The sequence below is a fragment of the Rhizobium sp. BK602 genome (assembly GCF_014195095.1).
Classification (GTDB): Bacteria; Pseudomonadota; Alphaproteobacteria; order Rhizobiales; family Rhizobiaceae; genus Rhizobium.
This window is the reverse complement of the sequence record NZ_JACIBC010000012.1, coordinates 1-57671: the sequence shown is the minus strand read 5'-3', so window position 1 is coordinate 57671 and position 57671 is coordinate 1. Positions and strand designations below refer to the sequence as shown.

The following is a 57671-nucleotide window of genomic DNA, read 5'->3' as shown; positions in this document are numbered from 1 at the left end:
GACACCACGTCCATGAGGGCAGCGTCGTCGCACAGCCGATAGGGGCCGAAACCTTCGCCCATGTCCGAATTGAGATCGATCTTCATTCCTGCCTCCTGCTTAACCCTCGAAGCCGCATGTCAGCGGCGCGACATCGCCGCCAGCGCCTCGCCGAGCATGGGAGCCGTCCGCCTGATATCGTCGACATAGGCTGTCACTGCCCGCTCGATGGAAAGCGCCTCGCGCGCGCTCGAGCGGACGAACCGAATGCGGCTGCCGATGCGGGCTTGTCCCAGCCGCCAGAGGTCGATCTCCACCACACCCGCGATCTTCGGATAGCCCCCGGCGGTATTGGCGTCGCTCATCTGAATGATCGGCTCGCCCGCGGGCGGCATCTGGACGACGCCGGGCACCACGCCATGCGAGCGCATCTCGACGGGCGCGGCGAGCCTGATGGGCTCTCCGGAGAGCCGGTAGCCCGTGCGGTCGCTCTGGGAGGATATCTTCCAGCTCTGCGACCAGAAGCGTTCCGCCTCCGAGCCGAAGAGATCGTGCTCGCCGGCGGGTATGGCGCGGATGAGCAGCGTGCCATCCTCCGCGACCGGAAAATGCGCCTTCAGCGCGACCTCCGGAGGCATGACGCCGAAGCCACCCGATGGCACCGAGCAGGGCCGCGCATCTGCGATGACCAGCCGGTCGTTGGCCGCCAGGAAACGGCCCTCCAGGCCACCGAACGCCCCGCGAAGCGAGGTGCTGCGCGATCCCAGCATCGGCTCGACCTCGATCCCGCCTTGAACACATAGATAGGCCCGGGCCGATTTGAGCGGCGTCTTGAGCTCCAGCACCTGTCCGGCGCCAACCGGCATCGCCCACCAGGACGGCAATGGTTTCCCGTTGAGATGCGCGCCGCAATCGGCGCCGGTGATGGCGATGACCGTGTCCTTGTCAAATTGGAGACGAAACGGAAATGTCTGGATCTCCAGCGCCGCCGCGCCGTCATGGTTGCCGAGCAGCACGTTGCCGATCGTCAGCGCCAGTTCATCCATGGCTCCGCTGGAGGTCACGCCGATGCTGCGATATCCGAAGCGGCCGAGATCCTGAACGGTATTGAGCGGACCGGTTTCGAGCACTGCGATCATAGCTCGATCCTTTCGGGGAGAAAGCGCACCCTGTCGCCGGGCGCCAGCAGCGCCGGCGATGCCTGCCGTGGATCGAAGACCGAGAGTTCGGCAAAGCCGATGGAATTCCAGCCATTCGGCCCCGTCAGCGCCGAAACGCCAGTCTGCATGCCGCCGATCGTCACCGTTCCCTTGAGCATCCTCAGCGACGGCACGGTCTTGCGTGGCATATGGATGCGTGGGTCGAGACCGTGGAGATAAGCGAAGCCCGGCGCGCTTCCGAGCGCAAAGACAGTGTAGCTGCCCTCATGGTGCAGACGCACCACCTCGCGATCGCCAAGACCGGTGAAATCGCAGATGGCGGCAAGGTCGGTCGCGTGTTCGCCGCCATAGGTGACCGGTATTTCCACCAGTTTGCCCGGCAAGTCGATATCGCGCCCCCGCTCCCATTCGGCGCGAAGCCGTGCCTCGATGCGATCCGGCTCTTCCGGTGTGTTCTTCAGAATGACAAGCAGGTTCGTCATGCCGGGAACGGCCTCGCGCACCTCGGGCCATGCTTCGACGGCTTGCGCAAGAGCCCAAATTCGGCGCTGCGCCGGCAGATCGAACGGACCGGGAGCCTCGATCAGATAGGACCGCGTGCCGATAACCGAGACCTTCGCGGCCTCGACGGATGCCGGCTTGATGACGGACGGAGCGGAGAGAATGGCAGCCTCCATGACTTTCATTGCGCCGCCTCGACCGGAAAGAGGGTATCACCGTAACCGACCAGCGCACCGGTCTCGACACCGCATTTGCCGAGGATGCCGCTTTCCGGAACCCGCACCGGCACGAGCATGGGCCCGATCGTCACGAAGCCGACGATCTGATCCGGCAGAACGGGAGTTCCCTCCCCGGCAAGGACGATATCGTTGCCCGAATGCGCCGCGACGAAATGGCCGGCGACCGGTGCCTTGACGGCAGGTGGCGCCGAGCGGGTGGGCGAAGGTTCGTCAGCGATAGCACCGGCGGCCGCCGGCGGCGACGAGGCTCCCGCCACGATGCGGATAAACGGGCCGCCCTCGGTTTCGATCTCGATGGCATCGACGCCGGCGGCTTCGAGCCAGCCCAGAATTTCGCCGATGACGGCGGGATCGGTGAGCGCCGCCGTCATGCCGGTCGGCTGTTTTTTCGGACGCCTCATCATGGCTTTTGCCCGCCCAACCATTTTTCGAGATGATGGATGTCCGTCGCCCCCGCGCAGAAGGCCGGGTCCTCGAAAATCCGCCGATGCAGCGAAAGATTGGTCGCGATCCCGTCGATCCGCGTATCCGCCAGAGCCACCCGCATGCGGCGGATCGCCTGCTCCCGCGTCGGCGCGTGCACGATGAGCTTCCCAATCAAGGAGTCGTAATGCGAGGGCACTTTGTAACCGGCGACCAGATGGCTATCGACGCGCACGCCGGGACCGCCCGGCCATTGCAGGCCGGTTACGAGCCCGGGAGACGCGGCGAAGGTCAGTGGGTCTTCGGCATTGATACGGCATTCGAAAGCATGTCCGACTGTCGCAACCTCGGCCTGGGACAGGTCGACAGGCAGTCCCTGGGCGACACGAAGCTGCTCACGCACGATGTCGATGCCCGAGGTCATCTCCGTGACCGGATGCTCGACCTGCAGGCGCGTATTCATCTCGATGAAATAGAACTCGCCATTCTCATAGAGGAATTCGAACGTGCCGACACCGCGATAGCCGATCTGGCGGCAGGCCTCGGCGCAACGCGCACCGATGGCGGCGGCCAGATCGGCGGAAAGGCCGGGAGCCGGCGCCTCCTCGACCACCTTCTGATGGCGCCGCTGCATCGAGCAATCGCGATGGCCAAGCCATAGGGCGTTGCCATGCTCGTCGCACAGAAGCTGGATCTCGACATGGCGCGGCTGTTCCAGAAACTTCTCGATGTAAAGCTCGGGATTGCCGAAGGCCCGGCGGGCCTCCTCGCGGGTAACCGTCACGGCAGCCTCGAGTTCGGCCGGATCATGGGCGACGCGCATTCCCCTGCCGCCACCGCCACCCGCCGCCTTCACGATCACCGGATAGCCGATTTCGGCAGCGATCGCCTTGATCTCGGCGATCTCATCGGGAAGCGCCGTATCCGGCCCCGGCACGCAGGGAACGCCGGCGGCCATCATCGCCCGCTTGGCGGCGATCTTGTCGCCCATGATGCGGATCGCCGAGGCCGGCGGTCCGATGAAAACCGTACCGACCGCCTCCACGGCTTCAGCAAAACCGGCATTTTCCGACAGGAACCCGTACCCGGGATGCACGGCCCCGGCCCCCGTCGTGCGCAGGGCAAGGAGGATGGCCGCCTGATTGAGATAGCTCTGGCCCGGCCGCGACGGCCCGATGCAGATCACCTCGTCCGCCGTTGCCATATAGGGAGCATTCCGGTCGGCTTCCGAACAGATCATGATCGTCCGCAGGTCCAGCTCCCGGCATGCACGCTGGATGCGCAGCGCCACCTCGCCGCGATTGGCGATCAGCACGGAATTGAAGCGGCGTGGACCGTCGATGGGAGCAGCATGGGCCGGCATCAGGCGATCTCCATCAGCGACTGACCCGCCTCGACCTCTTCCCCGTCCGAAACGAGGATACGCAGGACCGATCCGCCCTTGGGGGCGGATACCGTGCTGAAGACTTTCATCGCTTCGATGATGCAAAGGCCCTGTCCCGGCTCGACACGATCGCCAGCCTCGACGAAGGATGGCGCGCCCGGACTTGGAGAACGGTGCAGCAGGCCCGAAATCGGCGCGGTCACGATACCGCTGCCCTTGTTATCCCCGAGGGGCTGGGCTGCGGATTTCGGCGCATTCAGCGATTGTTGAATTTTGCCGGCATCGATGGAGGGGCCAGTCGCTTGCATGGAGTTGCCGAATATCCGGACGGTGGTGCCGCCATCCTGTACGGTCAACTCCAAAACTCGCGATCGACCGACAAATTCGATCAGCGTCTTGATCTTGTGCAGATCCATTCTGTCTCTACCATTCACGGCGTTCGGCCACCCGCCCTCGGGCTTGAGGCAACCGTTCAATTGATGCGGTCATGATCGTTACACGACGCTTCGCCAGATGGGGGCAGACAAAGTTTCTATGGGCGCCGCTCATCCCAGGAACCGGCGATGGTCGACGGCGTCCTGTCGCGCGAGGCTTCTGGCTGCACGAATCACGATGAAAATCCGAAACCCGAGGATGGGCGCTCGATAGTCGGCCGTATCTCGGCCTCTCGATGCACCGGCGATTTCACACCCGCATGAGCTGCAGTTCGTGTAGGGAGGACAGAGGTCGGCACATCCGCCCCAATCTCGACCGGATACTATATTTTCAAGGTTTATTAACTGTTTCGTGCTGCCGGAATATGCCTATTCCGGTACATTGCGGACGAATATTATTTATCCTGCGGGACCAGGCCGTTTTGCTCGAAAAACAACTTAATATTGTCCCGCCTTATTGCCATTGGCGCCCCTATATGATTAATTTAGGATATTAGCAAGTTCGTGGGGAGCTTGCGGAGGGGAAGTCAAATGCTGAAAGCCTTACGCATTGCCGTGCTCGCCGGTGCTGCAATGTCGATAGTCCAGGCACCTGCCATTGCCGCGGTGGCAACCGGCAACATGACGGTCCGCATCACCATCCAGGCCGAGTGCAAGATCCAGACAGCCAGCGATCTCGATTTCGGCACCAAGGGCGTTCTCGATGCCAATACCGACCAGACCAGTACGATCGGTGTTCAATGCACGAGCGGACAGACATACAATGTCGGCCTGAGCGCCGGCGCAGGTTCGGGTGCGACGACGACCGTGCGCAAGATGACAGGACCGGCGTCAGCCACCATCAATTACAGCCTTTACCGCGACACCAACCACAGCCAGCTCTGGGGTACGACGATCGGCACGGATACGGTCTCCGGAACCGGTAACGGCGACGTCCAGAACATCACGGTTTACGGACGGGTTCCGCCGCAGACCACGCCGGCCGCCGGCGTCTATACCGATACGGTGGCGATTACCGTTACCTACTGAACACATTGGACCCTTGAGGGCTGCTATGCGACGCATGTTTTCATGCCTTGCCACGATTGTGCTTTTTCTGCTGGGCGCGTGTTTGGCGAACGCCGCCTCCCTGCGCGTGGCACCAACCAATCTCGAGCTCATCGCACCCGATAGCGCCGGCGTGCTCAACCTGACCAATGACGGCGATCATCCCATCAACGTGCAGGTGCGCGTGTTCAAGTGGAGCCAGACGGGCGGCATCGAGCGGCTGGAGCCGACGACGACCGTCGTCGCCAGCCCGCCCGCCACCAAGATAGGCCCGAACGGCGAATATGTGGTCAGGGTGGTTCGAACCAGCAAGGCGCCGGTGCGCGCGGAGGAAACATACCGCGTCATCGTCGACGAACTGCCGGACCCCTCCCGCGCGAAAGCCGGTACCGTCACCCTGATCATGCGCCATTCCATCCCGGTCTTCTTCCGCGATGCCGGCGCCAAGGCCGCCGACGTGTCATGGAACCTGAGCCAGCAAGGGGGCAGCCTGCTGCTGACCGGCAAGAACAACGGCGACAGCCGCTTCCGCCTGTCGAACGTGACCATCAAGCAGGGCGCCGCGAAGATCGGCGGCCGCAACGGCTTGGTCGGCTATGTGCTCGGCGGCGCAACCATGCAATGGCCTGTGGGCAGTGCGAAATCCCTTTCCGGCGGAACGATAACCCTGCAGGGCCAAAGCGATCTTGGGCCGTTCAATGCCAATATCGCCGTCACGAAGCGCTAGAGCGCTTCGGCGCTTCATAGGGTCGCTGAAACGCTCTACCTCTTTGTTTTTATGCAAGTCCGGGCGGAAAACCGCTTCGCGCTTTTGCCGGAATTGCTCCAGCGTCTGGATCGCTGCCGCCTGTGCCCTTCTCCCCGTTTCGGCGCTGAACGCGCAAGAAGTGCCGAACGAGCCGATAGCGGCAGAAACCGATGGCATGCCCGCCGATACGCAGGATCTCCTCCTTGAAGTGTTCATCAACGACATCCCGATGAATATGATCGGCGATTTCAAGCAACGGCGCGATGGCTCGCTTGCGGCGACGGCGGGAGAGCTTCGCGAAGTCGGCATAAGACCTCCGGCCGGCGCCGGCGACGACGAGCTGATCCGCCTTGGCGATCTCAGCGATATCGCCTATCGGGTCGACGTGCTCGGCCAGCGGCTTTACGTCACCGCAAGCGATGACGGCCGCGCGGCGCGCGTCATCGATGTCAGGACAAAGCAGAAGCGCGATATCCCGCAAGCCCAGTCCAGCTACGGCGGCGTGCTCAACTATTCGCTCTTTGCCAGCTCCAACAGCCTGTCCGAGAACGATCTCGACGTCTTTCAGGGCATATCCGGCTCATTCGATGCCCGTGTCTTCAGCCCTTACGGTACCTTGAGCCAATCCTTCATAACCGGCTATTCCGACGGCAGTCTCGACGGCATCACCCGCCTCAACACCACCTGGAGCTATTCCGACCCAAAAAACCTCGTCACCTACCGCGTGGGCGATTTCACCACCAGCGGCCTCTCATGGACCCGCCCGGTCTATTTCGGCGGCATCCAGGCGCAGCGCAATTTCGCGCTGCGCTCCGACCTGGTGACGGAGCCGCTTCCCGCGTTCCGGGGAACCGCCGCCGTTCCATCGACACTGGAGATCTATACCCAGAACGTGCGTTCCTATTCCGGCGATGTGCCGGCCGGCCCCTATCAGGTCACCAATCTGCCGGTCTTTTCCGGCGCCGGCGAGGCCCGCGTCGTCCTGCGCGACAGCCTCGGTCGCGAAACCACGACGACCCTGCCGTTCTATTCGTCAAGCCTGCTGCTGCGCCAGGATCTATACGACTTCTCCGCCGAAATCGGCGTCCCGCGCCGCAACTTCGGCGTCGAATCCAATGATTATGACGATCGCATCATGGGCGTCGCCACGATGCGCTACGGGGTGAGGGACTGGCTGACCCTGGAAGGCCATTTCGAGGGCGGCCAGAACCTCCTCAATGGCGGCGTCGGTGCCGCCTTTCCCGTCGGCGCCTGGGGCGTGGCATCGGCGGCGGTTGCGGCAAGCGCCAGCGGCGGCCGCTCAGGCACCCTCTTCAACGCCACGCTGGAAATGAGCTACAACGACTGGTCTGTCTATGCGCGCATGCAGCGCAGCTTCGACGATTACGACGACATAGCCTCGGTCACGGCCGAACCGACGCATACCGGTTCGGGGGATTTCATCGTGCTCAGTGCCGGCGTGCCCCGGGCGATCGATCAGGTCACCTTGAGCATTCCCGCTCCGCTGGACCTCTCCAGCCTCAACCTGTCCTACACGCGGCTCGAAAGCGCGACTGGCGAGAAAAGCCAGATCGCCGGCCTCTCCTACAGCCAGACCTTCAAACGCGCCAGCTTCTATGCGTCCGCCTTTGCCGATCTCGACAACAGCAGAAGTTTCGGGATCTTCGCCGGCGTTTCGATCCCCTTCGGCGACAATATCTCCGCCAGCACCGGCATCGAAAGCGGCCCGGATGGCTTCAATGTCGTTGCCGATATCTCCAAGTCGCAGCAGCAGGAGAACGGCAGCATCGGCTGGCGCGCGCGCACCTCGGAAGGAAAGGACACCAACCGGCAGGCGGCGATCAGCTATCGCGCGCCCTTTGCGCGCTTCGAGGCGGGCGTCCAGCAATATGACAAGAACGTCCGCGCCACCGCGCAGATGGACGGCGCCATCGCCGTTGCCGGCGGCGATGTCTTTGCCTCCAACCGCATCGACGATGCCTTCGCCGTGGTCGACGTCGGAACGCCGGGCGTCGAGGTGCAACAGCAGAACAGGCCGATCGGCAAGACCGGCAGCAGCGGCCGCATCCTCGTGCCGAACCTCAATTCCTATGAGCCGAACACCGTGTCGATCGATCCGAAGAACCTGCCCGTCGATGCCGAAGTGCCGGCGACCAAGGAAGTGGTGGTTCCCGCCGACCGCAGCGGCGTCGTCGTCAAGTTCGGCGTGTCGGAGACGCCACAGGCGGCACTGGTCACGATCACCGACAGGAACGGCACGCCGCTTCCGGCCGGCGTCAGCGGAAAATTACAGGGCACAGGCGAGGAATTCGTCATCGGCTATGACGGACAGGCCTATATCCGCGGCCTTGGCGCACGCAACGCGATCGACGTCCTGCTGCAGGACGGCGGCAAATGCCACGCGAAATTCGCCTATAGGCCACAACGCGGCAGCCAGGTCGTCATCAGCGACGTGAAATGCTTATGAGCAGAGGAGCGAAAATGCGCGGCGCCATCAGTTTCCTGCTGTTCCTGCTGCTGCCTTCCTTGTGTCTTGCGCAGGCCTGCAGCTTCACGGCCACCGACATGAGCTTCGGCGCGGTCGATACCCTGTCCGGTGGCGCGGTCAACTCGACCTCGACGATCAGTGTCAGCTGCACCGGAGAACTTCTCACGCAGCGGCGGATCCTGATCTGCCCCGGCATCGGGGCCGGCAGCGGCGGCGCGTCCTCGGCGGCGGCGCGCCAGATGCTCAATGGCGCCTCCAGCCTGAACTACCAGTTCTACTCCGATTCCGGGCGGAGCGTGATCTGGGGCTCCAACAACTGGGCCTATTCCGCCAAGCCGCCGCCCTATGCCTTGTCGCTGAACCTTCTCGGATTCGCCAATGGGTCCACCACCGTCTACGGCACGGTATTCGGTTCCCAGGGCGCGGCGGCGCCTGGATCTTATCTTTCGAGTTTTTCGGCAGCCGACACGTATTTCATCTATCGCTACACCAGCGACACCAACTGCGATGCGCCGTCCGGAACGCTGGCAACCGTGTCCTTCGCCGTCAATGCCAGCGTCGCGGCCAATTGCCTGGTCAGCGTGGAGAATGTCGACTTCGGCACCCGAGGTGTTCTCAGCGCCAATGTCGACGCCACGGGTTCGGTCACCGCGACCTGCACGCCCGGAACGACCTATACGATTTCCTTGAGCGGCGGCACAGCCAACGCCGCGCCGACGGCGCGCAAGATGGCGAAGGGGGCCGAAACCGTCACCTACGGGCTCTATAAGGACACCAACCGATCGCAGCCCTGGGGCGATGCGGCCACGCCGGGCAGCACGGTGGCGGGAACCGGAAATGGCGCCGCCCAGATCCTGACTGTCTATGGCCGCGTGCCGGCGCAGCACACGCCGACACCCGGGACCTATACCGATACGGTGGTCGTGACGCTCACCTATTGAGCACGGATCGTTCGGGGCATGCCGGCTGACGTGGGAGCGGGCGATGCAATGACGATCCTCGCCAGCGTCACGCTGCCGCTTGCCCTTCCGCGAAACCCCGCCGCCAGAAGGCGACGACGAGATGCCGCTCGCGCGGCAGCTTCCAGTTCCGCCGGGCGAGCTTGCGCAGTTCGACAAAATCGCCGAATTCGCAGCCTGCCCAGAAATAGGTATCCTCTCCGAGACTATCGACATCGAGACGGCTCAGCGCCTCGGATAGTAGACCGGTCGTCCCCGCCGGCCGGCCATGGCGGTAAAGATAGGTCAGCTCGATATTGTCGCCGCCAGGCAATTCATAGCGGCAATCCGGATTGTCGATCTCGACGAACAATCTCGCACGCACCAACGGCGGGATTTCTTCCAATATGCGCGCGATGGCCGGAAGCGCGGTATCGTCGCCGCAGAGGACGAGCGACTGCGCCCTCGGGATCTCGCCGCCGGCCGGAGCGAACAGGCCGACGAGATCACCCGGCTGCGCCTGTTCCGCAAAGGTCGCGCCGGGACTGCCGCACTCGTCGTGCTCATGCAGGGCGAAATCGATTTCGATCTCGCCGCGTTCGGCGTCCCGCGAGCGGATGGTATAGACACGCGACACCAGCCTGTCCGCTCCGCCCGGCCAGGCGACCCGTCCATCCGCACCGAGCGTGGGCCAGACCGGCATGGATCCTTTCGGGGGAAACAGCAGGCGCACATGCAGCCCATCGGCGGCGAAATGGTGCAGTTCGTTCCCGCTCAGTCGCAAGCGGCGCATCTGCGGCGTTACGTTCTCAGCCGAAACGACCCGCATCTCGCGGAAGAACGGCGGCAGGCTGCTCCCGGCCTCGCCGTCGCCGGACCAATGCACGGCATCGGAACCAACCGCCGTCGAGAAATACTCCGCCACGACCATCTTGATATAGCAAAGGTCGATCTGGTCCTTTGCCGAAACCGCAACCGATATCTCGTCGCCCTTGGCGACTAGGTCGGCCCGGCCATAACGGGAAATGAGCGTTGCCTTGCCGCCCTCGGCCTCGACAGTCGCAACCTCGTGGAAACGATCGGAAAAATCGGCAACGAGCGCGTCCGCCCGCTCGCTTCTAATAAGGGTATTGGCTCGCAATTCGTTCTCCCGCTGCATGTCTAGCGACCATCCGCCGCTCGCGCCATGGTGATTGCATTGCTATCGGCTCCCCGCATCAAGAGGCCGATGACCGGCACGGCAAGGATGGCGATGACGGCAGCCGTGGTGAAGAAAACGGCATAGCCGAAATGCTCGGCGATCCAGCCGGCTCCAAGGCCGCCCGTCATGCTGACCAGGCCATCGGCACACTGAAAAAGCGTGAAATCGACCCCGGCCTGCTTCGGGTCCGACCAGCCCATGAACTGCGAATAGAGCGCCACGAAGCCGATGGACATCACGCCGGACGAGCTGGCAATGGCGATCGGCATGAGGAGGAAATTTGGTAAGCTGTCGCTAACGCTGAAGAATGCAAAGGCACCCAGCAGTATCGCCTGCGATAGGATCGCGAGGATAAGTACCGTGGCAGCGCCCCAGAGCCGCACCAGCAGGCCGCCGAGCAGCGCGCCGCTGAAACCGACGATCATGCTGCCGACGCCGTTCAAGGCGCCGATCGTCGCCAGATCGAAGCCGCGATCGATCAGGAACGGCCCAAGCATGGAGAGCCCCCATTTCTGGCCCGCGACATAGATCGCGGCGATCAACAGGCCCCTTTGCACTTGCGGGCGCTTGAGCGCGAGACGCAGCGACGGCACATGCGGCCGCGTCTCCGGCACACTGCGGGCTGCCGGCCCGAAAACGAACGGCAGGCCAAGCATGATGACGAGAAAGGCCATCGCGAAGACCGCATGGGTCCAGCCGGAGCGGTCCACCAGCACGAGAAACAGGCCGGCACCGATCGCCGAGCCGAGATAGGAGCCGCCGACCTGAGCGGTATTTCCCCAGCCATGATACTCCCTGGCAAGCGTTTCGACCGCATAGCCGTCGCAGGCGATATCCACCGTGGAGGTGATAAGCGCGACGAGCATCAATATGCTCAGCACCGGCGCCAGCGGATAAGGGCCGGTCAGGCCGATCGCGGCGAGACCGCCGGCACACAGCAAGCCGCCGGCAAATACGATCGAGCGGGAGCGGTTGCGCCCCTGCGCCGGCAGGCGAAAACGTTCGACATAGGGCGACCAGAGAAATTTCAGTGCCCATGGAATGACAGTGAGATAGAGCAGGCCGATCTGGTCCAGCGCCAGCCCCTGTGCGCGCAACACCGCCGGCAGGCCGAGCATGGTCACGCCGCCGATGACGCTCTGGGCAATATAAAGGCCCCCGACCGCGATGAAGACCGCGGCCGGAGACGGAGAGCGCGACACGGACGGAACCGCCGCCATCAGAAGCGATACCGCACGCTGGCGACCACCTTGCGGCCCTCATCCCAGTAGCAGAAGCCCGTGGTGCAGACTTGCTTGACCTCGTTCAGCAGGTTCGTCGCATTGACCTGCAGCCGCACGCCCTCGAACGAAGGATTGATCTTGCCGAGATCATAGCGAAGCGAGGCATCGACGAAGGTGCGCGCCTTGTTGTCGAGAACCGGCGTATGAACATTGTCGCCGAAGCTCGAACCGACATAGCGAAGACCGGCCCCGATGCCCAACCCCTCCAGCGCACCGCTCTGCACCTCGTAATCGGCCCATAGCGAGAACATGTGGTACGGCGAGGAATTCAGCGTATTGCCCTTGGTTTCCGAGGTCAGCTTGGTGATTTCCACGTCGTTGTAGGAATAGGCGGCAATCAGGTTCAGGCCGTTATCCAGCGACGCCGTCGCCTCGAGTTCGAAACCACGGGACTTGAGGTCGAGCTGACGCAGGAGATTGATGCCGGACGAGGTTTCGTAAACGGTGGCGTTTTCCTGGTCGATGTTGAACAGCGCCGCGGTGATGGAGGCGTTGCGGTCGGGAATCTGGTATTTAACACCGACTTCGATCTGCTTGCCGAGCGTCGGCTCAGCCTGCTGGGCAACGCCGTTGAAGGTCTGGATCACGCCGGGATTGGCGACATAGGACGTGCCATAGCTGACATAGGGCATGACGTTCCATGGCGTGACGTAGCCGAGACCAACGCGGAACGTCGTTTCGCTGTCGTCGCGGGAGTAACTCGTGCCGCCGGGCGTGTAATCGCTCTTGTGCCAATCGTGGCGAAGGCCGGCAGTAAAGCGCCAGGCATCGTATTCGATCTGATCCTGCACATAGAGGCCAAGCGAATTCTGCTTCTGGGTTTCGCTGTAGTTGATGTCAGGCATATAGGTATAGGTGTCGGTGAACAGGTCCGGACCGCTGCCCTGGCGCGACGTATATTTCATGTAGCTGTAGTCGATGCCGGTGATGAGCTGATGCTTCGCCGGCCCGGTGTCGAAATCGGTCTTGAGGTAGGTGTCGGTGGCAAGCCCGCTATTGTCCTCGCGGACGATGCCGGGATAATCGGCGAAGACCCATTCCTGCCTGGCGGAGATGTCGGAGTAGCGCAGCTTGTGATAGAGCGTGACGGAATCGCTCAGCGCCTGTTCGAGCTCGTAGCCGATCCGCCATTGTTTCTGCTTGAAATCGTTGAAGCGAGCATCGCCGCCATATTCGGACGTCGCGCCGATCGAGGTGCCGGCCGGCCCGTACTTGTTGATATAGCCCCAGGTTCCACCCGTCGTGGAGTTCATATATTCGCCGAGCAGCGTCAGCTTGGTGTCTTCGTCGGGCTGCCAGGTGAGCGCCGGCGCGATATATTGCCGGTCGTCCTTGATCGCTTCGATCTGGTTGCGCCCGTCGCGCACCAGGCCCGTCAGGCGATAGAGCAGCGTATTGTCGTCGTTGACCGGCCCGGAAAAATCGAAGGCGGATTGGAGGCGGCCATAGGAGCCGTACTGGACCTCGATCTCCCGCAGCTTTTCTTCCGTCGGCCGCTTGGAAATGATGTCGACGATGCCGCCGGAGCTGCTGGCGCCATAAACGGACGCCGCGGGGCCGCGCAGCGTGGCAATGGCCTCCACGCCGTAGGGTTCCAGCCGGAACAGGCCGTTGGGGCTGGCGATCTGGCGAAGACCGTCGCGGAAGATGCCGGTATAGGTCAGATCGATGCCGCGGACCTTGAAGGCATCATATCGCGGCTCGGCGCCATACTGTCCCAGGCGCGCGCCGGGCGTATAGTTCAGCGCTTCGGACAGATTTTGCGGCCGCAGATCCTGCAGCTGTTTCTGCGAGACCGTGGAAATGGACTGAGGCGTTTCGGCGATCGGCGTATCGGTCTTCGTCGCCGTCCGCCCGGATTTTCCGACATAGCCGTCCGTCGCCAGGATACCGGTCACGCCCTGGTCCTGACCCTGCACGACAAGCGGCTCCAGAATGGTCGAGCCGTCGGGCGCAACGCCGCCGGCCTGCGCCGACGGATCGGTCTTGTCGTAGATGCGGACGGTGCTCGGGCCGGTGAAGCTATAGGCAAGTCCCGAACCGGCGAGCAATTGCGCGACCGCCGCCTTGGCGGAGAGATTTCCGCTCACGCCGCGCGTGGTTTTTCCGGCCGTTATCGCAGTCGGATAGAGCAGCCGGATATTCGCCTGGCGTCCGAAAGCCAGAATGGCGCCTTCCAACGGTCCGGCTGCGATGGAAACGGTGACCGTCGCCTGGCCGGCATCCGTTGCCGGCTTGCTGGCTGTCTGTGCTTGGCCGGCCCCCGCATAGGCCGAAACGCTTACAAAAACCGTCGCCGCGAACGCGCCGCGCCTCACCTTCCAAGTCATCGATGCCACACGGGTCCCCTTATTCATCCCTGCGTCTGAAACAAAGCCGCGCCGCCCGGACGCGCCATTCCTTTACGAAGAGTGAAAACGGCAGGGACCTCCTGACGTCGCGTTCGAAAAAAATTCGATTATTTCGAGCCGATGAGGACCAGCACGTCAGTCACACGGGTCACCGATACGGGCAGATTGCTTTTGATGATGGCAAGGGCCTCGTCGGTATTGGACAGATCGAACACCCCGGAAACCTTTCTGTCAGCCGCCTGGGCATCGAGAATGACGATGCGGCCGTGACGATAGCGGGCCAGCGTCTCGGCCACCTTGCTCAAGGGCGTCGCGGAAAAGACCAGCTTTCCCTGCCGCCACGCGGTTTCATTCGCCACATCCGCCTTTGCGACCGTCGCCTTGCCGGAACTGTCGACCGTAATGGCATCACCGGCCCTGAGCACGGTGTCGTTGCCACCGGTCTTGACCTCGACGACACCTTCCTCGACCTGAACCAGATGCGGCAGCGAGCCGGCCGCGGTCTGGACGGAATAATGCGTGCCAAGGGCAGTTGCGCTCAAACTTCCGTCATCGACGATAAAAGGCCGCGCCGGGTTCTTGGCGACATCGAAGAAAGCCTGCCCGCGCAGCAACTCGACATGCCGCTCCCCCACGGAATAGCGCACGGCGATGGCAGTGTCGGTATCGAGATCGATCTTGGTGCCATCCTCCAGCACCACCGACCGCACCTCTCCCACCTCGGTATAATAATCGGCACGCCAGCGATCGATCAGCCCCATCTGGTAAACCGCGCAGGATGAGGCGGCGATCACGCCGACCAGCATCACAAGCCCGATCGCCCGCGCCGCCGGCGAACGCCGCGCCTTCAGGCTGTCGAGCGATACCGGCGCGTCCTTCAGACTGCCCCAAAGCGCCTTCATCTCATCATAGGCCACGGCATGCGAGGGATCGGCGCGCAACCAGCGCTGCAACTCGGCCCTGTCCTGATCGCGGGCGTCGGCAGACTGCAGCCGGGCAACCCATCCGGCTGCGGCCTCGGCCAATCGGTCGTCGATTTCCTCGTCGCAACTGCGGCTCATGATCCCATCGGTCTGTCTGCGGCCTGACGTGCGTCGCGATCTTTCAGATCCGCGTCTCGCGCTTCGGGTCTTTGATGTTGTGCATGTCGTTCTGACAAAACCGCTGCACAGTTTTGCGCGACATGCTTTACCACGGCATGCATTCGTTCCGGCTCTCTTCCTAAGAGCCAAAACGATGCCCGTCTCCTGACGTCGTTTCAGAGAAATATTTCGGCGCGGATCTTTCGGCAATGCAGCAGCGCCTTGATGATATGCTTTTCGACCATGTTGCGGGATATGCCGAGTTCGACGGCGATCTCGCCGTTGGAAAGACCGCGCAGACGGCTGAGAATGAAGACCTGCTGGCACCGCCTCGGCAGTTCCTCGATCGCCTTCGCCATGATCAGCAGGCATTGCCGGGCATTGACGATCCGGTCTTGCAAAGGGTGTTCGTCGGGTTCGTCCATACCGGCATCGTCGGGAAGGAACATGGCTCCCTCCCTTGTTTGCCGGGTGAGAATGACCCGCGCCACCGATCTCGCCACCTGGAACAGATAGGCCTGCGGATTTTCGATCAGCGTCGCATGCGAGGCTTCCAGCATCCGCAGGAACGTCTCTTGCGTCGCATCCGCCACGTCATCCCGGTTCTTCAGCCGGCGATGGAAAAAGCGATGGAGCCGTTTTTCCTCGCCCGCATGCAGGGAATAGAGCATCTCCGTCATCCCATATCCACGTCCTGATCTTCGCGATCCAACAAGCTATGCCGGGTCTTGCCTCCGCCGCTTCCGCAGGAAATTGCGGCTTCGCGCAGACCCCTAAAATTTGTTGAGTTTTAATGTCATGTTTTGACTACCCCATGTCGCGCCGGCTTGCAACGCTTTCGATTCGCGAAAAAGGCAGGGGTCGATGCCGGTGGGCGTCAGGCGCGCGCGAGATCGGGACCTCTCCGGCGGAAGAGGCCTATGCGGTGTCCGGAACGCGAGCGAAAATGCCGAAACGATCCGCGCCGGGGCGCGAGTGGCTTTGAGGCCGGCGTCAGGTCAGCCGCAGATCGAGGCCCGGATGCAGTTTCTTGAGGTTCGGCAGCGATTTCATCTGCCATGGAACCTGGGACGAACCGCATACGGTCAGGTGGATGTCAGGATGCTTGCGCGCCTCGATCGTCAGTTTGGCGAGCAGGTTTATGCCGGACGAGTTCAGGAATTGCAGACCGGTCAGGTCGAAAATCGTCTTGCCGCCACCATCTTCAAGCGCTTTCATGGCCAGGCTGTAAACCGGCGAATAGGCGTCCGGTCCTGCCAGGCGCATGGTCCCGTCGAAATAGACTGTGCTGCCTTCGGACCAAACACGGAACGCTTCTTCCCTGATTTCCATGGCATATCTCCGCAGGTTTAAGACAGCCCAATCGCCATCGACGCATAGGTTTCAAGTTTCGTACGCTTGTGCGGGCTGTCGACCTCGAAACGCCAAGCCAGATGCACTTGATAGTCGCTCATCAACGTCAGCAGCCCCAGTCCCGAGGTGTTGCCACTTTGCGTCGCGCTCGCCTCGAGCTGCTGGATGAGCAGGTCACCCGGATCGCCTGCCATCACATCCGACAACAATTGCTGAAACCTGGTTGCCGCATCATCATCGACGAAATTCGATACTCGTATCTTAAAACTATCCGCGTCGGCCAAAACTTCAACGACGATCTCGCCATGTGTGCGAAACTTGATCGCGTTTTCGATCAGCTCGTTCGTCACATAGCCGATGTCGTAGCTGACCAGCTTGTATTGGCGCCTCGCCGGCCGGAAGCGCAGCGCCACCATTTCCGCGATAAAGTCGGAGGTCATGGAGGAATGCTTCCAGCCGAGACCGAGCGGTCCGTCCAGCAGGCAAAGCCGGACCGCGCGGCTGGTGTCGAAGGGGAGCAGATGTTCTCGACCGTAAAAGACCGTTGTCATGCCTTCACCTGTGCCGCATCACGACGAGAGTAATATCGTCATGGATCTTTTGCGTGCCGATATAGGCCATGAGCTCGGCGAGAATGCCGTCCACGACCTCTTGAGCGGATCGGCCATGCAAGCGGCGAGCGCCCTCGCATAGCCGTTCGATGCCAAACAGCTCGCCCTTGGCATTCTCGGCTTCGGTCACGCCGTCGGTGTGCAGGACGACCATATCGCCCTTCTGGAAGGATATTTCCTTGACGGCGACGAATGGCGATATGTCGGGTTCCAGACCAACCGGCAGACCAAGGTCGCCGGTATCGATCCGCTCGACCTCACCCGTCTTGCGGACGACGACCATATCCTCATGCTGGCCCGATATCGTCAATTGCTCGCCATTATAGTCGAGGAAGGACAAGGTGAGATGCTTGTCGGTTTTTGTCCGCTCGATATTCTTGAAGATGGCGCGGTTCAGGTCGGTGATAAATTGCGCGGGATCGGTTTCGCCGGCTTCGAGCAGCGCCCGCGCGATCGATTGCACCATCAGCATCAAAACGCCGCTTTCCAGCCCATGGCCGGTGACATCGCCGATGCCGATTTTCAGATTCTTTCCGTTCTGCAGGACATCGTAGTAGTCGCCGCCAATTTCATCCGCGGGGCGCATATAGGCGGCAATCTCCAGATCGTCGATCGCCGTCAGCTCCTTGGCGCGCGGCAGCACCATCAGCTGAATCTGCCGCGCCACGTCCAATTCGGCGCCAAGACGCAGATTCTCGCTCTTCAACTGGCCGTTCAGCGCAGAGATCTCCTCCTTGGCGGCCTCGATCTCCTTGGTCCGGTCGGTCACCAGCCTTTCCAGATTTTCCGTATGGAAGCTGATGTCTTCCGCCATGCGGTTGAATGCCAGGCCGGCTTCGGCGACCTCATCCTTGGTGGGAATGTCCACGCGGACGGAATAGTCCTTGGCCTGTATGCGCTTTGCCGCTTCCGCCAGGGCGCTGATGCCGCTGGTAATACGCTTCGATGCGGCAAACACGGCGGCCGTCACGATCAGCAACGACACGAGAACCGCCATGATCTGATAGAGCAATATGCGATTGGTGGCGCGCGATATCTGGTCTTTGGCAGCGATGAGCGACGCATAAATCTCGCGCTCCGGCACGACGATGCCGAGCGACATGACCTCGCGCTGGATCGGGCCGTTCACCCAGAGATTGGTCGCATGCAGCTGCTTGACCACGACCAGATAGGGAACATCCTCGCCCTGTTCGTTCAGCGAAATATGCTGGATGACGCCATCGGCATCGAGCGGCAGGGTCGAGATGGCCTTTTGCGTACTGTTGCGCAGGGAGCGGTCGAGGCCCGTCACGCCCTTGTTGGCCGCATCGCTTGCCGAGCGCAGGCCGATGATCTTTTCTCCGACCGGATTGATGGCGACGACGTTGCCGTTGGACATGGTCAGGAAGCCGAAGCCGCTTTCGGCGACCTTCACGTTCTCGACGATCTCGGCCAGCTGATTGAGGGTGATATCGGCGCCCGCCGCACCGGCCACATCATGCCGATCGGCCGTCCAGAGCGGGTGAAAGAAGCTGACGATCAATTTTCCGGTAATCGCATCCGTATAAGGAGCGGTCTGCGTAATATTGTCGGCCACCGGCCGCGACGCGGCGTTCGACGCCCATTGCTGCCAGGATTCATAGAGGCCGGGAAAGAAGAAGGTCCAGAAATCCGCGCTGTTATGGCCCGGATAGAGCCTGTCGAATGTCTGGGCCTGCGCCGTGTAAGGCGCGGTCCGGAAGATCGGGCGCTCCCTGGGGCCGATATAGTACATTTGCAGTTTCGAAGCGCCGTTCTGCAGGAGAGACGGAGCGACGAGATCAAGCACCGCACTTGTTTCGATATCGGCCTGGACCTGCGGCAACGGACGATGGTCCTTATCCAGCAGATAGCCCCATACGCTGACCACCGACGGCGATCCGGGAAGATTTTGCGCCCATTGGCCAGTCGAATCGTAAGTGACGGTCACCGCACCAGGGGCCGCTTTCGCCATGGCCGCACCGATGTCGCCGTTCCTGGTCGGATGATCGACCTGGTCCTGCAGCACGCCCGCCAACGCCTTGACGTCCGAGTGGACCTGATCGAGGAGCAGGCCGACCTGGGCTGCCGTGGAATTGGTGTAGGAGCGAATGTAGTCCTGGCTGGCTCTCTCAAGGCCGTCGCCAACCTCCATCGTGGCGTTACGGGAAAGACGCTGCACATTCCAGAGCGCCAGACCGCCGCTGACCAGCAGGTCGAAGAGCACCGCACCGCCAACGACGATGATGAATTTGGCCCGAAACGACCGCAGTCCCAGTTTCTGTGGCGTGATCGGCGCGTGCATCATAGCGGCTTCTGCCCCGATGCTGCCCAGATGGGCCAACCGGCATATCCCCTGGGATGAAGCGCGGCGAAAATGTGATCTTCGAAGCCTTGCCTGAAGCGCTCGATGAAGTCCGGCGGATCGCCTCTCTTGACCGCCATCTCGCCCGCATAGACATTTTCCCATGCGGTAATGATATCCGCAAAGTCCCGGGGGTCGCCGTCGAGATTGGTCACCATGAAGCTCTCCATTTTGACATCCGTAAAACCGGCATCCAGCAATAGGCGTCTACCCTTGGGTCCCATCTCGACATCCATGTCGAAGTAGGCGAAAAGCTTGGCAACCTCGGTATACGTCCACTGAATACTGTCTGACCGTGGTTCGCCGAGACAATGGGAGTTCTTCTCGTTGGTAATATAGACTCTGCCGCCCGGCTTGCAGATCCGATAAAGTTCCCTCAGTAGTAAATCCGGGCGATCAAAGATTTGCAGCGAGTGTCTACAGGTGACAAAATCGAACTGGTCGCTTTCGAAAAGCATCTGCGACGCGTCACCATAAGTATATTCGATATCTCGAACATCGAAATCTTCCGCTACCGCGCGGGCATAGTCAAGACTCAAAGCCGAATGATCCAAAGCGACGATCTTGGCCGGCGCGAACTCCTTTCGCAAAAGCATCGCGAAATCGCCGATGCCACAACAGATATCCGCAATGCTCATGCCTTCGCGAAGCCCGTGGCGGGGCAATATCTCCCGCTCATGCCGCCAGGTCATTTTCGTCTGTGTTCTGAGGATCGGAATGAAGCTCTGATTCTCGACGAAGGTCTGGCCGGGATAGAAGGCGGAGTCGTAAATCTCGACGACAATATTGGGTGAAAGATCGCAAAGATGCTGAAACTGTCGGGACGCCCAGGCAACGACGCTCGAAGCGACGACAACGAATTTAAGCTCCGGCCTCGAGCGGGACGCATCGACCAGCACGCGCGTCAAGGCTCGAAACGCCGTGTTGTTCATGTGGGTGACGCGTTTGAGATTGACGTAGCAGACACCCTTGACAGTCTCGATGGCGCTTCGCAGCAAGGCCAGGGCATCGGCGATTTCCGCCAATGAACGCGGTCGCAGCACGCCCGTCAGGGAAAATTCCTGATTGCTGAGGTTGAATTGCGCGGTGAAGCTGACGGAAGAATCTTCGCTCAATTGAGTAGCCTCTCAAGCGGCAGATCGACGATGAATGTGAGGAGGCCGGCGCTGGCGTCATGTAGCTGAATGACAGCGTCGTAATTGACGGCCAGGCCCAGCAGGATCGCCTGGTCCGCGGGTGCCGTATCGCTTGCGATGACCTCGAGATAACTCGCGAATAACTGATCGCTTTTGAGACCCGCCACCACCTCACTGTAGAATTGATATTTCTGAGGTGAACAGGGAAAGGTCAATTCAACGCGCTCGATGTCGGCGCAACGATAGAAGCGGCATGCAAACTTGCCGCCATATTCGTTCGAGTGAAACGACATCTCCAGAAGCTCGTTGAGAGCCGCCGAAAGCAGGTTCGCATGACGAATGGGATCACGGCGGTCATGACTGACCATTCGAGCGACGTAGTTGGCACACTGATCGCAATACAGCCAGTCTGCAACGAAGGTCGCCATCTCCATCTCCAGATCGAGCAATTGTTCGAAGGCGGTATGCGTCGGCGTTTCTTTTATATTCACCGAAACCTCCCTTGACGGATCGGCGCATGGCATTGTTCAGGGACTGGGACGATCGCCGTGATAGGCGGCGGTCGCGAAAATGGGCGTTCGTTGCCCGATGAAGTCATCGATCAGATCGGTGCTGATGGGCGGGCTGAGATAAAACCCCTGCAGTCGATCGCAGCCTTCGGCCTGAAGCCAGGACACTTGCTGCGCCGTCTCCACGCCTTCCGCCGTCACGCTCATGTCAAGGCCATGCGCCAGGGCGATGATGGATCGAACGATCGTCTGGCTCTTCTCGTCTTCCAGCAGGTCCTTGATGAAATACTTGTCGATTTTGATGTTATCGAACGGAAAATTCTTCAGGTAGCTCAGCGACGAATATTCCGTCCCGAAGTCGTCGAGCGAAATCTGGATGCCGAGCACATTGAGCGTATTCAACGTGTCGAGATTGTTGATGGTGCGCTCCAGCAGCACGTTTTCCGTGATCTCCAGCTCCAGGCGCTCGGCGGGGAAGCCGACGATATCGAGTGTCTGGGAGATCCTGTCGGTAAGGCCGGGGGCCAGAAACTCGGCCGGCGACAGATTGACGGCGACGGTGAAATGTTCGGGCCAGGTGAGAGCCTCCCGGCATGCTTCCTCGAGCAGCCATTGGCCGATCTCGCTCATGAGTCCGTCGGCCTCCGCCATGGGAATGAAGGACATGGGCGGAATTATCCCGAGCATCGGATGCCGCCACCGCAGCAATGCTTCGAACCCGGCGATGATGAACGGCGGCCTCACCAGTGGCTGGTACTCGATGAAGAACTCGTCGCGCTGGAGCGCGACGCGCAGGCTTCGCCGCAGCAGCTCCCTCTGCTCCAAAACCAGCAGCATGCCGGGATCGAACGTTCGCGCGCAGCGCCGCCCGTCCTTCTTGGCGGCATAGAGAGCCACATCCGCAGCCTTCATCAGCTGTTCGCCGGCATTGCCGTCACGCGGCGCATGCGCAACCCCGATGCTGGCGCCGACGAACAACGAGATGCCATCGATGGTGAAGGGCTTCTTGAATTCGGCAACCAGTTCTTCCGCCAGTTTTTCGGCCTCGGCGGGTTGTTGCGCGGCGACCTGAATGACCGCGAATTCGTCGCCGGCCAGGCGATAGGCCGTCCCGTTTTGCCCGAGCGCGCGCCTTATCCTTTCGGCGGCGAGCCGAAGCACCGTATCGCCGGCGCCATGCCCCAGCGTATCGTTGACGGGCTTGAAATCATCCAGGTCGAGCTGCATCAGGGCAACGCCCGTTTTCCCGTCGGCCGGGAGCAGCTTCTCGAGTTCCTCGCTGAATTGACGGCGATTGGGCAACCCTGTCAGGACATCATGCGTCGCTTGATGGACGAGACGCGCCCGTTCAGTATCCCCGAATGATGCCGTTCTCGCATTGGCGCCGGCATCGGTCGTGTTGATATCGATGATGGCCAGCCCGGCCTGAGTATAGAACAGCAGCAGATCGCGCCGTTCGGGCGCCGTGGCGTCGAGCTGGATGGTGCGTGGCTGGCCGGTATCGATCACGAGCTGCACGACGGCCGCCAGCGCGGATCCTGCCAGAAGCGGATAGGCCTCCCACAACGTCACGCCCGCCTGAGACGCGAGGCCGACATGATCTTTAAATTTCTCGGAGCAATCGATGAGCGTGAAATCAGGACTCCAGAGGGAGAATAGCGCCTCGGAGCTGCTGTCAAATTCGGATTTTTGTGGAACCAGCTTCGGCCAATTCACACGGTTTTCGGGCATAAGGTTACACCTCCCAAACCGGCCCATCCCCCTGATGCAGCCGCTCCCCAACCTCTCACCGACATGTCTCGTCTATACGCCAGCGTATCTTTCGCTGCGGTCGCAGCGGAGACTCCACCAAAACGAAGTGCCTTGCACGTCAGCGGCGAGTCCGTTGTCGCGAGTATATTACTAGATATTCAATTAGGAAATAGCCAATGAACACTATGATATGCAAAGATCGGAGGCCCATAGTTTTGAAGGATTATTGCGCTTTTTTCCTCAAGGCTCCTTCAATGCTTTTGCAACCTTCCGATGTCGTTGAAGGACGGCGACAGGTCACGGGGAGGAGACGGAAGAAAATTGTGGCCGCATTCGACGCATGCGGTCCTTGCCTGGAGCGGGTTCCCGTCGCCGATCCGGCGGGGCATCGGCGGCCGCGCGAAAACCGTTGGCAGTGCGTCACGGCCGATCTGCTTCAAAGACCGCAGATTGCCGGAACGGCACAGCATCCGGCAAGAAGACCGGCCGGAAAACTTGCGTATATGTCGGGATATTACAATCTTCGCAAGAAATTGCGTGGACAATAGTCGGTAACGGGATCATATCTGGAAACAAGCTGGCTGTCGGCCGGGGATTCAAGGCATCGACACCGCAAGCGTATATGAGGCTCCGGCTCTGGAGGGGCCAAATTGTCAGACCTTCGACGCGACGAACAAGCCGCAGCACCTGCTGTCGATAACAAGAACAAGCCGCGAAGCGACGCAAGCAGCGACGCACAGGTCGAACGCCGCCGTTTTCCGCGGCAGGAAAGAGCCAGCGAGAATAGGCAGCCCGCTTCACCGACGCTGACGCCGCTGTCGTTTTCCACCCGCGAACTGAAACCGGACGAGCAATTTTCTGCCTGGCAAGCCTATATGGCTCCCCTCATGGAGGTCAGGCGCCCGGACATTTCGCAACAGGTGGAGTTTGCAGCCGATCATACCGCGTGGAATCTCGGCGGGATGTTGGTGGTGCAGCAAAATACCCCTCCACACAGCTATATGCGCTCGCTGGCAAAGGTGCGGTCGGATCTCATTGATCATTGGCACGTCTCGATACTGCGCAGCGGCCACACCTGGACGGAGGTCGACGGGCGTGTCAGCGAGGGCGAGCCCGCAACGGTGGAACTGCGGTCTTTGGGTCATCCCTTCAGGGGACGCTCGACCCAGGCGCAGAGCCTGTCGCTTTATTTGCCGCGGGAATTGCTTTTTGACAATCCCGGCTCCACCGAGATCAGGAACAACATCGTCCTGTCCGGAACCTACACCAAAATGCTGGTCGATTATCTCGACAGCATCGAGGCCAATCTCGCGGGCTTCGCGGAAAGAGATTTTCCGCATGTGGTGCAGACGACGCGCGATATGATTTTGACCTGCGTTTCCTCCTCGGCGGAAGCTTCGTCCGTCCCAGAGCCCCATAGCACCTGGGCCTTGATGGAGCGCATGCGCCGTTTCGTTCAGCGCAATTTGAAGTCCTCCGACCTGACGACGGAACGCCTGTGCCGGGAGCTCGGTATTTCACGCACGCGCTTATACCAGGTGTTCGGGCCGGACGGCGGCGTTCATCACTATATTCAGCGGCGGCGCCTTCTCGCCGCCCATGCCGCCCTCAGCGACACTACGAACCGGCAGCCGGTCGCCGATATCGCCTTTGACATCGGCTTCTCATCCGCCGCCCATTTCAGCCGAGCGTTCAGCAAGGAGTTCGGCTACAGCCCTCGCGAGGCACGCAACCTGACCGTCCCTCCCTATCTCGGCCATTCGGAGACACCGGCTTCCACTGTCGAGGGAACTCCTTCCTTCGACAAATGGCTGCGGGCTCTCGGCCATAGTCATTAGTCGGTCCATTTCCTGTCCATCGGCAATTCGCGCGAGCCGTGTGCCGGTCGCTTATGCCCCATCGCCTCCCTTGCGCAGGCATGGCGGCCGCCAAATGCTGCCGGCAAGGATCGAAGTCATCGCAGAAATGGACGCTGCTGCAAGTTTCAGGACGCGTGGATAACGACAGGTAAAGTAGTAGGTGCTTAAAAGAAAGGCAGGAAACATTCGAACAATCACCATCGGGGCATATGAAACATTTGCGCTCGATATGAGATGGCAACCTGTAGGGGGCATGCCAATGACGTCTGCTGGTCCAAAAATCCAAATCAACGGTCCCTATCACGCCGGGACCGATGCTTTTCGCGCGCTTGAGCGGGAGGAAATCCTTGCCGTCGCCTACAGCACCTTGGTGCAAATCGCAGTTGCGGCGGGCTGGAAGGAAACCGAAGTCGCTTTGACCCTGGCCGATATTGCCGACGATTACGTCATGGCTCTCGCACAAAGAGTTGCAATGAACCAGCATTGAGGCGCGGCTTGCAGGCGCAAGCGCCACCCATCGGCAAGATTTCCGTCGGACAGTGAAATCCGGCATCGACGAAGCCGGAAGCGAAACTGCTGTCGTTTTGAATGAATTTCAAAAGATGATCGACGGTCATTCGTTGGGGTTCGTCTTTGTAGAATTGGTAACGAGTGAGGACACAAGCGATGAAAGTCAGGCGACATCTTTGGTTCAAAAGAGACATGGAGTCCGCAGTCCGATTTTACACGTCGCTGCTTCCGGACTCGTCGATCGGCTGGATTTCTCTCATTCCCGCCAATAGTCCGAGCGGTCCCGCCGGCAGTGCGAAACTGGCGGGCTTCACGCTCGGCGGTCAACATTTCATGGCAATCGAGGCTGGGCCACTCGACCCCTGCGACTACGGCTCTTCCATTACGGTTGAGTGCGCAACCCATGCCGAAGCCAACCGCCTGCGCAGCGCTTTGCTGGAAAAAGGCACGATTGAGCCGAATGGCTTGTTGCGAGACGGCTGGGGGCTGTATTGGGACATCAGCCCGAAGCAGTCATTAATCGCAGCCGACCGCGCCGGCACCGCTCGTGCCGCCCATGCCGCACCGTCAACGGCAAGGTCCAGCAGCGGCGGTTTGGCAGCCGCCGCTCGCGGCTAGCTCGGGACAGCCATTCCATTTCTTTGAAAGCCACCGATCGCCAGCCGGACAAAAGGTCCGGCTGGCGATCGGCATTTGAGGTGTGCGTCGGGGCTGCACACGGCGCATCTATCCTAGTCACTGCAGCAAAGACCGACGCCTCATCGGCCGCAGCCTATGACCCCCGCCCGCAACTCCTTGGCGAATAATCGTCCAATTCCCGGCGCTCCCTTCACGCAAATTCTCAGCTCGGGCCAGCCGATATGTAAGTATATACTTACCAAAAAAGTGCCTTTTGCCAGGAAAAAGCCGCGAACTGTGCCCATCCGGAACAAATAAATGGACAGATTGTAAACTTTCTGAATTCCCGGATAACGACAGTCTCTTTAAATATAAGTAAATTATAATCGGTAATTCCCACAAGGATTTCCCCATTATCAAATGTCAATAAGTGAAATTCCCGTGATTTTACATGGGGGTTTAACCGCGTCTTGTAATAATCGGGAGGGTATTATGAACATGGCATTCAAATCCGCACATTTGTCCCTGAAACATACTGACAAGCGTATCATTCTTGTTGCAGGTGGCGCGGGATTTCTTGGCTCGCACCTTTGCGAGCGCTTGCTGCAGGACGGTCACGAAGTTGTCTGCGTCGACGACTTCTCCACGGGGCGGATGGAGAATTTGTGGCACCTGTTGCGCTTCGACACGTTCAGCTTCATCCGCCACGATATCGTTGCGTCGATCGACCTGCCCGTCGACGAGATCTATAATCTCGCCTGCCCGGCTTCGCCGCCGCATTATCAGGCGGACCCGATCCATACGATGAAGACCTGTGTTTTCGGATCGCTGAACCTGCTGGAACTTGCCGTTCATCACCAGGCACGGATATTCCAGGCATCCACCTCGGAAATCTATGGAGATCCGCAAGTGCACCCGCAGCCGGAAGGCTATTGGGGCCATGTCAACTCCTTCGGCCCACGCTCCTGCTACGACGAGGGCAAACGGTCCGCCGAAACGCTTTTCCACGACTTCCATCTGAAATACGGCGTCGACATCAGGATCGCCCGCATCTTCAATACCTATGGTCCGCGCATGCGCCCCGACGACGGCCGCGTCATCTCCAACTTCATCGTCCAGGCGCTCAAGGGACAGGATATCACCGTTTACGGCGACGGCTCGCAGACGCGCTCCTTCTGCTATGTCGACGATCTGATCGAGGGCTTTATCCGGTTGATGGGGAGCCCGTCACCCATTCATACGCCAGTCAACCTTGGCAATCCGGGCGAATTCACCGTCCGCGATCTCGCCGAGCAGATCATCGCCATGACGGGCTCGTCCTCGAAGATCGTTCATAAGCCGCTGCCGGTCGATGACCCCAGGCAGCGCCGGCCAGACATCACCGTTGCCAAACGGGAATTGAACTGGGAGCCCACCGTCGCATTGGCGGAAGGCCTGAAATCGACGGCTGCTTATTTCGAGCGTCAGCTTGTTCGGCCAAGCGGCGAGCTTGTCGAGGTTGCGTGATGTCCAGGCAAAGCATCCTCGTCGTGGGTGGCGCCGGCTTCATCGGCAGCCACACCGCCAAGCTCCTCTTCAAGCAGGGCTTCGAACCGATTGTCTACGACAATCTTTCGACCGGTCATCTGGCATCGGTGCGCTGGGGACCTTTCGTCCAGGGCGATATCCTCGACATGCAGCGGCTTGCCGAGGTCCTCACGGAACATCATCCGGCCGCCGTCATTCATTTTGCCGCCTCGGCCTATGTCGGCGAGTCCGTCAAAGACCCGGCGAAATATTATGCCAACAACGTGACCGGCACGCATTCGCTGCTCGAAGCATGCCGGCGCGCCGGGGTGGAGCATCTGATCTTTTCATCGAGCTGCGCGACCTACGGCATACCGGAACATCTGCCGATCCGCGAAAATGAAGTCCAGCGCCCGATCAATCCCTATGGCAGGACAAAGCTGATCGCCGAACAGATGCTCGCCGATTATTCGGCCGCCTACGGGCTGAAATATGTTGCCTTGCGCTACTTCAACGCGGCGGGGGCGGATCCGGAGGGTGAGATCGGCGAATGGCATAAGCCCGAGACCCATCTGATCCCGCGCGCGCTTCTGGCCGCAGCCGGTTCCATCGATTTCCTCGAAGTCTATGGCGACGACTACAACACGCCGGACGGCACCTGCATTCGCGACTACATCCATGTCATGGATCTGGCTCGCGCCCATGTCCTGGCGGTCGAATATCTGATGTCGGGCGGCGCCAATCTCGCCATCAATCTGGGAACCGGTCGCGGGACATCCATCAAGGAAATTCTGAGTGCGATCAGCAGCATTTCCGGCCGCCCGGTGCCTGTCGCGATGCGTGCCCGCCGCGACGGCGATCCACCCGTACTCTATGCGGCGTCGGCTCTTGCAACCGAGAAGCTCGGCTTCCAGGCGCTTTATTCTGACATCGACACGATCATCCGCACCGCAGCCCCCTTCTTCGGGCTGGAGGTGCAGCGATGACCCCGCACCGAGCACAGGCGAAAGTCTTGCAGGAAGAGCCCTTGATGGTGCCGGTCCTGCGCGGCTATCAACGCGCCGAATATGTCGCCTGCGTCGGCCTGTGGCTGATGGCGCTCGCCTTTTTCTGGCACTGGTGGCTCCTGCCGAGCCATCATGTCAACGCCACGGGCTCGGTCCTGGTTACCCTGATATTGGCATGGGTCACGATCCTGCCAGCCTATTTCATGGCTGTGTTCTTCCGCGCCCGCAAGCCGGATGGAGACTTGCGCCTGCCCGCCGGCAGCCGTGTGGCGATGGTGGTGACGAAGGCGCCTTCGGAACCTTTTGCGATCGTCGCCCGCACATTGAGCGCCATGCTGACGCAACCGGTGCCGCACGACACCTGGCTCGCCGATGAAGATCCTTCGCCTGCGACGCTGGAATGGTGCCGCACGCAGGGGGTTTCTGTTTCCACCCGCAAGGGACGTGAGGATTATCACCGCCAGACGTGGCCGCGGCGTACCCGCTGCAAGGAGGGCAACCTCGCCTTCTTCTATGATCATTACGGCTATGAACGCTATGATTTCGTCGTCCAGCTCGATGCCGATCATGTGCCTGAAACAGACTATCTCTATCACATGCTGCGCCCTTTCGCCGATCCGGCCGTCGGCTATGTGTCCGCCCCCAGCATCTGCGATTCCAACGCGCATGAAAGCTGGTCGGCGCGTGGACGCCTCTATGCCGAAGCCAGCATGCATGGATCGCTGCAGTCGGGCTTCAACGGCGGCCTGGCACCGCTTTGCATCGGCTCGCACTATGCCGTCCGGACCGTGGCTTTGCAGGCGATCGGCGGCCTCGGCCCGGAGCTCGCGGAAGATCACTCGACGACGCTGATGATGAACGCGCATGGCTGGTGCGGCGTTCATGCGCTCGAAGCCATCGCCCATGGCGACGGACCGCGCACCTTTGCCGATCTCATTACCCAGGAATTTCAATGGTCGCGCAGCCTGATGATGATCCTGCTGCAATATTCGCCCAAGCTCGTCAGCCGCCTGCCGCTGCGCCTCAAGATTCAGTTCCTGTTCTCGCAGTTCTGGTATTCCCTTTTCTCGCTTTTCATGGGGCTGATGTTCTTCCTGCCGGTTCTTGCGCTTGTGCTCGGATGGAACTTCGTCGACGTCTCCTATCCCGATTTTCTCGTTCATTTCATACCGCAATCGGTCCTGCTGATCCTGTTCGCCTATCGCTGGCGCAGCACCGGCACGTTCCGGCCGGTGGATGCCAAGGTGCTGAGCTGGGAGATGACTTTGTTCCTGTTCGCCCGCTGGCCATGGGCGCTTGCCGGAGCTCTGGCGGCCGTTCGCGATTGGGCAACGGGCTCCTTCGTCGACTTTCGCGTCACCCCCAAGGGGACATCCGAGGTCGATCCGCTGCCGTTCCGGGTGTTGGCTCCCTATGGTTTTCTGGCGCTGATCTCCATCCTCCCGGTCCTCTTCGTCGCCCATGCGGGAGAGACCAGCGGCTTCTACATTTTCGCCATCGTGAACGCGGCCGTCTACGTCCTGCTCCTTGTGGTCATCATCACGCAGCATGCGCGCGAAAACACGGTGTGCGTCAGCAGGCGCTTCTATCGTCCGGCGCTCGCCGGCAGCCTGATGACCCTGATGGCCTTGCCGTGTGTTGCCGCCCTCGAGCGCGGTAACGAGGGACTGCGATCGCTGACCTGGGACACGAGTGGCTACATTTTGTTTGAAACTCGCTTTTCCGTGGCAGGCGCCGGCGTCGGCGGCCACGAGCTGCACCGGATCGTCTTCAATCCACACTGGCGCTCAGGCGCCGACGACAATTGACGCTCATAAAAAAGGGGGGAACGCAGATGAAAATAGCTGTTATCGGAACCGGATATGTGGGCTTGGTCAGCGGCACCTGTTTTGCCGAATGGGGCAATCATGTCGTCTGCGTCGACAAGAACGCTCAGAAGATCGCGGGCCTCAGACAGGGCAGGATGCCGATCTATGAGCCCGATCTCGACGAATTGGTCGAGCGCAATTGCGCTGCCGGACGGCTGGACTTCACCTGCGACCTCGCCGAGGCCGTCGAGGGCGCCACCATGGTCTTCATCGCCGTCGGTACGCCGCCGCGCGCCGGCCAGGGGGACGCCGATCTGTCCTTCGTCTATCAGGCCGCGCGCGAACTTGCGCCGCTGATGACCGACGACACGGTCGTCGTGGTGAAATCGACCGTACCCGTCGGCACCGGAGACGTGGTGCAGAAGATCATCGGTTCGGTCCGCAGGGCCGGCACGTTCTCGGTCGCCTCCAATCCCGAGTTTCTGCGCGAGGGCGTCGCCGTGCGCGATTTCCTCGCGCCGGATCGGGTCGTCATCGGCGTCGAAGACGAGCGCGCATGCAAGCGCCTTCTCGAACTCTATGACGGACCGATCGGCCTGCGCGATACGCCTATCATCGTCACCATGCGGCGCACGGCCGAACTCATCAAATATGCCGCGAATGCATTTCTGGCGACCAAGATCACCTTCATCAACGAATTGGCGGATCTTTGCGAGCAAGTGGGCAGCGATGTCGGCGAACTCGCGCTTGGCATAGGGCTCGACAAGCGTATCGGGGCGAGCTTCCTGACGGCCGGCCCCGGTTATGGCGGCTCGTGCTTTCCGAAGGATACGCTGGCGCTTCTGCGAACCGCGCAGGACCATGGCGTCGCGCTGCGCATCGTCGAGGAGACCGTCGCGGCCAACGAGGCCCGCAAGCGGCGCATGGCGCTCAAGGTGATGGAGGCTCTCGGCGGCGACGTGGATGGCATGACGATCGCCATCCTCGGCCTCACCTTCAAACCCGATACCGACGACATGCGCGACGCCCCTTCGGTGCCGCTCATCGAAGCGCTGCAGCGTTTGGGCGGCCGTATCCGCGCCCATGACCCTATCGGCATCGAGAATGCCGCAAAGGTCCTCGAGGACGTCGACTTCTTCGAGGATCTCTACGAATGCGCGAGGGATGCCGATGCCGTCGTCGTCATGACGGAATGGGAAACCATCAGGAAAATCGATCTGGTCCAGCTCAAGCAGAGCATGCGCCAGCCGATCCTCATCGACCTCAGGAACGCTTTGGATGCGGAAGCCGCCAAACAGCTCGGATTCCGCATTTCAGGCATTGGCCGCTCGGCCAGCACCGAGAGCCATGTCCAGGACATCGTCAGGCGAAGAAACAGAACTTTGCGGGCGGTGAAACCAACGAGGGCAAAACTTGCCTCAATTCCTATGCGGGAGAAATAAGATGAAGCCATCGCACAACACAACGCATTTTGCCCGCGCGAAAGCAACGGCGCTGATCATCGCCATCACCATCGGGTCTGCGGTATCCGGCAATGCGGCCAATGCCGATATCAAACTGCCGAAGGACGCAAGACCCATGACGGCGGTCGAACTCTACACGCTCTATCGCGACAAAAGCTGGCAGTGGCCCAACGGCGCAGGCCGAATGCAGGATGCCGACCGCCGCTTTTCCGCCTGGGTCGACGGAACGGAGGGCCAATCCTGGGCCGAGGGCCGTTGGACCGTCACAGATACCGGTCGCCTGTGCTTCGAGGCGGCCTGGCATGCGACGAACGGCAAGTTTCCGGCCAAGACCTGCTTCGTTCATCGAATTCTCGATGGGACCATCTACCAGAAGCGTGAGGCGGGCGGAGACTGGATCGTGTTCCGCCATGCTGCTGCCAAGCAAACCGATGAGGCGGCGAAGTTGATCGCCGACGATCTGGTCACCCAGCGACTGGAGGCGGTGAAAGCCACCTTGAGCGCGGGCAAGACCGAGCAAAAGAAGGAGGCAATCCAATGAAAACCCTATCCAAGCTGACGGCAGCCCTGCTTTGCACGGCAGCCCTCGGCGGAGCGGTCTATTCCGCCGGCAATGTTCCGGAGGCAAAGGCCCAAAACCAGACTGTATTTCACGACAAGAGGCCGATTATCACCCCCCAATCGCTACCGTCCGGAGCCTATGATCCGAACGGGGATTTCTCCAATGATCCCAATCCGAAGATCGAGCACCTCTTCCTTCCCTGGGAAGACGTCGATCTCGCAACCCTCAGCACGGCCGACGCCTATGCGCGCCAACGCGGACGCGACCTGCTGATTACGGTCGAGCCCTGGTCCTGGGCTCGCGACTGGCGCGTGGCACCCGACGATCTATTGAATGGCATTCTGGCGGGCCATTACGATGCCAACATGGCAGCGATATGCTCGGCGGCGGCCAAACTCGACAGACCCGTCACGATCCGCTGGGCCCAGGAAATGGACGAGAAGAACGGCCAGTTCACCTGGGCTTACTGGAACGCGGATGGCTACGTGAAAGCCTATCGGCATGCCATCAAAGTCTGCCGCCAATCCTTGCCATCGGCGAAATATATGTGGTCGCCGATGGGAAAAGAAGGGCTTGAAGCCTACTATCCCGGCGATGAGTATGTGGACGTGATCGGGCTCTCGGTCTTCGGCTACCAGCCGTTCGATCAGCGCAAACTCGGACGGGACTCGACCTTCGTGGAAGCGACCAAACCCGGTTACGACCGCGTCAAGGGCTTCAAGAAGCCGATCGTCATCGCCGAATTGGGCTATCAGGGAAACGAGGCCTATGTTCACGCATGGGCTGAAGAGGCCAATAAACCGCACGACCAATTCCCGAAACTGACGGCAGTCGTCTACTTCAACGACCGCGAGGTCTATCCATGGCCGGATGGCCTGGGTCGGCCGGACTGGCGCGTTGCAAGCCCGCTGCTGAACTAACCCCGTGGCAAATACCTGAAAGGCAAACAAAATGTCTTCGTTCCGCATCATCATCATGAATGCTGCGCTGTCGACAGTGTTGCTGATCGGCCCGGCAAATGCCGCGACGCAGCATCAAATCGAACGGATGACTGCTCGCGCAGCCAGTCATGCAACTCCAATGAGCGCCGCCGACTTGCGAAAACTCTATGCGGGACGCTCCTGGATCTGGAAGGACGGCGCGGGGTTCTTCTCGCGTCACCACCACCACTTTACGGCCTGGTCGCATACGGGTGCGAAAAGGTCTCACGCAACCGGCCGCTGGTTTACGACCGACGGTGGAAAGCTGTGCATGAACGCTTTGTGGTACAGCGGAAAAACTGTTGCGCGCAATCTCTCCTGCTTCCTGCATCGTGAGAAAGCGGGAGTCATCTATCAGAAGCGAGCGTCAGGCGGAAAATGGTATGTGTTCCGTCATAATCCAATAAAGCATGATGACGAGTTTCTGAAGCTTCGACGGGGCGCCCGGGTCCGCCAGCACCTGCCCAGTTGAAGTTGAATGCTTGATAGGGGCCATAGCGAGGATGGAGGAACGGCTTGTTTGGCAGCAGTTCCGGAAGCCTCCTTCCGAGAAGCAACCCCTATTCTTGTCCCGCGAACACGCCGCGAGACCCTCGATTTATCTTAGAAGAAGCCGCGATTATAGCAGTGCGATGTTCTTCCAAAACCGCTCGGCGTGCAAATATAAGGAGCACCCTTGAAGTATTCCTTGGAAGAAATCTTGGTCGTTCTCGCAAGCGAATTTCCGCTATAGAAGACAACCTTGTTTCTTTCGTATTTCTTCATATACAACTGAATAGTCTTCGTCTTGGTCTGATCGACTTCCGACGCAGTTGCATTTGAAGAGAAAGTCATAGATGGCACCAGGATGCAAAGAGCAGCGAAGGCCACCCCAAGATAACGGCGTTCAAGACCTTCATTACCTGTTTTTTTGTTCCATTTCATAAATCTACTTCTCCATAACTGTTTCGATTTGGCAATTCTCGCGAAAATTATTTAAGCAATATCCACAAATATCTTGAAAATATTAATGAATTCTGCTTAATTTTTTCTTACGAACCCCGGCTGAGGCCTGCAAACAATGCCATTCCTGAGGGCATTAATATTACGCAACTCGCTACGACTGCCCGGAACCGAAATTCGGGCATTCAATGCCTTCGCCGATGTAGTTTTCGATGTGCCGCCTGAGACCGTACTTACTCCCAAGACGCAACACAGCGGGTTCCTATTTTGTCTATTCGCCAGCTTGCCGGCGGGTGGATTGCATCAGATTCGGGCCGTTTTGGGACGCTGCCATATTGCTCCGGGCAATGGAGAAAGGAGCCGCCCCCGATGTCGAGCCCATTTTCAGTCCTGATTTTTAGATCTCGTGTCGCATTCCTGTTCAATCCCTGGCGAACGGACCGCAGGCACGACCGTATGATTTGCGTTGCGTTGTTGAAAGGCCACGGCAATGATGTGGAACAAAGTCGATATCCCTCCGGAACAGCCGGCGTTTGCTGAAAGGCGCCGTTGGCCGCGCACGTACCACGCGCCGCTCTGCAGCGAGGTACGAGAGGCGCTGGAGCTGGTTTCGCTGCCGTTTTCAACACGGTCTCTCGCTCCCAATCAGCAGTTTCTGGCTTGGCAGGATCGCATGGCGCCGCTGATCGACGTGCGCCTGCCGCAGACCGCCGACGCCGATGACTGTTTTCCCGTCGACCAGACCGTTTGGAATCTTGAAGGAGCGCTTCTTATCCAGCAGGATGCGCCGGCGTTCCGCTACGAGCGCTCGTCCGAAAAGGTGCGCTTCAGCTCCATCGACCATTGGCAGATCACATTCCTGCGCTCGGGCAAGACATGGACCAGCGTCAACGGGCATATAGCCGAAAACGAACCCGGCCTGATGGAGATCCGCTCGCTCGGCTGTCCGTTTTACGGGCGGGCGCTGGACACCAAATCGACCACGCTGATCCTGCCTTGCGATTTGTTCGCCGACCATGGCGGATTGCCGAGCGCCAGCAACAACCTCGTCTTCAAGGGCGCGCGCATCAAGCTCCTCTCCGACTATGTCGCCTTTCTCGAAGCCAACCTTACCTCATTGACCAAGGATGATCTGCCCAGCGTCCGCGGCCAGCTTCGGGAATTGGTATTCCATAGCGTCGCGCCGCTCGTGGACTACCATTTGCATAATGACCAGATTTCGCAGATCGGCCTCATGACGCGGGCCCGGCACTTCATACAGAACAATCTGGGCTCGGCCAATCTGACGCCCGAGACGTTGAGCCGGGAACTGGCGATTTCGCGAACCCGGCTCTATGAACTCTTCCAAAACTCCAGCGGCGTTTTGAACTATATTCGCAAAAGGCGGCTTTTGGCCGCGCGCGCGGCCCTTGCCGATCCCGCCAACAGCCGAAAGATCGCCTATATCGCCAACCAACTCGGTTTCGAATCCGCGGCCAATTTCAGCCGCGCCTTCACCCATGAATTTGGCTATAGCCCCAGCGAAGTGCGAAAACATACAAGCGGCGTGAAGACGGAACATCCGCCGCAAGCGGAAGACTTGCCGACCTTCGATCACTGGCTGAGCACGCTCGGCCTCTGACGGAACGCGATCGCCGCTGGATACGGATGTCCCTGTGATCGGCATGCGACGGCCGAGGCGGCATCGGACTCAAATCAGCCGCGGCTATTCCCGACCGAGAGATGCGACATCGCCCTGAACGGCGCCTGCCTCGTCGGCGAAACCCGCATCCGGCGCTGCCACGCAGCGGTTCCGGCCCTGTTGCTTGGCAAGATAGAGGCACTGGTCGGCCCTGCGCAGCGCCTGATCGACATCCTCCGAAGCCGGTTTCCATTCCGACAGGCCGATGCTGCAGGTCACCGCCAGGGCATGCGTCATAAGCTGCCAGTCATGGCTGGAAACCCCAAGGCGGATGGTTTCGGCCTTGGCCATGGCGCGGACGGGATCGGTATTCGGCAGCAGCACGACAAGCTCCTCGCCGCCGAGCCGAATGGGGCAGTCATGCTCCTCCAGACCAGATCGGAGAAGACGGGCCACGGTGATGAGAACGATGTCTCCAACCGCGTGCGAGAACGTGTCGTTGATCCGTTTGAAGTGATCGAGATCGATCAGCAGGACAGCGCAACGATGCGATTGCGACTGCCTGATCCGCTCGCAATAGGCTGCCAGTTCGCGGCGGTTGCCAAGGCCGGTCAACGGATCGCGCAAAGCTTCCGTCGCCAGGGCCTGCCGCTCGATCGCCAGATTCTCGTTCTCGCGGATCAGGAGTTCGCGCTCTTCGCGCGCCCTTCTCTCCTCGGCGCGCAGGTGTTCGAGTTCCAGCGAGATCTGCATCACCTGCGCGCGGGCCGTGGCCAGACGCTTGAAGTCGAGCACGGTCTGCTCATGAAACAGTTTGTGGAACTCATAGGCATCCTTCCACAAGCCGGCCGCCGCCTCCAGCTGGCTTCGCGCCTTGTAATAACGCACTTTCCGACGCGGCGCCTCGAATGCCCAGACCAGCGGCTCGATGCCCTGCAGATATTCGCGCGCCTGCCGATAGTCCCCCGTCGCCTCGCTGAGAGCCGCCATCCAGTAGCCGATCTCGACGGTCAGGATTTCGTCGCGCGTCCTGCCGGCATAAAGCAGGGCGCGGGAATAATGCTCGCCCGCCTGCACATCGTTGCCGCAAACCCATGCCAGGACGCCAAGGAAGCAATGAGCCTCCGACATTTCGTAGCTGTTGTTGCCGTCGCGGGCCATGTCCAGCACGCTGTTGAATAGTCTGCTTGCCTCCCGCACGGCCTGCATGTCGGGCGGCTCACGCCTCAGCTTGCGCTCACCCTCAGCCCGCGCGATCGTGCGGCCGGCAATCGAATGTCCGATCAGCAGCAGAAAAGCATCGGCGTCGCTTTGGAGCAATGTTTCAAGGCTGGCGCGACCCGAGGCCGCCGCCGTCTCATAGTCTCCGATATCATACATCGCCACCGCATAGGCCGTTTGGGACCGCCACAGCGCGATTTTGTCGGGCGTGTCCTTCGTCAGCAGGATCGCCGAATGAATGATCTCCAGTCCGGTCTCGACGTCGCCGAGTTCGACGAGAACGCCGCCATGCACCGAATGCACTCCGGCGATCGCGCCGGGGTCGTTACAAATCTCGGTCCAGGGCCGCGCGCGTTCGCAGGCCTTCAGCGCAAGCGCCAAGGCCTCCTGATTGAAGTGCAGCAGCGCGAGCCGGCGCGACGCATACAGGACATCCGCCGCATTATCGGCATAGACAGCGGCCGAATAGGCATTCTCCGCAGCCTTGAGAGCCTCGTCATAGCGTTCGGCGGCATCCAATTCGAATGCAAGCTCCAGCCACGCCTTGGAGGAGGTCGGCTGGTTGCTGTCGATCAATGACATGGAATGAAGAGTAGATGCCATTCCTTGGTAAGCTTCCCCAGAAGGACAGAGAATTTTTATGGATATCAATAGATTATCATCGGTCGAACTATCGGCTCTCTCCGTCGCCAGGAACTCCCTTCACCACAACTATAGAACTCTGAAGATAAAAGTATTGGGCCTGAACCGGTGCAGGATAACCGGTACAAACTAAGAAATTGTGCATTTCGGATGTCGGAACCTATTGGTCAAACCGGCATATAGTCGCGACTAGACCACCGGAAACATTGCACGGCTTCACCGCCATGCTCCCGGCGTCGATGACCTGCCATCGGATGAAGGGGCATTTCTCGCCCAGGTCCAGGGACAAATGCAGATACGACGCTGAACCGGTCGGCATCGCAAGCCGCCGGAACGCTCGATATTGACCGCTGCATCCAGGCCGCCCTTGCCTGCCGGCTCGCCAAGGGGCCCAAGGCAAGGACTGCGTACCGGCGGCGGTCATATCCGGCTCAGCTTTGAGATCGACTGTTGACGTGCCGGAGCGTCTCCGCTTGAGGCATTCGCGTCAAGGGCTATCGAGCGGCGGCGAAGGTTCAGCCCTCTGCCGCTCCAAGGCCGTCGATTGGCTTGGATCTGGCCCTGTCGGCCACCTCAACCTTCGGCGTCATTCTGAACGAAGAGCGCTCGACCTGCACCATGCGCCATTCATTTTCCAGACGATCAACCACATCGAGGGGTATCTCATTCCGCACAGATTCACGCTCTTGCATCAGGGCCTCCTTGGAAGAGAGTCCTTGGATGGCACGAAAGAAATTCTTTGTAAATCAGCACATTAAAAAATTTAAACGATTGAATTTATTTTAATCGATTAGAGATCCGGCTTTCTGTAGCAATCCCTCAAGTTCTCCACAGGCTCTTGATGGCGCCTATGCAAATGGAAGGTCGCCACATCGGCAAGGATCGCCCTGATCAGGCCATCGAGCGCGCTCGTTATCCGGCTTTTGAGTGGCAAGTCATCGGCATACCGACGAGCGGCGGCCATAAACGCCGAGCCGGAACCAACTATGTGCCGGATACCAAACGGGCTTCAAGCAGATCTATTTCGCGAACCAGGGTGGTCACGATCGCTTCCGGAAGTTTTCGCGCGCGTGCCATCTCGAAAATGGCGTTTCGCTCGGCACGTAGCCCCGATAGCCGGAGTGCGCGCTCGATCTCCTCCACCTTCTGCACCTGTTCGGCCTCGTCGCCGGTCTTCGACCGTCCGTCGATGCGTTCGCGGTAGAACTCCATGAGCCTGGCTCCGACTTCGGAATAGAAATCGGCATCGTTCCGCCCCGCGCCCATTCGGTTCTGCGTCGCCTGGATCGCCTTGATGGCGGCTTCCGCCGCCGCGATCCGGGCCTCGTCCTCCTGCTGCCGATGGGTCGGCTCGGGTGGCAGATCGAGATCCTTGAGCAGGAAGGGAAGAAAGACGCTCGCCAGAACCAGGGAGGAGACGATGACGCCGGCGGCCAGGAAGATCGCGAGTTCGCGCGCCGGAAAAGCGCTGCCGTCATCCAGCACCAAAGGCAGCGTCAGAATACCTGCCAGGGTGATCGCGCCGCGCACGCCGGCAAACGAGGTGGCGACCACGAGCCGCCAGCTCGGGGTCCTGATGGTCTCCCCTCTCCTTGCAGCGCGGAAAAGCGTGAACCGGAGGGAAATCCAGACCCAGGTCAACCGCATGATCACAAGCGCTGCGGTAATCGCCGCGACGTAGAAGACCAGCCAGATCGGATCGCCATGGCCGGTTTCGCCCACGACTTTCGCCGCGCTGGAGGCGATATCGGGAAACTGCTGTCCGAGAAGCACGAAGACGATGCCGTTCATGGCGAACTGAACCGTGTCCCAGACGGATTGCGTGCGAACCCGCGTCACCGCAAGCGCCCTGCCGCGCCGCTCGACATAGCTCATGGTGATCCCCGCGGCGACGGCGGCCAGAATTCCCGAACAATGAAAATGCTCCGCCGCCAGATAGGCGCAGAACGGGATCAGCAGGCTGATCAGAATATGGGAGCCGGTGTCCTCGCCGAGTTTTCGGGAAACCAGATCGCGGGCACGGGTGACGGCCCATGTCAGCCCTATGCCGATGGCGATCCCGCCCAGCGCCAGCCATAGGAATGTCGCAACCGCCTCGCCGACAGAGAAGGCGCCCGTCACCGCCGCGGCCACGGCGAAACGCATGCAGACGAGGCCCGATGCGTCGTTAAGCAGCGACTCGCCCTCGAGGATGTGCATCAACCGCTTCGGGATCGGGACGCGGGCCGATATCGCCGAAACGGCGATCGGATCGGTCGGCGACAGGATCGCCGCCAGCGCGAAGGCGACCGGCAGCGGCATGGATGGGATCATCCAGTGAATGAAGACGCCGACGCCGAGAACGGTGAAAAGCACAAGGCCGAGCGCCAGTTCGAGAATGACGCCCTTGTCGTGCAGCAACCCCTCCTTGGGGATTCGCCAGCCATCCAGAAACAGCAGGGGCGGCAGAAAGAGCAGGAAGAAGATGGAGGGATCAAGCTCGACCGCCCGGCCGGTCACGACCGCGACCAGCATCCCCAGTCCGATCTGGATGAGCGGCAAAGGCACGGCGATCGGTAGAAATCGGGTCACCGTCCCGCTGACCACCACCATCGCCAACAGCGCCAGCGCGATCGTTATTCCTTGCATGTCATATCCTCGTCGTCAGCCGCGGACGCGTTTTCCGGTTCAGGGACTATTCGATCAGAATGCCGTGTAAAATCAAATTTCGGCGCATAGTTGAAAAATATTCGTCGAAAATTGGTCATGGCAATCTCCGTCGTGCCATCCGGAAACCCCTGCCCGCGAACGGCAGGCTTCCCTGGCGCCAGGCATGACGACCGTCAGCGAAAAACAGGTTTGTCCTTCCACAAGGTCCCGGCAACGAATTCGGCATAGCCGAGATTATAGACGGCCCGCATGTAATTGGTGTTGAAGGGATCGAACATCGAATAGGGAACCTGGGCATCGATCGAGGCGACATGGAAATGGGCGCCCGTCAGCCTGGAGTAGTTGTAGAGTGCCGTCAGCGCGCTCTGTGTCTGCGATTTGATGAAGATGGAATAGGCCCTTACGATCACCGGAAGCGTCTTGTCAGGCGTGGTGGCGAACTCCGGCATGAGCGCGTTGTTGACGATGACGTAGAAATTGACGCTCTGCCCCTTGGTGAGCAGGGGACGATTGGAACTCGTCAGCAAAGCCTGCGGCATCATCAGGACCTGCGAGGCCGATCCTCCGTCCGAGTGCATCTCCTCGAAATGGCGTCCTCCCGACTCGGCCTTGATCATGACCGCGGGATAAACGCCCGGGATGCTTGCGGACGCCGTCAGAATGTCCTGAAACAGTTTGAGGGCATCCGGGCGGCCGCTATCGGCAATGGCGCCCATGTTCCACACGACCGCGCGCTGGGTGTCGAGATTGGTCGTCAGGATGAAGAGGCGGCGACCCTTGCGATGTTCGGCGGCAATCTGCTCCAGGAGCGCCGGTGTAATGTAACGCTCGATCATCTGTCTCAATGGCCCGGCTCTCAGCAGGCTCGACCCGAACAGTCCGACAATGCCTTTGGTCCGGACCAATTCCTGGGCGATGCCGCTGGTATAGAGATTGACGAGGGTGTCGTCATGCGCCGATCCCAGGAATGCATAAGGGGCGATCAACGCGCCCGTACTGACACCGGTCACGACATCGAACTGCGGGCGCGTCCCCTTGGCGCTCCATGCCGAGAGTACCCCGACACTGAAGGCGCCGCCCGCGCCGCCGCCGGAGATCATCAGGGCATCGAGCCCGCCTCGCTTCGTCGCCGGTGCCCAGTTGCGGGCATCGCGCGGCGCCTCGTCGAGCCGGGCATCGAGATAGGTCCGGATTTCACCATACCCCGCAATCGAAGCTTTGTCCGCCTCGCTCGCATCCAGAGCCCTGTCCAGCGTCTGCATGCATCCGGACAGGATGAGCACGAAGGGGAGCAGGGCGACCAGCACTCGCATCAGTCGCTCTTTTTGAACCCCGATTGACCGGAGACCCGGCATGAGGCGGCTCCTCGCCGGACGGCAGGACGCGCAGGCGGCATGATGCCGCCTGCGGGGGTATACGTCCCGCGGTCTCGTTCTGGGGGAGAAACGCGACCGAAGAGGGTGCCGGGAAAGGATCATCGGCGGCCGTGCGCCTGCTTCTGATCGGGCTTGAAAGCGATCGCCTCATGATCGTTGGACGCGTGCTGCATCTCGTCGCCGGTGTTTGCCTGGCTCAGCCCGATCCGGCGCAGAAGCCTCTTTAAAACCGCTTCCAGATCGTCGACGAAGGTGAAGATGACCGGGATGACGATGAGGCTGAGCAGCGTCGACATCATCACCCCGCCGATGACGACGATCGCCATCGGCTGACGGAAGCTCGAGTCGCCGCCGGTGAGGCTGAGCGCGGCCGGCAGCATGCCCGACGCCATGGCAATGGTGGTCATGACGATCGGCCGCGCGCGCTTGTGGCAGGCATCGATGAGCGCATCGAACCTGGCCATGCCCTGCTGGCGCGACATGATCGCATATTCGATGAGCAGGATGGAGTTCTTCGTCACCACGCCCATGAGCATGAGCAGCCCGATGACGGCCGCCATCGAGAAGCTGGTGCCGGTCAACACGAGCGGAACCAGTGCGCCGCCGAGCGAAAGCGGCAGGGCCATCAGCAAGGTGAGCGGCTGCAGGAAATCATGGAAGAGCAGGACGAGGACGGCATAGATGCAGAACACGCCGATCGTCATCGCAAGGGCGAAGCTCTGGAACAGTTCCGAGCTGCGCTGAAGTTCGCCCTGTTCCACAAGAGTGACGCCGGGCGGCAGATGCCGGAGCGCCGGCAGCGCCTGAGCCTCGCGATTGACGTCGCCCAGAATGCGGCTATTGAGTTCGACGGAGACCGTGACATTGCGCATCCGGTCGATACGGTCGATCTCCGAAGGGCTGCCGCCGATGCGGATATCGGCAATCGATCCGAGATCGACACTACCATTGGTGCCGGCCACCCGCATGTTCCTGATATCATCGAGATTGGTGCGCGTCTCGGGGGAGAAGCGGACCACGATCGGAATCTGGCGCTGCGGCAACGTGAGTTTCGGCAGATCGGAGGAATATTCGCCATCCGTTGCCACGCGGACGGCGCTGGCGATGGCATTCGACGTTATGCCGAGCGCGGCGGCACGCGCAAAATCGGGCGCAATCTGGATTTCTGGCGCCTGCCTCGCCGCCGTCGATGTCACCGCCCCGATGCCTCGCAGCGTGCGGAGCTGCTCCTCAAGCGCCGAGCTTGCGCTGTCGAGCGCATTCGGATCGTCGCTCGCCAGCGTGATTTCGAGCTTGGTGCCGTTACCGCCGCCACCAACCTCCACGCGCACGCCGGGGAGAGCCGAGAGCGCTTGCCGGATATCGTTTTCGATTTGCGATTGCTTGCGATCGCGCTCGCCGATGGGCGTTAGCACGGCAACGATGGTGGCGGAGCCGACATTGCTTGTCGTGGAGACGTCCGGACCGCCGCCGGAAGATGCGGAACCGACCGAGGAAAAGACATGCGTGACGTCGCGAAGCTTGCCGACGATATCAGCGGCTTTCCTGGTCGTCGCATCCGTCTGTTCGATGGTGGCGCCAGGCTGCATGGTGAGCGTGACCTGGGTACGCGCATCGTCGGAAGCGGGCAGAAAGCCCGACTTCAGGAAGGGAATGGTGGCCAGCGAAAGTGCCACGACAACGGCGGTTGCGGCAATCGTGGTCTTCCTGTGGCTGAGCGCCGCCTTGGCGACCGCCATATAGGCGCGCATGATGCGGCCATCCTTCTCCTCGGACGGATGAGCCTTCATGAAATAGGCCGCCATCATGGGCGTCAGCAGACGCGCCACCACAAGCGAGGCAAGGACGGCGACGGCGGCCGTGACGCCGAACTGGCGGAACAAAAGCCCCGGTATGCCGCTCATGAACGCCGTCGGCAGGAAGACGGCGACGAGGGTGAAAGTGGTCGCGATGACGGCAAGGCCGATCTCATTGGCCGCTTCCATCGCCGCATCGATCGGCCGCTTGCCCATCCGCAGGTGGCGGGCGATGTTCTCGATCTCGACGATGGCATCGTCCACGAGGATGCCGACCACCAGCGACAGTGCAAGCAGCGTGACGATGTTCAGGCTGAAGCCGGCCAGATACATGACGAGGAAGGTCGGTATGACCGACAAGGGCAGCGCCACGGCCGACAGGATCGTCGCGCGCCAATCGCGAAGGAAAAGCCAGACGACGACGATCGCCAGAATGGCGCCCTCGTACAGCATGTGCATCGAACCATGATAATTGTCGATGATCGGCCCGATCGTGCTGTAGGCCTCGTCGATCTGCACGTTGGAGTGCGCGGCAGCGAACCGCTTGATTGCCGTATCGACATCGGCGGCGACGCTGCTATCCGAAAAGCCGTTCGAACGCTTGATTTCGACTGCGACCACGGGCTTGCCGTCGAGATAGGCCATCGTGGAGCGATCCGCGAAGCTGTCTTTGACGGAGGCGACGTCGTCGAGACGAACCTGTTGGCCGTTCGCCAAGGGAATTCTAAGCCCTTTCAACGCCTCGACCGACGGGAGGTTGCCAAGGGTGCGCAGTGTCTGCCGCGTCCCTCCGATTTCGCCAAGACCGCCGGAGGTATCGGCCTGCACGGCCTTCAACTGTGACGAGACGGTCGCGGCGGTGACGCCGAAAGACGCCATCGTCGCAGGATCGAGATCGACGTGGACCTCACGGTCTATGCCGCCGATGCGGTTGACCTGCCCGACACCCGGCACCGACAGCAGCGCCTTGGTCAGGTCATTGTCGATGAACCAGGACAGCTCCGTCTCATTGAGGTTGGTCGAGCGGATGGCGTAAGTGACCAGCGCGGAATTCTGTACCGTGACCTTGGTGACGCTCGGAGACTCCATCTGCGAGGGAAGGTCGGCCTTGACGCTGTCGACGGCATTGCGGACCTCGTTCAGGGCTGCTTCGCTGTTTTTCTCCAGCTTGAAGGAAACCTTGATCGAGACGGTGCCGTCGGTGATCGTCGTGGTGATATGATCGAGATAGCTGAGAGACGCGAGGCTATCCTCGATGGTGCGGGCAACCTCGGTTTCGAGCTGCGTCGGCGCGGCACCGTCGAGCGTGGCGGAAATATTGATGGTCGGCAGATCCATATCGGGAAAGTTCTGGATGGCCAGCTGTTTGAAAGCCCAAAGGCCGCCAAAGCCGAGCATCAAGAACAGCAAGATCGCCGGGACAGGGTTGCGGATCGAGAAAGCGGAGAAATTCATCAGTTCGTCTCCGCGATCTTCACGAGATCATTGTCCGACAGGAAGGCTCCGCCCGACGTCACGACCTTCGCCGACGGGTCCATGCCGGAGACGATCTCGACCTCGCCATTGCTGCGGCGGCCGGTTTCCACCCGGACCCGTCGCACCCGGTTGTCCTCACCGGCGGTGAAGATGTAGCTGATGCCATCCCGGAACACGATCGCCGTCTCGGGGACGGTCAGCGCCGGTGTCGTCTGCAGCTCGATGCTGCCCGTGACATAAAGGCCAGTGCGCGGCCGAACGTCTGACGGAAGCGCGACATAGACGATCGCCCGGCTGGTATCGGTGCTGACCGAGGGGCCGACGAGCCTCACCTTGCCTTGAATCGACTGGCCATCGCCTCCATTGATCGCAACGCTCAAGCCTTCGGAAATGCGCGGCAGATAACGCGCCGAGACTTCGGCCTGCCATTCGACGCGCTGCTGGCGGACCATGCGGAACAGTTCGGTGCCGGTGGAGACGACAGCACCGAGGTCGGCGGAGCGCGAGGTTATCAGGCCATCGTCGGCGGCGATGATGGTCGTCTGCGCGAGCTTGATCTTTTCGCTGTCGAGTGCCGCTTCCTCGGATGCCAGGCTTGCCGTCGCCGTCTGCTCATCGGCGAAATATTCGGTAATCTTCTCGTCGGATAGAGCGCCGGATGAACGAAGCTGTCGCGCCCGATCCGCATTCGCCTTGGCCTTGGCCAGGCTTGCCTGTGCAGTGACGACGGCAGCCTCCTGTTTGCGAAGATCGGCAAGAGTGCTCTCTTGCGAAAGCCGTGCGAGCGTCTGCCCCTTCGCGACCACGGAGCCGACATCGACCAGCACTTCGGTGATGCGCAGGCCGCTGGTCTCGGAGGCGACGATGGCTTCCTGCCACGGCTTCAGCCAGCCGCTCGCGGGAACGGTCTCCGGCCATTCCCGCTGCGCCGGCGCCGTCAGGGAGACGGTAAGCGCGGGCGCGGCAGCCTGTTCGGCAAGGGCATAGCGGGTGGGGAGCAGAAGCGCTGCCGCAACGAATGCGACGGCGAATGTCATGGATGGCTTTCTCAACGATGCATTCCTTGCGAAGTTCACGGGCATCGGCGCGGCTATTGCTGCCTCGCGACAGATGCCGCCACGCAGATCAGTAGCGGGACGAACGTTAAGTGCGGTCAAGTTAGTGTTAAGCTGAGTAAAACTTGGTCGTGCATTCGCCTTTGTGTTGTATGCATGGCCAACAGGAATGACGGACGAAGTGAATGAACAAGGTTCTCCTCATCGACGACGACGTCGAGCTGACGACCCTTCTGCAGGAATATCTGGCTGAAGAAGGCTATGACGTCGCAACGGACACGGACGGCCGCGCGGCCATTGCCGCGGCGGCCGGCAATACGGTCGATATCATCGTGCTCGACATCATGATGCCGCGAATGAACGGGATCGAGGTCCTGCAGAGAATCCGGAAGCTCAGCCAGGTCCCCGTGTTGATGCTGACGGCCAGAGGCGATGATGTCGATAGGATCTCGGGCCTCAATCTCGGCGCCGACGACTACGTGCCGAAGCCATGCTCGCCGGGCGAACTTGCGGCCAGGCTGCGCGCGATCCTGCGCCGCGCCGGACAACCGGCCTCCGGCGCGACGACCGATACGCTGTGGGCTGGCCAGCTCGTCATTCATCCCGGCAGCAGGACCGCCGAATGGCGCGGCGAGCCCCTGGATCTGACCGGCACCGAATTCAGCCTGCTCGAAGTCCTCGCCCGCAGCGCCGGCCAGCTGGTATCGAAGCAGGACATTTCCAAACGCGCCTTCGGAAAGCCGCTCACGCCGTTCGATCGCCGCATCGATGTCCACATCAGCAGCGTTCGCCAGAAGCTCGGGCTCAGGGAGGACGGGCAATCCTGGATTCAGTCCGTCCGCGGCCAGGGCTACCAACTTCTGGTGGATTGACCATGCCCCGGCTTTTCTGGAAATTCTTCACGATCATCTGGCTGACGCTCGCGGTGACCGTCGCGGTCATCATCATCATCGTCAAGCTCTTCCAGGCGGTTCCCTTCGCAAAAGAATTGGCCGAGGAGCGGCGGGGGCTTGTTCTCGACCTGACTGCGAATGTCCTGGTTCAGGATGGCGAAGACGCCGCCGCGCATCTCGTGCGCGCAAGCGAAGAGACACTGCCGCTCGGCCTCAGCATTTCGAAAGCCGCGAACATCGACGCCTGTGCGACGGGAAATACGAAGGATACGAGATCCGTCGCAAGAGATGGGGCCTGCTATCGCATCTCCCTGTCGACCCCGATCGGCTTCACCTTCGAGAATCTCGCGCCATTGATGCCGTGGCTCGCCATCCTGATCTCCAGCACGCTGTCGGCGGGGGCGCTTGCCCGCTACCTCATTCGTCCTGTCGTGCATCTGCGCGATGGCTTGAGCGCGCTCGCCCATGGCCGCTTCGATTTCCGTATTGGCGACAAGATGGCCGGCCGAAAGGATGAAGTCACCGCGCTCGCGCATGATTTCGATTCCAGTGCCGCGCGGCTTCAGGAGCTCCAGGACGCGCAGCAGCGCCTGTTCCATGACGTATCCCATGAGCTGCGCTCGCCCTTGTCGCGCCTGCAGGCCGCAGTCGGCGTGCTTCGGCAGAACCCGGCAAAACTCGATGTCATGCTGGATCGCATGGACCGCGAGGTCGAGCGACTTGACGTGCTGGTGGGAGAAATCCTGACTCTTGCCCGGCTGACCGCCGGCGCCAGCCTGCCGTTGAAAACCCAATCCCTCGATGTCATCGAATTGCTGAACGAGATCCTCGGCGACGCGGCTTTCGAAGCCCAGGCGCGGGACGTCTCGATCACGGCTGGCGTCGACGGCACGTTCCTCGCCGAGGTCGAGGGCGAACTGATCTATCGGGCACTCGAAAACGTCGTTCGCAATGCCGTCAAATACACCGCCGCGCATTCGAGCGTATCGATGTCTTGCGAAACGACCGCCGATCGTCTCAATATCCGCGTCACCGACCAGGGGCCGGGCGTCGAACGCGATGAGCTCGAACGCATTTTTCAGCCATTCTCCCGCGGCAAGGATGCTGAATCGAAAGGCGGATATGGCCTGGGTCTCGCAATCACGAGACAGGCGATCGAGCGCCATGGCGGACGGGCTTATGCATCGCTGCCGACGGGCGGGGGCCTCGCCATCATTCTCGAAATCCCCCGAAAACCGACGACTTTCGCGCCACTGGGCGATCGCGTCTGATCTACCTCAATATTCCGCGTGGTGTGAATGCCGCTTTTGTTGAAATGATCTCGGATAATTCCGGAGACTTTTACCCAACTTTACACTGCCTTTACGGCCATTAACGCTGGCATCGCTAAAGCTGAACCATGATCCCGGTTCAGAAGATTTGCCACATGACCTTTAGCTTCCGGCTGCCCGAAATGCGTTCGCGGGCCACACTCTGCGTCATCCTGCTTACCCCGCTCTCCTCTTGCGCAAATATCCCCCTGCATCAGGGCACGTCGCTTGGCTCCTATGCCGACATGACCGCATCCGGCGGGTCGTTGACCAAGGCGAAATTGCGGGTGGAGCCGGCGCCGGTGCTTGCCGCGCGCACCGTGCACATCACGCCGACATCGGTCAGGATCGGCAACAACGGCGCCTTCGATCCCAGGAACCTGGCGCTCGTCACCAATGCCATCGACCGGGCGCTCTGCACCGGCCTCAGCGACCGTTTCGAGGTCGTGGCGGCCGGGCAGCCGGCGGATCTGACCGTTCACGCCACGATTACCGACATCGTCGCGACGAACCGGACGGCGGCGGCGACCTCCGCCGTGGCAGCGCTCGGCACCTCCGTGGCGCTCGCCGTTCCAATTCCGAGGCTCCCGATCGGTCTCGGCGGCCTCTCCGTCGAAGCGGAAGCCATCGGCGAGGACGGCTCTCAAAAGGCGGCCATGCTCTGGTCGCGTGGTGCCAACATGCTGACGACAAGAGCCCGCGTCTCCACGGTCGGCGATGCCTATTCCCTGTCCTCGGCTTTCGGCGGCGATTTCAGCCGCATGCTGGTCAAGGGCCGGGACCCGTTCAAGGGAACGCCGGCGATACCGTCGATGCAAAAGATCAAGGCGTCGCTTGGCGGCGGCCCGAAATACGACGCCTGCAAGGCATTCGGCTCGGCTCCCGGCATTACCGGCGCGGTCGCCGGCCAGTTGGGCCTGCCGCCGGGATGGAGCGACAAGGGCGCCGCGACCACCCAATAGCAACCGTAACGCGGCGGATGACACCCGGTCTCCCCGCATTTGATGAAGAAAGGATATCAATATGAAAATACACCCAACCTTCGCAGTGCTGGCTGCCGCCATTCTTGCCGCGAGCCCCGCCCTTGCCACGGAAGGGCAGGCCTATCTCGCGCCACAAAAGGCGGCAGCCATCCTTGCCGACGGAGATCCCTGGTCGGCCGATGCGCCTGATGGCAAGACCCTGAAGGTCACGCTCAACAAGGACGGCACCGGCAGCATACGCGGCCCCATGCCATTCGCTCTCTCCGTCAGCTGGGTGATCAAGGGCGATACCATGTGCCTCTCGGGCAAGATGGGCACCAAATGCCTTCGCTTCCGCGAGATCGCCGGCGGGCTTCAGGCTTGGGATGGCGACAAGCCGGATCTGAAGTTCAGCCGCTAGAGACTCCCGCGGAGGTACTGGCTGCCCTGGGCGCGGGCATGAGGGGGCGTTGCGATGGTGATGACAATTCTTGTCGTCGGCCTTGTACTGGGTGGAACCTTCGCGCTGATGGCGCTGGGCTTGACCATTCGGTATGGCGCCGCCTCGAGCGCGAATCTGGCCCTCGGTCAGCTGGTCATCGGCGGATCGTTCCTGACCTATCTGGCGATCACCGCCACCAGAATGACGCCGTCCGCCGCGTTTTCGCTCATGGTGCCGCTGGGATATGCGGCTTGCTATCTCATCTATCCGCTTCTCATCGGACCGCTGACAAAGCGGTCCGATGTACCGATCCGCCTGGAGGCCGATGCCATCCTGGTCTCCGTCGGCCTGATGTTCGCGCTCCAGAGCATCTACACGATAGGTGTCGCGGGCAATGAAGGGTCCGGAGTCCTGATCGCGATTTCCGGGATCGAGTGTCGCGCCTGCCCGGTCGCCGGCGTGATATTGGTGCTGTTGCTCGGCGGCGCGCTTTGCATCACCATCGGCAAGCGTCATCGGGGCATGACAATGCGGACGGTTGTCCGCGGATGCATGCGCCCGATCAGCCGCACCGGCAAGCGCTGGCAAGCGCGGACGACATTTGCCATCGGTGGCGGGCTCGCCGTCGTCGGCGGTATCGTCTGGTCCCTCTATCCACCGTTCACGCCGATGAACGGCACCCTTCTGGCGATGAAGGTGCTTGTCGTTCTCCTCATGGGCTGCATGGGCGATTTGGCTTGCGCGATTGCCGCGGGGCTGATCCTGGCATTGGTCGAGACAGGCGTATCCGCAGCCTTCGACCCCGGCCTGACGCTGACGACGACCTGCGCCAATTTTCTGCTCGTGCTGCTCTGGCGGCCGGTTGGCCTGCCCAGTTGAGCGCCGTCGCCGAAGATGACTTCGATGCGCTTTCGGCCCCTGCGGCGGGCGACCTAGCCGGCAACCGGATCCAGGTTCGAGATTTTACCCAGCTTTACCCAGTCTTTACCGCCATTAACGCCGGCCTTGCTAAGCCTTCATTCCAGGTCGCTGGATCCGGAGGTTCGCAAAAGTCTCTCCCAACGGATCGGGACGGCTCAAATCCGCAATCTCAATCCCGCTCCATGCAGAGCGGGACAACGTGAGGGCATCTCGATGAAAAGCGTCGTAACACTCGCCGCTGTATCACTTCTACTCCTCGGGCAGTCTGCCGCCATGGCACAGGTTCCACCAGCCGATCCACTGGTGCTGGCCCAGCCTGTTCCTCCCGGCCATCCTGGCCGATTCCCGCATTTACCACCCCCGTCTCCGGCCATTGAACCACCGCCGCCGGAATATTCCGTATACCACGATCGATATTACGCTCGCAGACACTATGATTGGTGCGCGCGCCGGTATCGATCCTATTCGGCCTATGACAATAGTTTCCAGCCTTATCGCGGACCGCGTCAGCAATGCTATTCGCCCTATGATTGAGCGTGGGGCGCGCCAAGCCTGCCGATGCAGGCGATGTCACGGCACCTGCACGATGCTGCCGCTTCCCCGGATTTGCGATCGCCGGACGACCGGACGCCCGAACAGCTCGACATTGCCGCTTCCGGAAATCGAGACGTCGGCGTCCGCCTTCGCGGTCACCTGCACGTCGCCACTGCCGTGAACATCTATCCGCGCCGATTGCGCGGCCAGCTCCTTCAGCCGCGCCGCGCCCGAGCCGGAAATCTCAAGGCCCACCGTATCGGCAGCACCGCTCGCGGCAACATTGCCGCTTCCCCGGATACTCAGCCGCAATTGCGGCTGATTGAGCTGCGACAGGGTAAGATCTCCACTGCCGATCAGCTTCCAGTCGGTTATCGCCGGCCCCGACAGGCTGACCTCGAGCCGGGAGCTCGACCGGCCGGGATCGCAATCAAGGTCCAGCCTGCCGCCTTGCAGCCGTACATGGTCGACAAGATCGGGATCGCCGCTGACTATAGCCTCCGCCTTGTCTCCCGGCTGATAGCGGACCGAAGCCGGCAGATCGATCGCCAGACTGTCGCTCGCGGTGAAGGGCAGCGTAATCTCCTGCTTGCTGGACGCGGCCGGTGCACAGGTGGATGGCATCGCACCCCACAAATACCTTGCATCAGCCCAGTCCTGCCCGGAAAGGCCGATGCCGAGGGCCAGAAGAACGACTGCGCCGATCAGTCCCGTCGTCGCGACGAATGCCAGTTTTCCAGTCATTGTCCGGTTTCCTTGAAAGTGGCGTCAGGCAAGGCTCAGACGCGATCTTGGTCCAGTTGCGCCAGGCGGAAGTGCAGCCGAGCATAGTGTCCGAGCATGCGTATGCCCGCACCCAGCCCCATCAACAGCAAAGCGCCGCCGCCCATAAGGCAGCTCACCAGCCCGGCGCCGATGAGCAGCCGCGCGATTGTTCCGATCATCGGTCCGCCAAAGTGGAACAGCAATGTGGTGAAGATGATCTTCACGCCGACCGCGCCGATGGCCGCCAGCGCGATCGCAAGACCAAGCGTGATGAAGATCGTCACGAGAAGCAGCGGCAGCAGGAAAAGAATGTCGACGATCGCGAGGCCGGCCAGCGCCATGGCGGCGGCCAGCATGTTCGACACGCTCCAATGAGCCTCGAAACGGCGCAGCCCGGCCTCGGCTCGCAGTTCCCTGGCAATTCTGGCCGGATCGCCCAACGCGGCCGCCACCTCCGCCTCGCTGCGGCCCGAGGCATCGGATTCGACGAAATGGGCCTCATAGTCGGCGACAATATCTTCGATCTCTTGAGGCGGCAGGCCGGCAAGCCCCAGTCTCAGCGTGCGCAAGAATGCGTCCCTGGTCATCGCAGCGGTCATGGCAAATCCTCAAGAAGTTTATCGACGGCGCCCGCAAAGGAGCGCCAGTCGCGGCGATGCGCTTCGAAAATTGTCCGGCCCAGCGGCGTCAGCCGGTAATATTTGCGCGGTGGCCCGTTGCTCGATTCAACGATGCGGGTTGCCACCAGGCCATCATTCTGCATCCGGCGCATCAGGGGATAGATCGTGCCTTCCCCCATGCCGACGGCGGCGACCAGCGTGCTGGCGATCTCGTAACCATAGCTTTCGCCCCGCGACAGCACGGCCAGGACGCAGAGATCAAGGGCGCCCTTTCGCAATTGAACTTGGATCGAGTCGGTCATGAATGCCTCTGTTTACAAATTGAATATAACAAGCTATCTGTTTATGCAAGATAGCAAGCATATCTTTCAGCCGACGCCAGCAGCGAACGCACCTCACCAATGGAGCCGTTGTCATGAAACGCCTGCGCCCAACCCTTGCCGCCCTTCTGTGCCTTACGGTTTCCGAAGCACAGGCCGCCGGTTTCCGACGCATGGAAGTCCCCGCCGACGGCCCGCTTCCACCCTTGAATGGAGCGCTCTGGTATCCCTGTAGCCAACCGACAAGCGATGTGAGCGTTGGTCCTTTCACCATGTCCGTTGCCAAGGATTGTCCGATCACCGGTGCCGGACTGCCGCTTGTCGTCATCTCCCATGGCAGGGGCGGCGCACTTTTCAGCCACCGCGATACGGCCGAGACCCTGGCGGATGCGGGCTTCATGGTGGTGGCCATCAATCACCCGGGCGACAACGCACTCGACAAAAGCCTGACCAACGACGTCTCGATCTTCATCTCGCGGCCCACGGATATCAAGCGAACGATCGATTACATGCTCGGACCCTGGCCCGACGCGGCAAAGATCGATGCCGGGCGCATCGGCATCTTCGGATTTTCGCGCGGCGGCTACACCGGACTTGTCGACATCGGCGCCAATCCGCACTTTGGCCGCCGTCTCAGACTATGCGAGGGCAAGGACACACCAATCTGCGATCAGATCCACAAAGGAGAGCTTCCGGAGCTGACGCACGATGCCCGCATCAAGGCCGCCGTGATCGCCGACCCGCTCACCGTCTTCTTTACCGAGGTGAGCTTCAAATCCGTGACGGTGCCTGTCCAGCTCTGGGGCTCGGAACGCGGCGGCGACGGCGTGACGCCGCAAAGCGTCGTCGACATCGCCAGCGCGCTGCCGACCAAGCCCGAATTTCATGTGGTACCGAATTCGCAGCATTTCTCGTTCTTGACCCCCTGCCCGGACGAGCTGGCCAAGGCCGCTCCTGAAATCTGCACGGACCCACCGGGCTTCGACCGCGCCGCGTTCCACAAGGAGCTCAATGCCTCCATACTGGCCTTCTTCCGCAAACATCTGGTGGGAACGCAATAGGAGCATGATCGCAACGGCGATTGTGCCGGTCCTTGACCCATGCCGTGGTAGCAGCCTCGATCCTGGTGATTATTGATGCAGAATTGTTCGCCTTGCGGTAATCGCTATGCGAAACCGTCAGTGAAAACCTCCATCAGGGCAGTATGAAGCGCACGAGAATAGAAGATATCGCCCGCGAGGCTGGCGTCAGCAAGGCGACGGTCGACCGCGTGATCCACAATCGCGGCCTGGTGCGGGAGGAGACGGCCCGCAAGGTTGCGGAGGCGGCCCATCGCATCGCCTATTACGCCAGCGGCCTTATCGATCAGCAATTGGCGATCAAGCTCCCGAAAATCCGCTTCGGTTTTCTCCTCATCAAGGAAAAGCAGGAATTCTATCAGGCCTTCAGCCGCGAGCTGGAAGCCGCGGTCGCGGTCCGCCAGGATTTTCGCGGACATGCCGTCATCCGGTTCTCGCCATCCCAGTCACCAACGGATTTCGCCGCGATCATGCGCGAGCTCGGCGAACAGGTGGACGTGATCGCCTGCACCGCCGTCAATCATCACACGGTCAACGAAGCGACGCTCGCCTTGCGGCGGAAAGGCGTGCCGGTCTTCGCCCTGCTCAACGATTTCGCGCAGAGCGTGCGCCAGCATTATATCGGCCTGGACAATTTGAAGGCGGGTCGCCTGGCCGCATGGATGATTGCCACAGGCGCCCGCCAGCCGGGAAAGGTCGCGCTTTTTCTCGGCAGCAACCGCTGGCAGGGTCATGAGCTGAAGGAAACCGGCTTCCGCTCGCATCTGCGTCAGGCCAATACCGGGCTTGAGCTCCTGGACCCGATCATCAATCTGGAAACCAGAAAGCTCACCCAGGAGACCCTGCTGGCGCTTCTCGAGCGCCATGCCGATCTGAGGGGTGTTTACGTCGCCGGCGGCGGCATGGAAGGCGCGATCGCAGCGTTGCGGGAGACACGGGCGCCGGGCGAAGTGATGCTTGTGGTCAACGAGCTGACGTCGGTCAGCCGCGCCGCGCTGTCGGACGGCTATGTGACGATGGTGATCGGAACGCCGCTTGCCGAACTCTGCCGCGAGACCGTCAATCTCATGGCGCATGCCGCCCGCAAGGAACATGCCCAGATAGCCGGACAGCATTTTCTCGAACCGCAGCTCTTCCTGCCGCCATCCGCTTAAGGAAATGAGGTAAAACACCTCAGACCGCGAACCACAATCACCTCAGGCCTGCGCTATTCGACCTGCAGATCGATTGCCCGCGGAAGGCCCTTTTGGCATTGGATATTGCAAGACCATGGCGCGCTCGGCCGATACGCTGAGACGAATATTTTCGGAGGAAACAATGTTCTGGGCACTCAATCAAATGACAACGCCAAATCTCGGCTATGACGCCTTTCTCGATTTGGCGAAGGCGCTCGGCTGCCGCGGCGTCGAGGTGCGCAACGATCTGCCGCGCCCGCTGTTTGACGGCATTTCGCCCAGGGAAGCCGGCAAGAAGGCAAGCGATCGCGGCCTGCGCCTGGTCGGCCTGTCTCAGGTCTACCCGTTCAATGTCTGGTCCGACGGGATCAAGCACAAGGTTCAGGAGCTGATTGCCATCGCCAAGGAGGCGGGCGCGGAAACCATCAGCCTGATCCCGCGCAACGAGGGGATCGGCACGGAAGAAAAAGAGCGCAAGGACAACCTCAACCGCTCTCTGGCGGCGATCTTGCCTCTGCTCGAGGATGCGGATCTGGTGGCGCTCGTCGAGCCCCTGGGCTTCCAGCGTTCCTCGCTGCGCTACAAGAGCGAACTCGTCGAAGCAATCGACGCGCTCGGCGCGGCCCATCGCTACAAGCTCGTGCATGACACCTTCCATCATGCCCTGGCGGATGGCGGACCGCTCTTCCCCGACTACACCGGCATCGTCCACATATCCGCCGTCGTCGATCCGGCCCTGCGGCTCGACCAGATGGAGGACGAGCATCGCGTACTCGTCGACGGCGAGGACCGGCTGGACAATATCGGGCAGATCAAGGCGCTGCTGGCGGCGGGCTATGCCGGGCCGATCTCCTACGAATGCTTCTCGCCGCAGGTGCACGCACTCGGCAATCCGCTGCTGGCGATCAGGTCTTCATTCGATCTGATCGAAGCCGGCGTGAAGGCTGGCTGAGAAGGATAGATCGGCATTGCGGATGCCGACGGAGACCGCGGAGGCAAATATGCCCGCCTCCGGGCTTCGCGGTATCCGCAGATTCCGGCTCTGTTCCGGAGCCCTTCGGCCTATCCGCCGGGAACCGGTTTCGTTCCGGTGATGACCATGAAGAGCACGAAAGCCGCGGTCTCGACCGCATCTCTCACAGCCGTCAACGGTCGCAACAGAGTATTGAGCCGGCGGTTCCGTTCCAGCGTCGGCGCATCGGCAGCGGCGACCAATATTTCAGGCTGCGTGAGCGCCAGCAGATCTAGTCCAGTGTAAGCCTCGCGGCTGTTTGCCGGGTACTGCCGTCCAGACACTTCGGCGCTCCAGATCATGTAAAGCGGCGGATCGAAATCGCCGACGACATTTCCGTTGGAAGGCGCGAAACCAAGCTCCGCCAGATCGGCCCTGAGATCATCGGGCAAAATCCCCTTTTTCGTTTCGCTCAGCCGGGAATCATAGCCGCCGAGCATGATGCTGACCTTGGTTGCGGCCGTGCCCGTCGACTGTACCCTTATCGTGTCGAGATAGGTCCTCACGCCACCGAGCGAATTCAATCGTTCGTATCGCGGCGATGACAGCACGTTCAATTGATTTGCAGGCAATGCGAAATCGAAATCGTGGAGGTCTGTTCGCAGGAACAGACCTTCTCCGGAATTGCTTAGTCTGAGCTCAACAACGGTTTCTTTGGCCACCATGGGTGCATCGGGATAGGTCGGAACAAGAAAGGCAACGCCAATGACCATAGCCATCAGGATGAGAGCAAGTGTCAAAAGTCTCTTCGTCAAAGCTCTTTCTCTTCTCGATCCAACCGACTGATATCGCTCTTGGCCTGAAATTATCGTTGGCACATGCGCTTACCAACAGCAAGCATCGGCTTACACAGAGCGGGGGTACCGATAGTCCGATTGAGCAGGCTGCGACATCATTCGATCTGAAGTTCGAATGTCTTGGCCAGCGCCTGGTAATGTTGAGCGGATGCCGCGTTCTTTTCGGCGGCAAATTTGGTGCTCACCAGCCTGGCTGCCTCGGCTGCGGCCCGAAAGGCGTCGATCCTGACCTGTGGCTCAAGCTCCGCTTCGCCACCGATGTCACCCTTGTCGAACGGCCCGGCCCGATATCCATCGCCCAGATCGACAACACCGATTTGCGGTAGCCCACCCCGCATCCGGCCGAAAAAGGCGAAACCGGCATGATCGCCATCCCGGCGGCGTAACATGCCCATTCCCGAGGCCTTTCCGTCGGTGCAGGCCCCGGTCCAAAACGTCGGCCCGCTCGTCAGGGACGCCGGCGCGACGAAGCTGCAATGATTGGCAGGATCCTGGGACCAACGCCCATCTTCCGACCCGGCCGCGGCTGGCCCCTGCGAGCACAGAATCGCCGCCAGCACAGCCCAGCCGCGGATACCGAAACCTTGCCTCGCAGTCACGCCACATCCCCCGTCACAGACGTCCCTCGCATCGCCGGAACTCCAGACTGCACTACCCCAGGGAAGGCTGACCGTTTCCTTGGCCATCCGGCTCTTGGAGGCCACATAGGTATGGCTTGCCGGATCGTCGCCGACGATCACCACCGCCAGACCCGTCTTCACGCCGGCCT

Annotated in this window: 52 protein-coding genes and 2 pseudogenes (1 of these 54 running past the window's edge); 24 read left to right on the top strand and 30 right to left on the bottom strand. The window is 60.9% G+C overall.

Features of this window, described 5'->3' with window-relative positions:
• The 6 genes in view from FHX11_RS28010 to FHX11_RS27985 are tightly spaced (at most 33 nt apart) and all read right to left on the bottom strand, a layout consistent with a single transcriptional unit that may run on beyond the window.
• Positions 1 to 86, bottom strand: partial view of a 5-oxoprolinase subunit PxpA gene (locus FHX11_RS28010; RefSeq protein WP_184364113.1) — the beginning only. It extends 682 nt beyond the left edge of the window; only the first 86 of its 768 coding nucleotides appear in the window; it begins with the start codon at positions 84 to 86; its stop codon lies beyond the left edge, outside the window.
• A 33-nt stretch (positions 87 to 119) separates the two neighbouring features.
• Positions 120 to 1118 carry a biotin-dependent carboxyltransferase family protein gene (locus tag FHX11_RS28005; protein ID WP_184364112.1) on the bottom strand — a complete coding sequence of 333 codons (999 nt, stop codon included), beginning with the start codon at positions 1116 to 1118 and terminating at the stop codon, positions 120 to 122.
• On the bottom strand, positions 1115 to 1825 hold the full coding sequence (pxpB, locus tag FHX11_RS28000) for a 5-oxoprolinase subunit PxpB (RefSeq protein ID WP_184364111.1): 711 nt from the start codon (positions 1823 to 1825) through the stop codon (positions 1115 to 1117). The genes FHX11_RS28005 and pxpB overlap by 4 nt, the downstream gene beginning before the upstream one ends.
• Positions 1822 to 2283 carry a hypothetical protein gene (locus FHX11_RS27995; RefSeq protein ID WP_184364109.1) on the bottom strand — a complete coding sequence of 154 codons (462 nt, stop codon included), beginning with the start codon at positions 2281 to 2283 and terminating at the stop codon, positions 1822 to 1824. The genes pxpB and FHX11_RS27995 overlap by 4 nt, the downstream gene beginning before the upstream one ends.
• Positions 2280 to 3665 (bottom strand): acetyl-CoA carboxylase biotin carboxylase subunit, encoded by a 1386-nt coding sequence (accC, locus tag FHX11_RS27990; protein ID WP_184364108.1) that lies wholly within the window; start codon positions 3663 to 3665, stop codon positions 2280 to 2282. Before accC ends, FHX11_RS27995 begins: the two co-directional genes overlap by 4 nt.
• Positions 3665 to 4102, bottom strand: a complete 438-nt coding sequence (locus FHX11_RS27985; RefSeq protein WP_184364107.1) for a biotin/lipoyl-containing protein — start codon at positions 4100 to 4102, stop codon at positions 3665 to 3667. The genes accC and FHX11_RS27985 overlap by 1 nt, the downstream gene beginning before the upstream one ends.
• Before the next feature lie 549 nt (positions 4103 to 4651).
• On the opposite strand from FHX11_RS27985, the gene FHX11_RS27980 reads away from it, so the two are divergent.
• The 4 genes from FHX11_RS27980 to FHX11_RS27965 all read left to right on the top strand — a co-directional run bounded on the left by FHX11_RS27980 (position 4652) and on the right by FHX11_RS27965 (position 9344).
• Entirely contained in the window at positions 4652 to 5149 is a 498-nt protein-coding gene (locus tag FHX11_RS27980; protein ID WP_184364106.1) for a spore coat U domain-containing protein, read from the top strand.
• 25 nt (positions 5150 to 5174) lie between these two features.
• Positions 5175 to 5894 (top strand): molecular chaperone, encoded by a 720-nt coding sequence (locus FHX11_RS27975; protein ID WP_184364104.1) that lies wholly within the window; start codon positions 5175 to 5177, stop codon positions 5892 to 5894.
• A gap of 196 nt (positions 5895 to 6090) precedes the next feature.
• Complete coding sequence (locus tag FHX11_RS27970) at positions 6091 to 8382, top strand: fimbria/pilus outer membrane usher protein (RefSeq protein WP_246781177.1); 2292 nt, start codon at positions 6091 to 6093, stop codon at positions 8380 to 8382.
• A 14-nt stretch (positions 8383 to 8396) separates the two neighbouring features.
• Positions 8397 to 9344, top strand: a complete 948-nt coding sequence (locus FHX11_RS27965) for a spore coat protein U domain-containing protein (protein WP_184364100.1) — start codon at positions 8397 to 8399, stop codon at positions 9342 to 9344.
• Positions 9345 to 9411: 67 nt separating this feature from the next.
• Here the strand turns inward: FHX11_RS27965 and FHX11_RS27960 are convergent, their stop codons facing one another.
• The 11 genes from FHX11_RS27960 to FHX11_RS27910 form a co-directional block, all read right to left on the bottom strand.
• On the bottom strand, positions 9412 to 10482 hold the full coding sequence (locus FHX11_RS27960; RefSeq protein ID WP_184364097.1) for a siderophore-interacting protein: 1071 nt from the start codon (positions 10480 to 10482) through the stop codon (positions 9412 to 9414).
• Between the two features lie 20 nt (positions 10483 to 10502).
• A complete protein-coding gene (locus FHX11_RS27955; RefSeq protein ID WP_184364095.1) occupies positions 10503 to 11762 on the bottom strand; it encodes an MFS transporter in 1260 nt (419 codons plus the stop codon).
• On the bottom strand, positions 11762 to 14155 hold the full coding sequence (locus FHX11_RS27950) for a TonB-dependent siderophore receptor (protein WP_246781186.1): 2394 nt from the start codon (positions 14153 to 14155) through the stop codon (positions 11762 to 11764). Before FHX11_RS27950 ends, FHX11_RS27955 begins: the two co-directional genes overlap by 1 nt.
• A gap of 128 nt (positions 14156 to 14283) precedes the next feature.
• Positions 14284 to 15237, bottom strand: a complete 954-nt coding sequence (locus FHX11_RS27945) for a FecR family protein (RefSeq protein WP_184364092.1) — start codon at positions 15235 to 15237, stop codon at positions 14284 to 14286.
• A 197-nt stretch (positions 15238 to 15434) separates the two neighbouring features.
• Complete coding sequence (locus FHX11_RS27940; protein ID WP_184364089.1) at positions 15435 to 15938, bottom strand: sigma-70 family RNA polymerase sigma factor; 504 nt, start codon at positions 15936 to 15938, stop codon at positions 15435 to 15437.
• A gap of 313 nt (positions 15939 to 16251) precedes the next feature.
• A complete protein-coding gene (locus FHX11_RS27935; protein WP_184364086.1) occupies positions 16252 to 16590 on the bottom strand; it encodes a hypothetical protein in 339 nt (112 codons plus the stop codon).
• 17 nt (positions 16591 to 16607) lie between these two features.
• The gene (locus tag FHX11_RS27930) at positions 16608 to 17162 is read right to left on the bottom strand and encodes an ATP-binding protein (RefSeq protein ID WP_184364084.1); all 555 of its coding nucleotides are present in this window, start codon (positions 17160 to 17162) and stop codon (positions 16608 to 16610) included.
• 4 nt (positions 17163 to 17166) lie between these two features.
• The gene (locus FHX11_RS27925) at positions 17167 to 19527 is read right to left on the bottom strand and encodes a SpoIIE family protein phosphatase (protein WP_184364082.1); all 2361 of its coding nucleotides are present in this window, start codon (positions 19525 to 19527) and stop codon (positions 17167 to 17169) included.
• The gene (locus FHX11_RS27920; RefSeq protein ID WP_184364080.1) at positions 19524 to 20699 is read right to left on the bottom strand and encodes a class I SAM-dependent methyltransferase; all 1176 of its coding nucleotides are present in this window, start codon (positions 20697 to 20699) and stop codon (positions 19524 to 19526) included. The genes FHX11_RS27925 and FHX11_RS27920 overlap by 4 nt, the downstream gene beginning before the upstream one ends.
• Positions 20696 to 21211 carry a ubiquinone biosynthesis methyltransferase UbiE gene (locus tag FHX11_RS27915; RefSeq protein ID WP_184364078.1) on the bottom strand — a complete coding sequence of 172 codons (516 nt, stop codon included), beginning with the start codon at positions 21209 to 21211 and terminating at the stop codon, positions 20696 to 20698. The genes FHX11_RS27920 and FHX11_RS27915 overlap by 4 nt, the downstream gene beginning before the upstream one ends.
• A 36-nt stretch (positions 21212 to 21247) precedes the next feature.
• Positions 21248 to 22960 (bottom strand): EAL domain-containing protein, encoded by a 1713-nt coding sequence (locus FHX11_RS27910; RefSeq protein WP_184364076.1) that lies wholly within the window; start codon positions 22958 to 22960, stop codon positions 21248 to 21250.
• 671 nt (positions 22961 to 23631) lie between these two features.
• Here FHX11_RS27910 and FHX11_RS27905 point away from each other — a divergent pair.
• The 10 genes from FHX11_RS27905 to FHX11_RS27860 all read left to right on the top strand — a co-directional run bounded on the left by FHX11_RS27905 (position 23632) and on the right by FHX11_RS27860 (position 33766).
• The gene (locus FHX11_RS27905) at positions 23632 to 24819 is read left to right on the top strand and encodes an AraC family transcriptional regulator (protein ID WP_184364074.1); all 1188 of its coding nucleotides are present in this window, start codon (positions 23632 to 23634) and stop codon (positions 24817 to 24819) included.
• A 280-nt stretch (positions 24820 to 25099) separates the two neighbouring features.
• Complete coding sequence (locus tag FHX11_RS27900; RefSeq protein ID WP_184364072.1) at positions 25100 to 25327, top strand: hypothetical protein; 228 nt, start codon at positions 25100 to 25102, stop codon at positions 25325 to 25327.
• A 179-nt stretch (positions 25328 to 25506) separates the two neighbouring features.
• Complete coding sequence (locus FHX11_RS27895; protein WP_184364071.1) at positions 25507 to 25968, top strand: VOC family protein; 462 nt, start codon at positions 25507 to 25509, stop codon at positions 25966 to 25968.
• 492 nt (positions 25969 to 26460) lie between these two features.
• Complete coding sequence (locus FHX11_RS27890) at positions 26461 to 27474, top strand: UDP-glucuronic acid decarboxylase family protein (protein ID WP_184364069.1); 1014 nt, start codon at positions 26461 to 26463, stop codon at positions 27472 to 27474.
• On the top strand, positions 27474 to 28460 hold the full coding sequence (galE, locus tag FHX11_RS27885; RefSeq protein ID WP_184364067.1) for a UDP-glucose 4-epimerase GalE: 987 nt from the start codon (positions 27474 to 27476) through the stop codon (positions 28458 to 28460). Before FHX11_RS27890 ends, galE begins: the two co-directional genes overlap by 1 nt.
• Entirely contained in the window at positions 28457 to 30289 is a 1833-nt protein-coding gene (locus FHX11_RS27880) for a glycosyltransferase family 2 protein (protein ID WP_184364065.1), read from the top strand. The genes galE and FHX11_RS27880 overlap by 4 nt, the downstream gene beginning before the upstream one ends.
• A gap of 26 nt (positions 30290 to 30315) precedes the next feature.
• Positions 30316 to 31731 carry a UDP-glucose/GDP-mannose dehydrogenase family protein gene (locus FHX11_RS27875; protein WP_184364063.1) on the top strand — a complete coding sequence of 472 codons (1416 nt, stop codon included), beginning with the start codon at positions 30316 to 30318 and terminating at the stop codon, positions 31729 to 31731.
• Between the two features lies 1 nt (position 31732).
• Complete coding sequence (locus FHX11_RS27870; RefSeq protein WP_184364061.1) at positions 31733 to 32293, top strand: DUF995 domain-containing protein; 561 nt, start codon at positions 31733 to 31735, stop codon at positions 32291 to 32293.
• A complete protein-coding gene (locus tag FHX11_RS27865; protein WP_184364059.1) occupies positions 32290 to 33234 on the top strand; it encodes a glycosyl hydrolase in 945 nt (314 codons plus the stop codon). Before FHX11_RS27870 ends, FHX11_RS27865 begins: the two co-directional genes overlap by 4 nt.
• A gap of 31 nt (positions 33235 to 33265) precedes the next feature.
• Positions 33266 to 33766 carry a DUF995 domain-containing protein gene (locus FHX11_RS27860; RefSeq protein ID WP_184364057.1) on the top strand — a complete coding sequence of 167 codons (501 nt, stop codon included), beginning with the start codon at positions 33266 to 33268 and terminating at the stop codon, positions 33764 to 33766.
• A gap of 131 nt (positions 33767 to 33897) precedes the next feature.
• Here the strand turns inward: FHX11_RS27860 and FHX11_RS27855 are convergent, their stop codons facing one another.
• The gene (locus FHX11_RS27855) at positions 33898 to 34218 is read right to left on the bottom strand and encodes a hypothetical protein (RefSeq protein WP_184364055.1); all 321 of its coding nucleotides are present in this window, start codon (positions 34216 to 34218) and stop codon (positions 33898 to 33900) included.
• A 508-nt stretch (positions 34219 to 34726) separates the two neighbouring features.
• Here FHX11_RS27855 and FHX11_RS27850 point away from each other — a divergent pair.
• Positions 34727 to 35857, top strand: coding sequence for an AraC family transcriptional regulator (locus FHX11_RS27850; protein ID WP_184364052.1), 1131 nt, complete (start codon positions 34727 to 34729; stop codon positions 35855 to 35857).
• A gap of 84 nt (positions 35858 to 35941) precedes the next feature.
• Here FHX11_RS27850 and FHX11_RS27845 read toward each other — a convergent pair whose 3' ends face one another.
• From FHX11_RS27845 to FHX11_RS27820, 6 genes are all read right to left on the bottom strand, one after another.
• Positions 35942 to 37681, bottom strand: a complete 1740-nt coding sequence (locus FHX11_RS27845; RefSeq protein ID WP_184364049.1) for a GGDEF domain-containing protein — start codon at positions 37679 to 37681, stop codon at positions 35942 to 35944.
• 554 nt (positions 37682 to 38235) lie between these two features.
• Positions 38236 to 38412 (bottom strand): hypothetical protein, encoded by a 177-nt coding sequence (locus tag FHX11_RS27840; protein WP_184364046.1) that lies wholly within the window; start codon positions 38410 to 38412, stop codon positions 38236 to 38238.
• Between the two features lie 292 nt (positions 38413 to 38704).
• Positions 38705 to 40348, bottom strand: a complete 1644-nt coding sequence (locus tag FHX11_RS27835) for a Na+/H+ antiporter (protein WP_184364043.1) — start codon at positions 40346 to 40348, stop codon at positions 38705 to 38707.
• A 194-nt stretch (positions 40349 to 40542) separates the two neighbouring features.
• The gene (locus FHX11_RS27830) at positions 40543 to 41682 is read right to left on the bottom strand and encodes a patatin-like phospholipase family protein (protein WP_246781176.1); all 1140 of its coding nucleotides are present in this window, start codon (positions 41680 to 41682) and stop codon (positions 40543 to 40545) included.
• A gap of 161 nt (positions 41683 to 41843) precedes the next feature.
• On the bottom strand, positions 41844 to 44996 hold the full coding sequence (locus FHX11_RS27825) for an efflux RND transporter permease subunit (RefSeq protein ID WP_184364037.1): 3153 nt from the start codon (positions 44994 to 44996) through the stop codon (positions 41844 to 41846).
• Entirely contained in the window at positions 44996 to 46099 is a 1104-nt protein-coding gene (locus FHX11_RS27820; protein ID WP_184364034.1) for an efflux RND transporter periplasmic adaptor subunit, read from the bottom strand. The genes FHX11_RS27825 and FHX11_RS27820 overlap by 1 nt, the downstream gene beginning before the upstream one ends.
• A 158-nt stretch (positions 46100 to 46257) precedes the next feature.
• Between FHX11_RS27820 and FHX11_RS27815 the strand changes: the two genes are divergently transcribed.
• The 6 genes and pseudogenes from FHX11_RS27815 to FHX11_RS27790 all read left to right on the top strand — a co-directional run.
• A complete protein-coding gene (locus FHX11_RS27815) occupies positions 46258 to 46944 on the top strand; it encodes a response regulator (RefSeq protein ID WP_184364031.1) in 687 nt (228 codons plus the stop codon).
• Positions 46945 to 46946: 2 nt separating this feature from the next.
• On the top strand, positions 46947 to 48236 hold the full coding sequence (locus FHX11_RS27810; RefSeq protein WP_184364028.1) for a HAMP domain-containing sensor histidine kinase: 1290 nt from the start codon (positions 46947 to 46949) through the stop codon (positions 48234 to 48236).
• 155 nt (positions 48237 to 48391) lie between these two features.
• Positions 48392 to 49237: a DUF3313 domain-containing protein gene (locus FHX11_RS27805; protein ID WP_184364024.1), complete on the top strand. Its 846-nt coding sequence runs from the start codon at positions 48392 to 48394 to the stop codon at positions 49235 to 49237.
• Between the two features lie 61 nt (positions 49238 to 49298).
• A complete protein-coding gene (locus FHX11_RS27800) occupies positions 49299 to 49658 on the top strand; it encodes a hypothetical protein (RefSeq protein ID WP_184364021.1) in 360 nt (119 codons plus the stop codon).
• Positions 49659 to 49712: 54 nt separating this feature from the next.
• Positions 49713 to 50558: a branched-chain amino acid ABC transporter permease gene (locus FHX11_RS27795; protein WP_210292622.1), complete on the top strand. Its 846-nt coding sequence runs from the start codon at positions 49713 to 49715 to the stop codon at positions 50556 to 50558.
• A gap of 480 nt (positions 50559 to 51038) precedes the next feature.
• A pseudogene (locus tag FHX11_RS27790) lies at positions 51039 to 51134 on the top strand (BA14K family protein); the annotation flags it as partial.
• Positions 51135 to 51170: 36 nt separating this feature from the next.
• Here FHX11_RS27790 and FHX11_RS27785 read toward each other — a convergent pair.
• Genes FHX11_RS27785 through FHX11_RS27775 form a run of 3 tightly spaced genes read right to left on the bottom strand, consistent with a single transcriptional unit; the run spans position 51171 to position 52821 of the window.
• Positions 51171 to 51878 carry a DUF2807 domain-containing protein gene (locus FHX11_RS27785; RefSeq protein ID WP_184364018.1) on the bottom strand — a complete coding sequence of 236 codons (708 nt, stop codon included), beginning with the start codon at positions 51876 to 51878 and terminating at the stop codon, positions 51171 to 51173.
• A 35-nt stretch (positions 51879 to 51913) separates the two neighbouring features.
• Complete coding sequence (locus FHX11_RS27780; protein ID WP_184364249.1) at positions 51914 to 52486, bottom strand: DUF1700 domain-containing protein; 573 nt, start codon at positions 52484 to 52486, stop codon at positions 51914 to 51916.
• Between the two features lie 8 nt (positions 52487 to 52494).
• A complete protein-coding gene (locus FHX11_RS27775; protein ID WP_007688766.1) occupies positions 52495 to 52821 on the bottom strand; it encodes a PadR family transcriptional regulator in 327 nt (108 codons plus the stop codon).
• Between the two features lie 113 nt (positions 52822 to 52934).
• Between FHX11_RS27775 and FHX11_RS27770 the strand changes: the two genes are divergently transcribed.
• From FHX11_RS27770 to FHX11_RS27760, 3 genes are all read left to right on the top strand, one after another.
• Complete coding sequence (locus tag FHX11_RS27770; protein ID WP_184364015.1) at positions 52935 to 53900, top strand: dienelactone hydrolase; 966 nt, start codon at positions 52935 to 52937, stop codon at positions 53898 to 53900.
• 143 nt (positions 53901 to 54043) lie between these two features.
• Positions 54044 to 55072, top strand: a complete 1029-nt coding sequence (locus FHX11_RS27765) for a LacI family DNA-binding transcriptional regulator (protein ID WP_184364011.1) — start codon at positions 54044 to 54046, stop codon at positions 55070 to 55072.
• A gap of 184 nt (positions 55073 to 55256) precedes the next feature.
• The gene (locus FHX11_RS27760) at positions 55257 to 56045 is read left to right on the top strand and encodes a TIM barrel protein (RefSeq protein ID WP_246781175.1); all 789 of its coding nucleotides are present in this window, start codon (positions 55257 to 55259) and stop codon (positions 56043 to 56045) included.
• Between the two features lie 110 nt (positions 56046 to 56155).
• Here the strand turns inward: FHX11_RS27760 and FHX11_RS27755 are convergent, their stop codons facing one another.
• The 3 genes and pseudogenes from FHX11_RS27755 to FHX11_RS27745 all read right to left on the bottom strand — a co-directional run.
• Complete coding sequence (locus FHX11_RS27755; RefSeq protein WP_348649746.1) at positions 56156 to 56923, bottom strand: hypothetical protein; 768 nt, start codon at positions 56921 to 56923, stop codon at positions 56156 to 56158.
• A gap of 74 nt (positions 56924 to 56997) precedes the next feature.
• The gene (locus FHX11_RS27750) at positions 56998 to 57462 is read right to left on the bottom strand and encodes a hypothetical protein (RefSeq protein WP_348649747.1); all 465 of its coding nucleotides are present in this window, start codon (positions 57460 to 57462) and stop codon (positions 56998 to 57000) included.
• Between the two features lie 114 nt (positions 57463 to 57576).
• Positions 57577 to 57671 (bottom strand): annotated as a pseudogene (locus FHX11_RS27745) (bifunctional methylenetetrahydrofolate dehydrogenase/methenyltetrahydrofolate cyclohydrolase); the annotation flags it as partial.

Coding starts and splice junctions, on each gene's coding strand:
- FHX11_RS28005 (WP_184364112.1), bottom strand. CDS start 1,118: ATGATCGCAGTGCTCGAAACCGGTCCGCTCAATACCGTTCAGGATCTC.
- pxpB (WP_184364111.1), bottom strand. CDS start 1,825: ATGAAAGTCATGGAGGCTGCCATTCTCTCCGCTCCGTCCGTCATCAAG.
- FHX11_RS27995 (WP_184364109.1), bottom strand. CDS start 2,283: ATGATGAGGCGTCCGAAAAAACAGCCGACCGGCATGACGGCGGCGCTC.
- accC (WP_184364108.1), bottom strand. CDS start 3,665: ATGCCGGCCCATGCTGCTCCCATCGACGGTCCACGCCGCTTCAATTCC.
- FHX11_RS27985 (WP_184364107.1), bottom strand. CDS start 4,102: ATGGATCTGCACAAGATCAAGACGCTGATCGAATTTGTCGGTCGATCG.
- FHX11_RS27980 (WP_184364106.1), top strand. CDS start 4,652: ATGCTGAAAGCCTTACGCATTGCCGTGCTCGCCGGTGCTGCAATGTCG.
- FHX11_RS27975 (WP_184364104.1), top strand. CDS start 5,175: ATGCGACGCATGTTTTCATGCCTTGCCACGATTGTGCTTTTTCTGCTG.
- FHX11_RS27970 (WP_246781177.1), top strand. CDS start 6,091: ATGCCCGCCGATACGCAGGATCTCCTCCTTGAAGTGTTCATCAACGAC.
- FHX11_RS27965 (WP_184364100.1), top strand. CDS start 8,397: ATGCGCGGCGCCATCAGTTTCCTGCTGTTCCTGCTGCTGCCTTCCTTG.
- FHX11_RS27955 (WP_184364095.1), bottom strand. CDS start 11,762: ATGGCGGCGGTTCCGTCCGTGTCGCGCTCTCCGTCTCCGGCCGCGGTC.
- FHX11_RS27950 (WP_246781186.1), bottom strand. CDS start 14,155: ATGACTTGGAAGGTGAGGCGCGGCGCGTTCGCGGCGACGGTTTTTGTA.
- FHX11_RS27945 (WP_184364092.1), bottom strand. CDS start 15,237: ATGAGCCGCAGTTGCGACGAGGAAATCGACGACCGATTGGCCGAGGCC.
- FHX11_RS27940 (WP_184364089.1), bottom strand. CDS start 15,938: ATGACGGAGATGCTCTATTCCCTGCATGCGGGCGAGGAAAAACGGCTC.
- FHX11_RS27935 (WP_184364086.1), bottom strand. CDS start 16,590: ATGGAAATCAGGGAAGAAGCGTTCCGTGTTTGGTCCGAAGGCAGCACA.
- FHX11_RS27930 (WP_184364084.1), bottom strand. CDS start 17,162: ATGACAACGGTCTTTTACGGTCGAGAACATCTGCTCCCCTTCGACACC.
- FHX11_RS27925 (WP_184364082.1), bottom strand. CDS start 19,527: ATGATGCACGCGCCGATCACGCCACAGAAACTGGGACTGCGGTCGTTT.
- FHX11_RS27910 (WP_184364076.1), bottom strand. CDS start 22,960: ATGCCCGAAAACCGTGTGAATTGGCCGAAGCTGGTTCCACAAAAATCC.
- FHX11_RS27900 (WP_184364072.1), top strand. CDS start 25,100: ATGACGTCTGCTGGTCCAAAAATCCAAATCAACGGTCCCTATCACGCC.
- FHX11_RS27895 (WP_184364071.1), top strand. CDS start 25,507: ATGAAAGTCAGGCGACATCTTTGGTTCAAAAGAGACATGGAGTCCGCA.
- FHX11_RS27890 (WP_184364069.1), top strand. CDS start 26,461: ATGAACATGGCATTCAAATCCGCACATTTGTCCCTGAAACATACTGAC.
- galE (WP_184364067.1), top strand. CDS start 27,474: ATGTCCAGGCAAAGCATCCTCGTCGTGGGTGGCGCCGGCTTCATCGGC.
- FHX11_RS27880 (WP_184364065.1), top strand. CDS start 28,457: ATGACCCCGCACCGAGCACAGGCGAAAGTCTTGCAGGAAGAGCCCTTG.
- FHX11_RS27875 (WP_184364063.1), top strand. CDS start 30,316: ATGAAAATAGCTGTTATCGGAACCGGATATGTGGGCTTGGTCAGCGGC.
- FHX11_RS27870 (WP_184364061.1), top strand. CDS start 31,733: ATGAAGCCATCGCACAACACAACGCATTTTGCCCGCGCGAAAGCAACG.
- FHX11_RS27865 (WP_184364059.1), top strand. CDS start 32,290: ATGAAAACCCTATCCAAGCTGACGGCAGCCCTGCTTTGCACGGCAGCC.
- FHX11_RS27860 (WP_184364057.1), top strand. CDS start 33,266: ATGTCTTCGTTCCGCATCATCATCATGAATGCTGCGCTGTCGACAGTG.
- FHX11_RS27855 (WP_184364055.1), bottom strand. CDS start 34,218: ATGAAATGGAACAAAAAAACAGGTAATGAAGGTCTTGAACGCCGTTAT.
- FHX11_RS27850 (WP_184364052.1), top strand. CDS start 34,727: ATGATGTGGAACAAAGTCGATATCCCTCCGGAACAGCCGGCGTTTGCT.
- FHX11_RS27845 (WP_184364049.1), bottom strand. CDS start 37,681: ATGGCATCTACTCTTCATTCCATGTCATTGATCGACAGCAACCAGCCG.
- FHX11_RS27840 (WP_184364046.1), bottom strand. CDS start 38,412: ATGCAAGAGCGTGAATCTGTGCGGAATGAGATACCCCTCGATGTGGTT.
- FHX11_RS27835 (WP_184364043.1), bottom strand. CDS start 40,348: ATGCAAGGAATAACGATCGCGCTGGCGCTGTTGGCGATGGTGGTGGTC.
- FHX11_RS27830 (WP_246781176.1), bottom strand. CDS start 41,682: ATGCGAGTGCTGGTCGCCCTGCTCCCCTTCGTGCTCATCCTGTCCGGA.
- FHX11_RS27825 (WP_184364037.1), bottom strand. CDS start 44,996: ATGAATTTCTCCGCTTTCTCGATCCGCAACCCTGTCCCGGCGATCTTG.
- FHX11_RS27820 (WP_184364034.1), bottom strand. CDS start 46,099: ATGCCCGTGAACTTCGCAAGGAATGCATCGTTGAGAAAGCCATCCATG.
- FHX11_RS27815 (WP_184364031.1), top strand. CDS start 46,258: ATGAACAAGGTTCTCCTCATCGACGACGACGTCGAGCTGACGACCCTT.
- FHX11_RS27810 (WP_184364028.1), top strand. CDS start 46,947: ATGCCCCGGCTTTTCTGGAAATTCTTCACGATCATCTGGCTGACGCTC.
- FHX11_RS27805 (WP_184364024.1), top strand. CDS start 48,392: ATGACCTTTAGCTTCCGGCTGCCCGAAATGCGTTCGCGGGCCACACTC.
- FHX11_RS27800 (WP_184364021.1), top strand. CDS start 49,299: ATGAAAATACACCCAACCTTCGCAGTGCTGGCTGCCGCCATTCTTGCC.
- FHX11_RS27795 (WP_210292622.1), top strand. CDS start 49,713: ATGGTGATGACAATTCTTGTCGTCGGCCTTGTACTGGGTGGAACCTTC.
- FHX11_RS27785 (WP_184364018.1), bottom strand. CDS start 51,878: ATGACTGGAAAACTGGCATTCGTCGCGACGACGGGACTGATCGGCGCA.
- FHX11_RS27780 (WP_184364249.1), bottom strand. CDS start 52,486: ATGACCAGGGACGCATTCTTGCGCACGCTGAGACTGGGGCTTGCCGGC.
- FHX11_RS27775 (WP_007688766.1), bottom strand. CDS start 52,821: ATGACCGACTCGATCCAAGTTCAATTGCGAAAGGGCGCCCTTGATCTC.
- FHX11_RS27770 (WP_184364015.1), top strand. CDS start 52,935: ATGAAACGCCTGCGCCCAACCCTTGCCGCCCTTCTGTGCCTTACGGTT.
- FHX11_RS27765 (WP_184364011.1), top strand. CDS start 54,044: ATGAAGCGCACGAGAATAGAAGATATCGCCCGCGAGGCTGGCGTCAGC.
- FHX11_RS27760 (WP_246781175.1), top strand. CDS start 55,257: ATGACAACGCCAAATCTCGGCTATGACGCCTTTCTCGATTTGGCGAAG.